The organism is Serpentinicella sp. ANB-PHB4, assembly GCF_031432315.1.
GTDB lineage: Bacteria > Bacillota > Clostridia > Peptostreptococcales > Natronincolaceae > Serpentinicella.
This window is the reverse complement of the sequence record NZ_JAVKGO010000005.1, coordinates 115,343-164,316: the sequence shown is the minus strand read 5'-3', so window position 1 is coordinate 164,316 and position 48,974 is coordinate 115,343. Positions and strand designations below refer to the sequence as shown.

At 31.7% G+C, this 48,974-nt stretch carries 45 protein-coding genes (1 of these 45 cut by a window edge); 38 read left to right on the top strand and 7 right to left on the bottom strand.

The features are described 5' to 3' along the window. Positions 1–86: 86 nt before the first annotated feature. On the bottom strand, positions 87–353 hold the full coding sequence (locus RH915_RS06265) for a hypothetical protein (protein ID WP_310478662.1): 267 nt from the start codon (positions 351–353) through the stop codon (positions 87–89). Between the two features lie 532 nt (positions 354–885). On the opposite strand from RH915_RS06265, the gene accB reads away from it, so the two are divergent. From accB to RH915_RS06220, 9 genes are all read left to right on the top strand, one after another. Then, a complete protein-coding gene (gene accB / locus RH915_RS06260) occupies positions 886–1,353 on the top strand; it encodes an acetyl-CoA carboxylase biotin carboxyl carrier protein (RefSeq protein WP_310478660.1) in 468 nt (155 codons plus the stop codon). A gap of 6 nt (positions 1,354–1,359) precedes the next feature. Then, positions 1,360–2,706, top strand: a complete 1,347-nt coding sequence (locus tag RH915_RS06255) for an acetyl-CoA carboxylase biotin carboxylase subunit (RefSeq protein ID WP_310478658.1) — start codon at positions 1,360–1,362, stop codon at positions 2,704–2,706. Between the two features lie 25 nt (positions 2,707–2,731). Beyond that, positions 2,732–3,553 (top strand): acetyl-CoA carboxylase, carboxyltransferase subunit beta, encoded by an 822-nt coding sequence (gene accD, locus RH915_RS06250; RefSeq protein ID WP_310478656.1) that lies wholly within the window; start codon positions 2,732–2,734, stop codon positions 3,551–3,553. Then, a complete protein-coding gene (locus RH915_RS06245) occupies positions 3,546–4,496 on the top strand; it encodes an acetyl-CoA carboxylase carboxyltransferase subunit alpha (RefSeq protein WP_310478655.1) in 951 nt (316 codons plus the stop codon). Before accD ends, RH915_RS06245 begins: the two co-directional genes overlap by 8 nt. Before the next feature lie 198 nt (positions 4,497–4,694). Then, on the top strand, positions 4,695–4,949 hold the full coding sequence (locus RH915_RS06240; RefSeq protein WP_310478654.1) for a hypothetical protein: 255 nt from the start codon (positions 4,695–4,697) through the stop codon (positions 4,947–4,949). Positions 4,950–5,182: 233 nt separating this feature from the next. Beyond that, entirely contained in the window at positions 5,183–6,595 is a 1,413-nt protein-coding gene (locus RH915_RS06235; RefSeq protein ID WP_310478653.1) for a phospholipase D-like domain-containing protein, read from the top strand. 340 nt (positions 6,596–6,935) lie between these two features. Continuing rightward, a complete protein-coding gene (locus tag RH915_RS06230) occupies positions 6,936–7,892 on the top strand; it encodes a TAXI family TRAP transporter solute-binding subunit (RefSeq protein WP_310478652.1) in 957 nt (318 codons plus the stop codon). Then, positions 7,876–8,439: a DUF1850 domain-containing protein gene (locus RH915_RS06225; RefSeq protein ID WP_310478651.1), complete on the top strand. Its 564-nt coding sequence runs from the start codon at positions 7,876–7,878 to the stop codon at positions 8,437–8,439. Before RH915_RS06230 ends, RH915_RS06225 begins: the two co-directional genes overlap by 17 nt. After that, on the top strand, positions 8,429–10,387 hold the full coding sequence (locus RH915_RS06220; protein WP_310478649.1) for a TRAP transporter permease: 1,959 nt from the start codon (positions 8,429–8,431) through the stop codon (positions 10,385–10,387). Before RH915_RS06225 ends, RH915_RS06220 begins: the two co-directional genes overlap by 11 nt. A 71-nt stretch (positions 10,388–10,458) precedes the next feature. Here RH915_RS06220 and RH915_RS06215 read toward each other — a convergent pair whose 3' ends face one another. Next, positions 10,459–11,376, bottom strand: a complete 918-nt coding sequence (locus RH915_RS06215; RefSeq protein WP_310478647.1) for an AEC family transporter — start codon at positions 11,374–11,376, stop codon at positions 10,459–10,461. Positions 11,377–11,574: 198 nt separating this feature from the next. On the opposite strand from RH915_RS06215, the gene RH915_RS06210 reads away from it, so the two are divergent. The 8 genes from RH915_RS06210 to RH915_RS06175 all read left to right on the top strand — a co-directional run bounded on the left by RH915_RS06210 (position 11,575) and on the right by RH915_RS06175 (position 20,608). Next, on the top strand, positions 11,575–12,330 hold the full coding sequence (locus RH915_RS06210; RefSeq protein ID WP_310478645.1) for an ABC transporter ATP-binding protein: 756 nt from the start codon (positions 11,575–11,577) through the stop codon (positions 12,328–12,330). Next, positions 12,314–13,489: an ABC transporter permease gene (locus tag RH915_RS06205; protein ID WP_310478643.1), complete on the top strand. Its 1,176-nt coding sequence runs from the start codon at positions 12,314–12,316 to the stop codon at positions 13,487–13,489. Before RH915_RS06210 ends, RH915_RS06205 begins: the two co-directional genes overlap by 17 nt. Further along, a complete protein-coding gene (locus tag RH915_RS06200) occupies positions 13,486–15,405 on the top strand; it encodes an ABC transporter permease subunit/CPBP intramembrane protease (RefSeq protein WP_310478641.1) in 1,920 nt (639 codons plus the stop codon). Before RH915_RS06205 ends, RH915_RS06200 begins: the two co-directional genes overlap by 4 nt. Positions 15,406–15,519: 114 nt before the next feature. Next, on the top strand, positions 15,520–16,362 hold the full coding sequence (locus RH915_RS06195; RefSeq protein WP_310478640.1) for a DegV family protein: 843 nt from the start codon (positions 15,520–15,522) through the stop codon (positions 16,360–16,362). Positions 16,363–16,550: 188 nt separating this feature from the next. Next, a complete protein-coding gene (locus RH915_RS06190; protein WP_310478639.1) occupies positions 16,551–17,150 on the top strand; it encodes a hypothetical protein in 600 nt (199 codons plus the stop codon). Then, positions 17,150–18,571, top strand: coding sequence for a flotillin family protein (locus RH915_RS06185; RefSeq protein WP_310478638.1), 1,422 nt, complete (start codon positions 17,150–17,152; stop codon positions 18,569–18,571). Before RH915_RS06190 ends, RH915_RS06185 begins: the two co-directional genes overlap by 1 nt. A 206-nt stretch (positions 18,572–18,777) precedes the next feature. Next, positions 18,778–19,929: a baeRF7 domain-containing protein gene (locus RH915_RS06180; protein ID WP_310478636.1), complete on the top strand. Its 1,152-nt coding sequence runs from the start codon at positions 18,778–18,780 to the stop codon at positions 19,927–19,929. A gap of 112 nt (positions 19,930–20,041) precedes the next feature. Further along, positions 20,042–20,608 (top strand): 5' nucleotidase, NT5C type, encoded by a 567-nt coding sequence (locus tag RH915_RS06175; protein WP_310478634.1) that lies wholly within the window; start codon positions 20,042–20,044, stop codon positions 20,606–20,608. A gap of 78 nt (positions 20,609–20,686) precedes the next feature. Here RH915_RS06175 and RH915_RS06170 read toward each other — a convergent pair whose 3' ends face one another. Next, positions 20,687–21,865 carry an MFS transporter gene (locus tag RH915_RS06170; RefSeq protein WP_310478633.1) on the bottom strand — a complete coding sequence of 393 codons (1,179 nt, stop codon included), beginning with the start codon at positions 21,863–21,865 and terminating at the stop codon, positions 20,687–20,689. 217 nt (positions 21,866–22,082) lie between these two features. Between RH915_RS06170 and RH915_RS06165 the strand changes: the two genes are divergently transcribed. The 13 genes from RH915_RS06165 (at position 22,083) to RH915_RS06105 (ending at position 37,806) form a co-directional block, all read left to right on the top strand. Next, positions 22,083–23,603 (top strand): phytoene desaturase family protein, encoded by a 1,521-nt coding sequence (locus RH915_RS06165; RefSeq protein ID WP_310478632.1) that lies wholly within the window; start codon positions 22,083–22,085, stop codon positions 23,601–23,603. A gap of 177 nt (positions 23,604–23,780) precedes the next feature. Beyond that, positions 23,781–24,143, top strand: a complete 363-nt coding sequence (locus RH915_RS06160) for a response regulator transcription factor (RefSeq protein ID WP_310478630.1) — start codon at positions 23,781–23,783, stop codon at positions 24,141–24,143. Next, a complete protein-coding gene (locus tag RH915_RS06155) occupies positions 24,136–27,438 on the top strand; it encodes an ATP-binding protein (protein ID WP_310478628.1) in 3,303 nt (1,100 codons plus the stop codon). The genes RH915_RS06160 and RH915_RS06155 overlap by 8 nt, the downstream gene beginning before the upstream one ends. Continuing rightward, positions 27,431–29,113 carry a response regulator gene (locus RH915_RS06150; RefSeq protein ID WP_310478626.1) on the top strand — a complete coding sequence of 561 codons (1,683 nt, stop codon included), beginning with the start codon at positions 27,431–27,433 and terminating at the stop codon, positions 29,111–29,113. The genes RH915_RS06155 and RH915_RS06150 overlap by 8 nt, the downstream gene beginning before the upstream one ends. 24 nt (positions 29,114–29,137) lie before the next feature. Further along, positions 29,138–30,277, top strand: a complete 1,140-nt coding sequence (locus RH915_RS06145; RefSeq protein WP_310478624.1) for a HEAT repeat domain-containing protein — start codon at positions 29,138–29,140, stop codon at positions 30,275–30,277. Continuing rightward, positions 30,278–31,672 carry a glycosyltransferase family 2 protein gene (locus tag RH915_RS06140; protein WP_310478622.1) on the top strand — a complete coding sequence of 465 codons (1,395 nt, stop codon included), beginning with the start codon at positions 30,278–30,280 and terminating at the stop codon, positions 31,670–31,672. It begins immediately after the preceding gene. Positions 31,673–31,717: 45 nt separating this feature from the next. After that, a complete protein-coding gene (locus RH915_RS06135) occupies positions 31,718–31,960 on the top strand; it encodes an EAL domain-containing protein (RefSeq protein ID WP_310478668.1) in 243 nt (80 codons plus the stop codon). Positions 31,961–32,036: 76 nt separating this feature from the next. Then, on the top strand, positions 32,037–33,563 hold the full coding sequence (locus tag RH915_RS06130; RefSeq protein ID WP_310478621.1) for a methyl-accepting chemotaxis protein: 1,527 nt from the start codon (positions 32,037–32,039) through the stop codon (positions 33,561–33,563). A gap of 429 nt (positions 33,564–33,992) precedes the next feature. After that, complete coding sequence (locus tag RH915_RS06125; protein ID WP_310478620.1) at positions 33,993–34,673, top strand: deoxynucleoside kinase; 681 nt, start codon at positions 33,993–33,995, stop codon at positions 34,671–34,673. Further along, positions 34,673–35,344, top strand: a complete 672-nt coding sequence (locus RH915_RS06120) for a deoxynucleoside kinase (RefSeq protein WP_310478618.1) — start codon at positions 34,673–34,675, stop codon at positions 35,342–35,344. Before RH915_RS06125 ends, RH915_RS06120 begins: the two co-directional genes overlap by 1 nt. A gap of 118 nt (positions 35,345–35,462) precedes the next feature. Beyond that, a complete protein-coding gene (locus RH915_RS06115) occupies positions 35,463–36,155 on the top strand; it encodes a helix-turn-helix domain-containing protein (RefSeq protein WP_310478617.1) in 693 nt (230 codons plus the stop codon). 109 nt (positions 36,156–36,264) lie between these two features. Beyond that, positions 36,265–37,182, top strand: a complete 918-nt coding sequence (locus RH915_RS06110; RefSeq protein ID WP_310478615.1) for an N-acetylmuramoyl-L-alanine amidase — start codon at positions 36,265–36,267, stop codon at positions 37,180–37,182. An 18-nt stretch (positions 37,183–37,200) separates the two neighbouring features. Further along, on the top strand, positions 37,201–37,806 hold the full coding sequence (locus tag RH915_RS06105) for a DNA-3-methyladenine glycosylase family protein (RefSeq protein ID WP_310478613.1): 606 nt from the start codon (positions 37,201–37,203) through the stop codon (positions 37,804–37,806). A 43-nt stretch (positions 37,807–37,849) separates the two neighbouring features. Here the strand turns inward: RH915_RS06105 and RH915_RS06100 are convergent, their stop codons facing one another. Beyond that, positions 37,850–38,788: a LysM peptidoglycan-binding domain-containing protein gene (locus RH915_RS06100; protein ID WP_310478612.1), complete on the bottom strand. Its 939-nt coding sequence runs from the start codon at positions 38,786–38,788 to the stop codon at positions 37,850–37,852. 209 nt (positions 38,789–38,997) lie between these two features. On the opposite strand from RH915_RS06100, the gene pckA reads away from it, so the two are divergent. Both pckA and RH915_RS06090 read left to right on the top strand, forming a co-directional pair. Then, positions 38,998–40,590: a phosphoenolpyruvate carboxykinase (ATP) gene (gene pckA / locus RH915_RS06095; protein ID WP_331618324.1), complete on the top strand. Its 1,593-nt coding sequence runs from the start codon at positions 38,998–39,000 to the stop codon at positions 40,588–40,590. A gap of 219 nt (positions 40,591–40,809) precedes the next feature. Beyond that, complete coding sequence (locus tag RH915_RS06090; protein WP_310478610.1) at positions 40,810–42,078, top strand: O-acetylhomoserine aminocarboxypropyltransferase/cysteine synthase family protein; 1,269 nt, start codon at positions 40,810–40,812, stop codon at positions 42,076–42,078. Between the two features lie 60 nt (positions 42,079–42,138). On the opposite strand, the gene thiT is transcribed toward RH915_RS06090, so the two are convergent. Further along, positions 42,139–42,777 (bottom strand): energy-coupled thiamine transporter ThiT, encoded by a 639-nt coding sequence (thiT, locus tag RH915_RS06085; protein WP_310478608.1) that lies wholly within the window; start codon positions 42,775–42,777, stop codon positions 42,139–42,141. A 369-nt stretch (positions 42,778–43,146) separates the two neighbouring features. On the opposite strand from thiT, the gene namA reads away from it, so the two are divergent. Further along, positions 43,147–44,169 carry an NADPH dehydrogenase NamA gene (gene namA, locus RH915_RS06080; RefSeq protein ID WP_310478606.1) on the top strand — a complete coding sequence of 341 codons (1,023 nt, stop codon included), beginning with the start codon at positions 43,147–43,149 and terminating at the stop codon, positions 44,167–44,169. Positions 44,170–44,252: 83 nt separating this feature from the next. Here namA and RH915_RS06075 read toward each other — a convergent pair whose 3' ends face one another. Next, positions 44,253–44,744, bottom strand: coding sequence for a lecithin retinol acyltransferase family protein (locus RH915_RS06075; protein WP_310478604.1), 492 nt, complete (start codon positions 44,742–44,744; stop codon positions 44,253–44,255). Between the two features lie 219 nt (positions 44,745–44,963). Between RH915_RS06075 and RH915_RS06070 the strand changes: the two genes are divergently transcribed. Genes RH915_RS06070 through RH915_RS06060 form a run of 3 tightly spaced genes read left to right on the top strand, consistent with a single transcriptional unit; the run spans position 44,964 to position 46,912 of the window. Then, a complete protein-coding gene (locus RH915_RS06070) occupies positions 44,964–45,335 on the top strand; it encodes a GntR family transcriptional regulator (protein WP_310478602.1) in 372 nt (123 codons plus the stop codon). Further along, complete coding sequence (locus RH915_RS06065; protein WP_310478600.1) at positions 45,332–46,195, top strand: ABC transporter ATP-binding protein; 864 nt, start codon at positions 45,332–45,334, stop codon at positions 46,193–46,195. Before RH915_RS06070 ends, RH915_RS06065 begins: the two co-directional genes overlap by 4 nt. Before the next feature lie 12 nt (positions 46,196–46,207). Next, the gene (locus tag RH915_RS06060) at positions 46,208–46,912 is read left to right on the top strand and encodes a hypothetical protein (RefSeq protein WP_310478599.1); all 705 of its coding nucleotides are present in this window, start codon (positions 46,208–46,210) and stop codon (positions 46,910–46,912) included. Between the two features lie 53 nt (positions 46,913–46,965). Here RH915_RS06060 and RH915_RS06055 read toward each other — a convergent pair whose 3' ends face one another. After that, a complete protein-coding gene (locus RH915_RS06055) occupies positions 46,966–47,265 on the bottom strand; it encodes a DUF1292 domain-containing protein (protein WP_310478597.1) in 300 nt (99 codons plus the stop codon). A 134-nt stretch (positions 47,266–47,399) separates the two neighbouring features. Here RH915_RS06055 and RH915_RS06050 point away from each other — a divergent pair, with 134 nt between their 5' ends. Together RH915_RS06050 and RH915_RS06045 are read left to right on the top strand one after the other, a co-directional pair. Next, positions 47,400–47,738, top strand: a complete 339-nt coding sequence (locus RH915_RS06050) for a YddF family protein (protein ID WP_310478595.1) — start codon at positions 47,400–47,402, stop codon at positions 47,736–47,738. Positions 47,739–47,802: 64 nt separating this feature from the next. After that, positions 47,803–48,974 carry the 5' portion of a hypothetical protein gene (locus RH915_RS06045; RefSeq protein ID WP_310478594.1) on the top strand. The gene runs 529 nt beyond the window's last position, so the window shows 1,172 of its 1,701 coding nt (coding positions 1–1,172); the start codon lies at positions 47,803–47,805; its stop codon lies beyond the right edge, outside the window.

Sequence of the window (48,974 nt, the reverse complement as noted above, 5' to 3'; positions counted from 1 at the left end):
GTATTTTCAATAAGTGCATTATTTTTTGAATAAAAAATGCTGGAGTGTTAACCACCCCAACATTTATTATAGAACCTGTTTTTTGTTCATAGAATTACTTCTAATAATTTCCGAGCTTTTTCATAATCTGTTTTATGAACATAGATATAGTACATTCTTGAATAATCTTGGTTTTCTGCAGAACTCGTGCTGATCATTGGTATACCTAATCCAATAAAACTATTACTATCACAATGGTTTACTACTTTATATTTATATTTAATACTATTAGTATTAAGTATGTTCTGCGCTTGACTAAATTTTTTTAAAGCGTATCCATTATAAACTTCTTTTCTGTTAAAAACTGTAATCATGATTATCCCCTCCTTTAATTTGAAGTTCCTTAACCTATTTAAGGTAAGTATGATACTTAAAGATAAGTATTTTCTTTAGAGGAAGAGTATTTTGTTTTTCTTACAGTAAATTTTATAAATTATAAGAGGTTAATTATAATACATTATAATCCATTAATAATAAATATGTGAAAAATATGCAATTAATCAATGATTATTTGATATTAATAACAAAATATTAAACTTGATTGTAGCATTTTTAATAATGCCCTAAATAATAAACGGACTTAAAGTTTTTGAGTCTGTTTTGTTGTACATAAAGACTTTATTTGAAAAAGAATATTAAATAGAAACCGTCGAGTTGAACTGACCTTTGTCAAAGAAACATGTAAACTAAGGGTTTGTAGACTTATGTGAAGAACAGCAATATATTTAACTACCTTGCATTAATAAATAATACTATGATATAATATTAGTACCAAGTAATAAAAAATCTGTGACAAAAATATATAGCATAAAAATAAAAAGTTTGAATTTGAAAGGGGTAATCAAAGTGGATGCAAAAGATATAAAAGATTTAATACTGACAATAGATAAAACTAGTATAGAAAATGTTGAAATTGAAAAGAACGATATTAAAATTACAATAAGTAAAGGATTTAAAAATCTAGATAGAGATTTAGAAAAAACAATAGAAACTGACGAAGATATTGTTTCTGATTTCGATTCATCAGCAGATATGATTAGAGCAGATATAGCTTCTACACAAGACCAGGATCAAGATATTTATTTTCTAAAATCGCCGATGGTCGGTAGCTTTTATGGAGCACCAAGTCCGGATTCGGAACCTTTTGTTAAAGTAGGAGATAGAGTTGAAAAAGGCCAGACCCTTTGTATCGTGGAAGCTATGAAGATGATGAATGAAATAAAATCCGAAATAGCAGGAGAGGTTGTTGAAGTATTGATTGATGAGGAAGATATAGTTGAGTATGGCCAACCTTTAATGAGGATTAGGGGGTAATACGGAATGTTTAAGAAAATATTAGTTGCAAATAGAGGAGAAATTGCCCTAAGAATCATTAGAGCCTGTAAGGACATGGGGATAAAAACCGTAGCGGTTTATTCAGAAATAGATATTGATTCAGCTCATGTGCATTTAGCAGATGAAGCTATTTGTATTGGGCCAGCACCATCAAAAAAAAGCTACTTAAATATAAATAACATAATCAGTGCAGCCCTTGTGACGAAATCTGAAGCTATTCATCCAGGGTATGGATTTCTTTCGGAAAATTCACAATTAGTTGATGCATGTAGATTAAATAATATAAAGTTTATAGGCCCTTTAAAAGAACATATGGAGACTATGGGTAATAAATCAGAAGCAAGAAGAACCATGATCAATGCTGGTGTACCTGTTGTGCCCGGGTCAAAAAAATCCACTAATGATTCGAAAGAAGCATATGAAATTGCTAAAGATGTAGGCTTTCCAGTTATAATTAAGGCTGCAAGTGGCGGTGGTGGCCGAGGCATGAGAATTGTTCATAACGAAGAAGACTTCACCGAAAAGTTTAATATGGCAAAATCAGAGTCTAGTGTTGCTTTTAATGATGATTCTATGTATATAGAAAAGTTTGTAGAACAGCCAAGGCATATAGAATTTCAAATATTAGCTGACAACTATGGCAATGTTATTCATTTAGGTGAAAGAGATTGTTCTATACAAAGGAGAAATCAAAAAGTACTAGAGGAAGCACCCTGTACGATAATAAGTAATGACTTAAGGGATATAATGGGAGAAGTGGCTGTAAAAGCAGCAAAAGCTGTGAATTACGTAAATGCAGGTACTATTGAATTTCTACTGGATACAAATAAAGATTTTTATTTTATAGAAATGAATACAAGGATCCAAGTAGAACATCCTGTGACGGAAATGACGACAGGAATAGATTTAATAAAAGAACAGATAAGAATATGTTACGGTGAAAAACTAAGTGTAACCCAAGCGCAAGTAAAGATAAATGGTCATGCGATTGAGTGTAGAATAAATGCAGAAAACCCTAATGAAAACTTTAAGCCTTCTCCGGGACAAATAGAAGGATATTTCTCACCAGGTGGATATGGCGTTAGAGTAGATAGTCATATTTATAGTGGATATACTATTCCCCCCACTTATGACTCAATGATTGCGAAAATAATTGTATGGGGAAAAAATAGAAATGAAGCTATTAATAGAATGAAAAGAGTATTAGATGAATCAGTTATAGCAGGGATTATGACAAATATTGAATTTCAAAAACAGATATTAAATAACAATAGCTTCCAAGAGAATAAAATAGACACATCATTTATAGATAAAGAAATATTTACAGAATAAGCTTCGAGATAAGGGGAGATAACATATGCTAAAAGATATTTTTAGTAAAAAGAAATATGCCACCATAAATTTATCAGATGATGATTACAAAATAACTTTTACACCTACTGAGAGATATAAACCAACAGTGAAAACTGGAAAATACAAAAAAGAAAAAAGACTTGGTGCTAGACAAAGAATCAATGAATTAATTGATAAGAACGCATTTGTAGAGTTTGACACAGATATAAAAACAGCTAACCCCTTAAATTTTCCTGAATATAAAGAAAAAATAACAAAGGCTATTGAAAATTCAGAGGAAAATGAGGCTGTAATTACAGGAAAAGGCAAAATCAGAGGTGAAAATTGTATTTTATGTGTTATGGAACCAAACTTTATGATGGGTAGTATGGGATCTGTTGTAGGAGAAAAGATAACGAGGGCAATTGAAAAAGCAATAGACGAAAAGGTACCTGTTATAATATTTTCAGCATCTGGGGGAGCTAGAATGCAAGAAGGACTCTTATCACTTATGCAAATGGCTAAAACATCAGCTGCAATATCTAGATTGTCCAAAGCTGGTTTGCTTTATATTTCCGTTTTAACAGATCCGACCACCGGGGGTGTAACTGCAAGTTTTGCAATGTTAGGTGATATTATAGTGGCCGAACCAGGTGCATTAATTGGATTTGCTGGTCCTCGAGTAATTGAACAAACGATAAAACAGAAACTACCTAAAGGATTTCAAAGGGCGGAGTTATTACAAGAAAAAGGCTTTATTGATAAGATTGTAGCTCGAAAGGATATGAGAAACTTTTTGTATAGAATGTTAAAAATCCACGCACTAGGTGGTGAAACTAATGCATAGTATATTAGAATTTGAAAAACCCATTCATGAATTGGAAAGTAAAATAAAAGAATTAAAATACTTTGCGGCAGAAAATAATGTTGACTTAGGGCAGGAAATAGATATTTTATCAAAAAAGCTTGAGAAGATGCGAGTAGATCTTTATGAAAATTTAACTTCTTGGCAAAAAGTAAAGCTTGCACGGCTTCAATCTAGGCCTACTACAATGGACTATATTGAGCGATTAATTTCTGATTTTACAGAGTTACATGGTGATCGCTTTTTTGGAGATGATAAAGCAATTATTGCAGGAATAGGTGTATTTGAAGGAATACCTGTGACTATAATCGGCCATCAAAAAGGAAAAAACACGACAGAAAATATCGAAAGAAACTTTGGCATGCCTCATCCAGAGGGTTATAGAAAAGCTTTAAGACTAATGAAACAGGCTGAAAAATTTAAAAGACCTATTATTACATTTGTTGATACGCCAGGTGCCTATCCAGGATTAGGAGCAGAAGAAAGGGGACAGGGAGAAGCAATAGCCGTAAATCTTATGGAAATGAGTCAGTTAGAAACGCCTATTATATCTATTGTTATAGGAGAAGGGGGAAGTGGAGGCGCCCTAGCCCTTGGTGTTGCAGATAGAGTAGCTATGCTTGAGCACTCTATATATTCAGTAATATCACCTGAAGGACTTTCCAGCATATTGTGGAAGGATGCAAATTTAGGACAAAAAGCAGCTAATATTATGAAGCTAACGGCACAGGAATTATTATCATTAAATGTAATAGATCATATTATAAAAGAATCTTTAGGTGGTGCTCACAAAGGTATAGATTTTACTGCGGACAATATTAAGCAGTACTTAATAAGTGAATTGAAAGAATTAAGAAAGTTAAGTTATGAAGAACTAATAGATAAAAGATATGAAAAAATTCGAAACATAGGAATATGGAAATAACATACAAGCTAATAATACTCTCCATAGTTATACAGCCAAAAAATACGGCTGTTTTTCTAAGGAGAGTTTTTGTGTTATAAAATATTAGTTCAAAGAAATATGAATAACGGAAGGTTAATTTAAAGTATGGTTATCCACTTCGTATTTTATGACACCAAATAAATTTGTTAACATAAAATATAAAGAGGAGTGAGGTTTATGGTAAAGGGTCATTTGATAGATGGAAAAAGTATTGCCTTAATTATTGCAGTATTTTCCATAGTTGCATCTAAATCAATAAAAGATCCTGCTAAAGCAGCTCTAATTGGAGGTTGGATTTCTGTTTTTGGTGAGACACTAGAGGCTATTGCAGATACACAGGAATATAAAGAAGAAAAAGAAGAAGAGAAAAGAAAAATTAAGGAAGAGATTGATGAATTACAAAGAAGACTAAAAGAATTAGATAAATGGTAGTACTTAATAGATTATAAACCCTTATATAATAGACGACTCTATGAGTCGTTATTTGTTTTTGATAAACTATTAAATGAGAAAATTAAAATATATATAGTTAAAATAACCAATAAATAACTAACAAATTACCCTTAGGACAGTTTTTACAACAAAGGTATAAAAACCTTATTTAGAAATAAAATTTACCATATACTATATTAAATTAAAGCATTCGTTGGAATGAGGTAATCAATATGAAATTTAAAAACATTATAAAAAAGATAGGAATTGTTTATGCAATATACTTGATTGTATTTGGTGTTATTGTATTTGCCTTTCATAGTAATTATACAGATAAACCAGATGTACAGCAGTATTTAAGTGAAGAAGAGGGGCCAGATAGAGTTGTTTTACTAGAAGATAGATATGCTTCTGCTATAGGTCGTATTAACCTTATCGAGAATGCAGAAAAGTCAGTAGACATCGCATATTATACGCTGCATAAAGGAATTATGAGTGATGTGTTTTATGGAAAACTTTTAGAGGCTGCAGATAGGGGTGTACAGATTCGATTTTTAGTGGATGGTATGTTTCATAATATGAGAGGGAAAAACAGGTCTGCAAAATATGCTTTATTAGATCATCCAAATATAGATCTAAAGTTTTATGAACCAATAAGCTTTATAAAGCCTTGGACCTTAAATAATCGATTGCATGATAAATACATGATAGTAGATAATCAGTATGCAATGATTGGTGGAAGAAATATTGGAGACAAGTATTTTCTTGAAGATTATAATGGAGAATTTGTTCATGACAGGGATGTTCTTATCGTAAATACGGATAGAATTGATGTGGGATACAGTGTAGTAGAAGATATGAAACAATATTTCAATAACCTTTGGAATCATGAATTTACTTCAGAACATAAAGAATTAAGGAATAGACAAATAAAAAAAGCCACCGAAAAAAGATATGGGTTAAGGATAAAATTATTAGAGACAGAAGAAAAGTATCCTGAAATGTTTAAGTCTGATTTAGACTGGTTAAAGAAATCTATCCCAACAAATAAGGTGACATTAGTTTATAATCCTGTTACACGGTTTAATAAAAAACCAAACATTTTATTGACTATTAGTGAACTACTAGAATATGCAACCAATACATTTGTCATACAAAGTCCTTATGTAATACCAACAAACCATATGCTTAAATATATAGACGTAGAGAGTATCAGTTCAAAGGATGTTATTGTTATAACAAATTCTATAGCAGCAAGTCCTAATTATTTTGCAATGGGAGGATATAAAAACAAACGAAAAGATATTGTTGATATAACATCAAAAGTTTATGAGTATCATGGGCCGGGTTCAATTCATGGCAAGTCATATATTATAGATGATAGGCTTAGTGTTGTTGGATCATTCAATCTTGATGCAAGAAGTAGTTTTTTGAGTACTGAAAGTATGGTGATAATTGATAGCGAAGCGTTTACAACGGAACTTTTTAAAGAAATGGATAGCATTGTAGGAAAGAGTTTAAAAGTAAATGACAACTATGATTATGCAGAAAGTGACACAGTTATAGAAAAAAAATCAAGTTTAATAAAAAGAGTAATAATTGCAATATCAAGTATCTTTTCATACATTTTTGACTTTTTACTTTAATAATAAGGTTACTTAAAAGATGTATTAATAAAAAAAGTTTTTTTCATAATGAGAAAATTTTTGAAGAAGTCACATAAAGCAATTGAATAAGTAGGATTGACTTGTTACAACACATATAGAGTTTCATAATTATTTAAAAAAAATATAAATATGGACTATTGTTATGAAAAATGAAATATGATATAATAAATCTTGCATTTGGGAATTGTATTAATTATTATTAAAAAATAAATTCTCAATAAAATAATTTGTTATTTGAAAAAAATACGTACATATAAATTCAAATAACAGAATTTTAGTTAGATTTACCAAAATAAAAAAGCTTATAGGGGGAGAAAAAGTGAAAAAATTTAAAAGTTTATCAGTTTTAATGATAAGTATATTAGTTTTAGCAGTATTTTTAGTGGGATGTAGCACAGATGATCGTTTATCAATTGCAACAGGTGGAACTTCTGGCGTTTACTATCCTCTAGGTGGTGCAATACAAACTATTATTAATGATAATGTTGAAGGAGTAACAGCTTCTACTGAATCCACAGGTGCTTCAGCTGAAAATGTTAACCTAATAAACAACGGCAGCGCTGATTTCGCGTTAATTCAAAATGATATTTCTTACTACGCTTTTAATGGCGTTGAAATGTTTGAAAACGACGAACCAATGGAAAATTTAAAAGCTGTGGCTTCATTATATCCTGAAACAGTTCAAATAGTAACTAATGCTTCAGCAAATATTAATTCTGTTGAGGATTTAAGAGGTAAGAGAGTTGCTGTTGGGAATATTGGAAGTGGAGCTGAAGCTAATGCACGACAAGTACTTGAGGCATATGGCTTAACATACGAAGATATCACACAAGAATATCTATCATTCGGTGAAGCTGCAGATCAATTAAGAGATGGTCATGTAGAGGCTGCGTTTTTAACAGCTGGTACGCCTACTGCAGCAGTGACTGATTTATCAACAACACACAATATCAACATTATTTCAATATCTCAAGAAGTGGCACAGTCACTAGTAGCTCAATTTCCATTCTATGATCAAGTAACGATTCCAGCAGGAACCTATAGGAACCAGGATGAAGATGTAGAAACTGTAGCAGTTATGGCAATGTTAACAGTAAGAGCGGGTTTAAGTGAAGAAGTAGTTTATAATGCAACTAAAGCTTTCTTTGAAAATCTAGATACATTAGCAAACGCTCATAGTAGAGGCGGAGATATTACTTTAGAAGGTGCAAAAGATGGGGTTTCATTAGAAATTCATCCAGGGGCACAACGCTACTACGATGAAGTTAACCAGTAAATTATTCAAAAATGGGCATCGATATTTTAGATGCCCATTATCTTTAATAACTATTGTATCTACTATAGTTATATTTTTGATGTTACTTGTATATTTTTTTGGGCCTATTTATTATGGCATTAGTGTAAAAACGGCTGAGGGTCAAGTTTTAATTAATTATAAGCTAGAACCAAAAAGTGAGATATACATTGATTATACACACTCTGTGGCAAGGTCAAATGTAAGAGACGTTTTTGAGCTAAATGATGATTTCACCTTTACTTTGACAAGAACAGAATATGAGGCCTTTGGGGCAGGATTACCAACTGAAAAATATGAATCATTCGAACTTATAGATGGAAGATACATTAATAAAGGAATCAATATAGTTTTAAAAGAAATTCCACTAAGGATAGGAAAGATAGCAAAGCATAAATTATCATTTGAAGATGAAGTAGTGTTTGATCTTTTAGATTATATAGAAGCCGGAGAATTAGTGATTATAGAACCGTCAAAACTGACTAGATGGAAAATAAGACAACAAAGGAGGACTGAGTTTGAAAAATAATGAATTACAAGATCAAAATGAAGTGAAAGATCAGATAGATGTAGATGATAAGTTAGCAGAATTTGACACTTCCTCAAATATTAGATCATTTAAAGGAAACATGGCAAAATTAATTACGCTTATTGCGATCACAATGTCCTTATTTCATTTATATACAGCTGGATTTGGAAATTTACTAGCATTAAAACAACGCTCTACGCATTTATTATTTGTTTTTGTATTAGGATTTTTACTATATCCGATTAGTAAAAAGGCTAGTAAGAGAAAAGTACCTTTTTATGATTGGCTATTCTGTGGATTAGGACTTGTAGTTACTTCATATATTATTTTAAACTTTGATAATATAGTAAGGCGTAATGGGATTCCAACAACAATAGATATCGTATTTGGCGTAATTGCAATTTTACTTGTTTTAGAAGTTACAAGACGAAGTATTGGACCTGAGTTACCTATCATTGCAACGGTATTTATTGTATATGCATTTATTGGACCTTATTTACCAGGGGCATTAGGGCATAGAGGATACAATATTAGTAGACTGGTAAATCAGTTATACATTACTTTAGAAGGTATCTTTGGAACACCCCTTGCTGTTTCATCAAGTTTTGTATTTATGTTTATATTATTTGGTTCATTTCTTGAAATCACAGGTGTTGGACAGTTTTTTATAGATATATCTTTCTCTCTAGCAGGACATAAAAAGGGTGGACCAGCAAAGGCTGCTGTACTTGCCAGTGGATTTATGGGGTCAATTTCTGGAAGCTCTATAGCAAATACAGTAACAACTGGAGCATTTACAATTCCATTGATGAAAAAAGTGGGATATAAACCTAATTTCTCTGGTGCTGTAGAAGCTGCAGCTTCTACAGGTGGACAAATTTTACCACCCGTAATGGGTGCCGCTGCGTTTATAATGTCAGAAATGACAGGTATATCCTATCTGACAATTGTAGTTAGTGCTATTGTACCTGCACTACTATACTATTTAGGTGTTACAGTGATGGTGCATCTACAAGCATCTAAACAAGGTTTGGTTGGGATGAAAAAAGAAGAACTCCCAGATTTTAAAGGCACAATGAAAAATGGTTTTCATCTTATACTCCCTTTAGTAGCAGTTGTACTATTTTTAATTATTCGTTCGCCATTAAGAGCTGCACTAAATAGTATAATAATAGCATTAGTTGTCTCAATGCTAAGAAAACATACTAGAATTAAATTTAAAGATATACTGTTTGCTTTAGAAGATGGAGCTAAAAAAGCCGTTAGTGTTGCTGCTGCATGTGCATGTGCTGGGATTATAGTTGGAATTGTAAGTTTAACAGGTCTTGGGCTTACATTTGCTAATATGATCGTTAGTTTAGCTGGCGGTATGCTTTTACCAACTCTAATATTAACCATGATCGCATCCATTATTTTAGGGATGGGATTACCAACTACAGCAAAATATATTATTTTAGCGACAATGGCAGCACCGGCGCTTGTTCAATTAGACGTACCTTTAATTGCTGCACATTTATTTATTCTATATTTTGGTGTTATAGCAGACGTTACACCTCCAGTTGCATTAGCTGCATATGCAGGAGCAGGAATTGCTGGTGGAGAATCATTTAAAACAGGAATAAATGCACTTAAACTAGGCTCAGCAGGGTTTATTGTACCATTTATTTTTGCTATGAACCCTTCGTTACTATTGATAGATGTTACAATAGGTGGTGCAATTGTAACAATTGCCACAGCATGTTTAGGAATTATTGCTTTTGCTAGTGGGGTTCAAGGTTATATGTTCACTCACACTAAATTACACGAAAGAATTTTATTTATAGTGTCAGCACTAATGCTAATACATCCAAATATAGTAGTAGATACTATAGGTTTAGTTATTCTTGCAGTACCAGTACTATTACAATATAGAAGACATAAAACAAATACGATCGAAGTTAAAGTGTAACAGCAAATTAATTCGTATTAAATAAACATTAGTAAAAAGCTATTCGAGTTTTCTCGAATAGCTTTTTGCATCTAAAGAACTTGTGCTATTGTAAATATAATCCACATTAAAAAGAAGCTAATAATCATTGATAAATTAATCAAGGTACTAATAAATTTTTGATTATAATTAAATTGAACAGAATAAGGAAGGCAAACCAAACCTATAGGTAAAATAAATGCAATTAGAAAAGTATAGCTTAAAATAGGATCGAAGGGTACTATGTAAAACAGTAAAATACCAAAGAATAAGCCTAAAATGTATCTCATAGATAATAGTTTGATTATGTTTTTATAATAAGTTGTATCAAATGAGAAACTCAAATAAATTCCTAGCAATAACAATGAAAGAGGCATATTTGCCCTAGCAAATATATCAGCCATGTCTATAATAGTGGAAGGAAATTGTAGCCCCAATAAATTAATGGACAAAGTAATGATATAGGTCATCAAAGGAGTTGAACCTATAAGACGTTTTGAAATACTTTTATAATCTACAGAATCTACACTAGAAGAATATACACTGGCTAAAATATAGCACATACCAAAGGTTATAAATGAATTACCTATAGCAAACATTGCCATATACGTAAGTCCGGATTGCCCCCAAATTGCTTCAACGAAAGGGAATGAAAAGAGCCCAATATTATATCCCGGTAAAGTCATTGTCAACATACCTTTTACATGACGCTTTTCTTTCCGAAAGGTAAATATAGCTATTACAGTTAAAAAAAGCCCAAATGCAAACTGGGAAATAGACAAAGTAATTAAAGACCATTGAACAGTAATTTGGCTAAAGGTGCTAATTACGACAGATGGTAGGGTAATATTGAAAATTATTTTAGCAATGCTGTTTCCATCTTTTTCAGTAAGAATACTACAGCGCTTTAAAATATAACCTAACATAATTATAAGCATTGATAGTATAAATTGATTATTAACGTCATTCATTTAGTAGCCCCCTAAGATGTCTATTCTTAACAATAATATTATATCAAATTATTTTACAGTAAAAAAATATATCGTATAAAATTTAGTGTATATATTTTTGATTTTTGTGAGGAGCGTTTAGTGGAAATTACAAAATTGTGGTAAAATTAATAATATATATAAAGTATTTAGGATGGTACTTAATAAGGAGGCTTTGTTATGATAGAAGTTAATCAAATTAAAAAGAAATTTTATGATAAAAAAAATGGTAATTTTTATGCATTAAAAGATATTTCTTTTACGGTCAATAAGGGGGAAATTTTTGGTCTTCTTGGTCCAAATGGGGCAGGAAAAACAACATTACTAAGAATTATGGCTTCAATCATGCAAGCAACATCAGGACACGTTAAAGTTAATGGGTATGACTCAAAAAATGAGGCGGAAGCGGTAAAAAAGTCTATTGCATTTTTATCCGGAAATACAAAATTGTATAAAAAATTGACGCCGGTTGAAACAATGCGGTTTTTTGGTAAATTGTATGGAATTGATAAACAACTTATAGAAAAACGGATAGATACAATATTAAATACCCTTGATATGTATTCTTTTAAAGATAGAGTTATTGAGAAACTTTCAACGGGTCAGGTACAAAAAACTTCAATTGCACGGTGTATGATTCATGATCCACAAATTTATATCCTGGATGAGCCAACTCTAGGTCTTGATATTTTGACAAGTAGAACAATTATTGATTTTATTCAAACTGAAAAAACACGGGGTAAAACAATAATATTCTCAACCCATTACATGGAAGAGGCTGACACTTTATGCGATCGTATAGGCCTAATTCATGAAGGGGATTTGATTGAGACGGGAACGTTAGAAGAACTTAAGTTAAAGACAGGTAAAGGAAACATACGAGAAATCTTTTTATCCTATATAGATCGGAGTGAACCCTTTGATAGGATTAAGTAACACACTAATTATATGGAAAAAAGAAATGATTGCTCTGTTTAGAGATAAGAAAGCACTTTTAACTATTTTCTTACCTATTCTAATCTATCCTTTACTAATTATTATTTTCATGGGATTTGTAAATATTGTGCAATCAAACTTAAATCAGAAAGTAAGTACAGTAGCTGTGAAGCAATATATAGCCGATGAACTACTACATAAACTCGAAGAAGATGAAAAAATTCAGCTTATAGAGCTACAAGGGGCAGAGCTAGTAAAAGAATTTGAAGATCAGCACGATGCACAGATAAAGGGTTCTATTGATGAAGGCATTGAAAAATATACCCTTTATTTTAATAGGACAATTGATACTAGCCAAAGAGCAGCAATGCGAGTCCAAAGACATATTATAGAATATGAAGAAGAAATTAGAGAAAAAAATTTAGATAAGATAGGCATGAGCGATCAAATTAATAATATTGTACAGATAGAGCATATTGAACTTACTGATGATGGTGAGTCTAGAAGTATTTATATGATACTAGGCATGCTTATTCCTTTTATTATTGTAATTTATGGTATTTCCGGAACCTACACAATTGCATCTGATTTAAGTGCAGGAGAAAAAGAAAGAAATACTTTAGAAACCATATTTTCTATACCGATCAAGCGTTTTCATATAATAATCGGAAAGCTATTAGCCTGCGTTACTGTAGGTATTATAAGTGGCATGGTAAATATATTAGCCATTTTTCCAATTGTCTACGGAATAACGGTTAATATCCCTGAATTTCAAGTAAGTATTTCCCTAAGTCTATTCTTATTTTTGTTGATTGTTTTAGTTGTTTTAATGGTATTGACCAGTACATTCTTTATAGGCCTAGGGTTATTAGCAAAGACATATCAAGAATCTCAAAATTATGGATCCGTATTATTAATATTATTTATGGCGTTAAGTTATATTGCTATATTGCCTGCCATTGAAATTTCAACGGTAACATTGATGATTCCAATAACTAATGGAATACTTATTATGCGAGAAGCATTTTTAGGTAATTATACGGTTTTAAATACACTATATGTTTTAAGTATTAATTTAGGTTTGGCAGGTATAGGTGTGTTCATTATGAATTACTTATTTAAATCTGATCGTGTCATTTTTGGAGGTGAAAAGGGATGAGTTGGTCTGTAATCAAACAGTTGATAAAAAAAGAATTACTGACACTTATAAGAAATAAAAGAGTACTCATTGGCCTTGTTGCACCACTGATTTTACTACCTGTATTAATATATGGATTTCAGCAAATAACCGAAATGACACACAGATCTAGTGAAGAAACCAAAAGTAATATCATATTAAAAACTGGTGAACAAGAACTGCCCCAAGATTTAAAACATAAGATGAATAAGAATGAACAAATTAAGTTATATAAATATGAAACCGGAGTAGAAGAACGCACAACCGACTTAATATTTAGCTATGAATATACTAATGATCGCCATTTAATTGAGTTAACCTACGATTCAGGAAGAAATAGTGGGTTGCGTGCAGTCGAAAGAATAATGCCTATATTGGATGAATTTAAAGAGTTAGAGCAAATAAGGTTATTAGAAATGCATGGTAGCACTGAAAATATACTTAACTCAATTGTTTTGAATACGCAAGATGTATCAACTGCAAAAGAACAAAGTAATTATTCTCTTAGTGGGGTACTACCATTAATTTTAACTTTGTATGCATTGTTATCCGTTGTTAATTTTGCTATAGAATTATCAACTGCTGAAAAAGAGATGGGTACCCTAGAAACTTTATTTTCGGTTCCGGTAAAAACAGTGGAAGTGGTAATAGCTAAATTACTTTCATGTATACTGTTAGGTATAATATCAATGTTGTTAAGTTTGATTATTTTATTTTTAATTCTACCCCAAATGATAGGGGTAGATAGCTTAGGTGGTGCTATGGAGTTATCGAACATTTTAATCGTACTTATTGCATTACTCCCATTGATTTTTATAGGTGCAGGAGCAAGTATCGGAGTAGGAATGTTTGCTAATAGCTATAAAGAATCTGGTGCCTATTTGACACCCTTAATTTTTGTTTTTATGATACCTGCATATATTGGTGCAACACCAGGAGTAGAGTTAACACCTATCTACACATTAATACCGATTATAAACGCTACTTTGTTAATTAAGTCTGTTTTTCTTGAAAATTTAAATATATCATTACTACTATTGACTTTTGTTGTAAATGGGATGTTCTCAGTTTTAAGTTTATTATTTTTATTTAAAGTTTTTGGAGAAGAACAGATTTTATTTGGTGTTGGAAAAGGAACGACATTTAGACTTAATAGAAAAGAACTGAGTAAAAGAAACTTTATTGAGGTTGAGGATGCTTTAGTAAGTTTAGCAGTAATGACTATTTTATTTATTTATCTTAGTACTATATTATCCGGTTGGTTTGATGCCATACATAGTACGGTAATTGTTCAATATACGATTTTTGGCGCAATGCCTCTAGGCATATTATGGTATCTAAAAGCATCATTTAAAAAATCTCTAGGATTGAGAAAACCCTTACTAACTGATTTTATAGGCGGAATAGGATTGTGGCTTGCAACAATTGCAGCAATATTTATTTATCAAATGTCTATTATGCCTTTTATAGAAGAAGCACCAAATTTAGTAGAACTAGAGGCACAAATTAAATCTCTAAGTTTACTAGGTAAATTTTTTGTTATTGCCTTAACCCCCGGGATTTGTGAAGAACTATTTTTTAGAGGATTAATCTTAAGATCTTTAGAGAAAAGCTGGGGAGCTAAATGGGCGATAATTATATCCGCGTTAGCTTTTGCCATTATTCATTTAGATATAGTTCGTCTCGTACCAACCTTTTTACTAGGACTTACTTTCGGTTATATTACAGTAAAATCCAGATCTATATTTCCTGCAATCTTTTTACATGTATTAAATAACAGTATGGCAGTTTTTTTGCCTAGTACCATAGAGCTAAAATATGGATGGCTAATGATTATGTTTGTTGTTTCTTTAGCTATAGGAATAGGTATCTTTCAAAGGAAACGGTTTTATCGTTAGCTGTAGATATATAATTTGTTTTATCAATAAAAAATAACAAAACTTAAGCAATATTACATATTTTTGTAATAACATGTTATAATAAAATAAAGTTTTTGAATTGGAGGAATATAGTTGAATAAAATTGCATTGGTAACGGATAGTACAAGTGACTTGGATAAAGAAGAAGTCGAAAAATACAACATTCATGTGCTCCCGCTTAAAATTGTATATAAAGACAGGGAATATACTGATAGGGTTGATATAACACCGGAAGAAGTATATAACAACATGGAAGTTGAAGTGCCAACAACTTCTCTACCAACAATGGAGGATATTGATCGTCTTTTTGTCAAACTCAAAGAAGAAGGATATACCCACATAATTGTGGTAACTATTTCATCAGGTTTATCAGGAACGCATAATAGTGTTAGGCTGGTGAGTGAAAATCATCCAGAAATTAAATTTGAGATATTTGATTCAAAGGCACTGTCTCTTGGTGCAGGAGCAATAGTATTAGAATGTGGTGAAATGATAAATGAAGGAAAAAGTTTTGATGAGATAGTTGAAAATTTACCAAAGCTAAGAGATAAGATAAAACTATTCTATGTGTTAGACACCCTTAAGTATCTTATTAAAGGTGGTCGTATTGGAAAGGTTTCTGGAAGTATTGGGGAGCTATTAAATATGAAACCTATTATTTCAATTGATAAAGAAGGAGTGTATTACACCTATAAAAAAGTTAGAGGAAGAAAGCAGAGTATTTTAGAGATTTACAATATCGTAAGAAATACACTTGAAGAAAAAAGAGCGAAGGTCTGGGTGCTTCATGGAGGGGCTAAAGCAGAAGCCCAAGAACTTTATGATAAAATATCAAAGCTTCAAAACATTACTAGGCTAGGGTTTAGCGATATAAGTCCAGTAGCAGGAGTACATACAGGTCCGGGTTTAATAGGCATTACAATTATGACTGAGTAAAAAAATAAATACACAAAAATAATACACCACTATCATTAGTGGTGTATTATTTTTGTGTATTTATTATAAAGGAGCTTTATATGTTATACTAAAATAGCATGTTACTTATATTACCACTATAGGTATATTTAATTTTAAATAACATAATATGTTATTTAAAATTGTTATATAAAAAGGGGGGATATCATTTGATTGATTGGTTAAATGAGGCATTAGTATTTGATAAAGTATATTGGTACTTAGCTATACCTTTCACAGTGCTATTACTAATACAATTATTGAGTACTTTCTTAGGTTTTGGTGGTGAAGGTGGTTTTGACAGTGTAGAAGAAAGTGTAGACATCGGAGATGATGGTGATTTTGAACCTGGATTTGAAATATTTACAGTAAGAAACTTTATAACTTTTTTTGCTGTATTTGGTTGGTCGGGTATTACCTTTTCCCATAGTGGATTAGGTAATTTTGCAACAATAGTTTTATCTACAATGCTTGCAATTATTGTACTTTTAATTGTATCATCGCTTTTTTACTTCATAACAAAGTTAGCAGATAGTGGTACAATGAATTTACAACGGGCTAAAGGTGTTATAGGAGAAGTGTATTTATCGATTCCCGGGAATAGAAAAGGTATGGGTAAAGTCAACATTACATTACAAGGATCCTTAAGAGAGCTAGATGCTATGACTGATAATAAAAAAGATATTAGTACAGGAAGTATTGTTAGAGTAGAAGATGTAATCAGTAATAGCATATTACTGGTAGAAAAAATAAATAAGGGGGAAAAATAATGGAGTCAGCATATGGAGTTATTTTAATAACAGTTATTGTAGTTATTATATTTGGTACAATTGCAGCATTATTTTCTAGGTACAAAAAATGTCCTTCAGACAAGATTTTAGTTGTTTATGGTAAAGTTGGTAAAGAGGGTAATGAAAATAGATCCTCAAAATGTATTCACGGTGGTGCCGCATTTATATGGCCAGTAATACAGCACTACGAGTTTTTAGACCTTACACCGCTATCAATTGAAGTAAATCTTCAAAATGCACTAAGCAAACAAAATATTCGTGTTGATGTACCTTCAAGATTTACTGTTGGTATTTCAACTGAACCTGGTGTAATGCAAAACGCAGCAGAGCGATTACTGGGCTTAGGCTTAACAGAAATACAGGAGTTAGCAAAGGATATTATCTTTGGACAATTGAGATTGGTCATTGCTACGATGGACATAGAAGAAATTAATACAGATCGAGATAAATTTCTTGAAGCGGTTTCGAGTAATGTTGAAACTGAACTGAAAAAGATTGGTTTAAGATTAATAAATGTAAACGTTACAGATATTAATGACGAGTCTGGATACATTGAAGCCCTTGGTAAAGAAGCAGCGGCAAAGGCTGTCAATGATGCAAAGAAAAGTGTGGCAGAAAAAGATAGAGATGGTTCCATTGGTGAAGCACAAGCTAGAAGGGATCAAAGGGTTGAAGTTGCAGAAGCAGATGCCATAGCAGTTGAAGGTGAAAATAGGTCTAAGATTACTGTTGCGAATTCTGAAGCAGAGAAAAGAGAAAAAGCAGCAGAAGCAGAAAGAAGAGCAAGTGCAGCAGAGAAAGTACAGTCTGCAAAGGCACTTGAAGAGTCTTATTTAGCAGAAGAAGAAGCAGAAAAATCAAGAGCTAAAAGAGAAAAAGCGACTAAAGAAGCCGATGTACTTGTTCATGCAGAAGTTGAAAAACAAAAGTTAGAAATAGAGGCAGAAGCACAGGCGGAAGAATTCAGAAGGATTGCAAAAGGAGAAGCAGATGCAATCTTTGCAAAAATGGATGCCCAGGCAAGAGGAACTAAGGAAATGTTAGAGAAGCAAGCACAAGGTTTCCAAAAGTTAGTAGAAGCTGCTGGTGGTAATCCAGAAAAAGCTGTAATGATGATGATTGCCGATAGGTTACCGGAAATAGTAAAAATACAAGTAGAAGCAATTAAAGGAATTAATATTGATAAGGTAACTGTGTGGGATAATATGGGTGGAGGAAAAGAAGGTGGAAAACCAGCTACAGCTAATTTTCTGTCAGGTATGATGCAGTCACTACCCCCATTGCAAGATGTATTTAATAGCGCTGGGTTAAATTTACCAGATTATCTTATACAGAATAAAGAAGAAGCCGGCACATTAAAAGTAGAAGAAAAACAGGTAGAATTAAAGGATGAGGAATAAAAGAAGATCAGTATAAAAAGTACCACTGTAGCTTTAAAAAGCTCAGTGGTACTTCTTTTTTTATTTTGAGTTTAAAGCCAAGTGTTTATAACGAAAAGCACTAGGGTATGTCATTAATACAGACATCTTTTGTGCCAGAAAATATTCAATAAATCAAAAAATCACCCGAAACTAAAATTTAAAATACTTAATTAGGAGGCGATATTTTGTTTACTAGAAACGAATTAGACAAATTATTAAACAGTAGAAAAGAAGTAAATGTATCAATTTTCTTAACAACAGCAGCAGAAGAGCGCAACTTAGAAAAGGGTAGAATAAAATTAAAAAATTTAATAAAACAATGTGAAAACAAACTACTAGAGTTAGTTGAAAAGGATAAGGTCAAAAAAATTACCTATCCCTTTGAACGTCTTTTGGAAGACACAAAATATTGGAATTCCTTAGATAAAGGATTAGCTATGTTTGCTACTGAAGAAGATTTTTATCACTACACAGTACCCTTTGAATTCCAAGAGTTTGCCACAGTAAAAGATGATTTTTATATTAAACCATTATTTCCAGTATTTCAACAGAACGGTCAATTTTATGTTTTGACTATCAGTCAAAATGATATGCGTTTATTACACTGTACTAGAGATGATGTAAAGGAAATAGACCTAGAAGAAGTGCCAACGAGTTTACAAGAAGCTTTAAAGTACGATGATCCGGAAGACCAGCTTCAATTTAACACTAGAACCCCTAACAGTGGGAGTAGTAAAAGAAATGCAGTATTTCATGGACATGGATATGGGATGGAAGACAAAAAAACAGACATACTAAGATATTTTCAAGAAGTCAATACAGAGTTAATAAACTATATACAAGATACAACTACTCCAATAGTTTTAGCGGGGGTGGATTATTTATTCCCTATCTTTAAAGAGGCTAATAAAGAGCTAAACATAATAAATGAAGGCATAGAAGGAAATGTGGAAGAAGAAGTAAATAAAGACTTACAACAAGAAGCTTGGAAAATTATAAAACCATACTTTGAGCAGGAAGAGCAAAAGGCAATAGAAGATTATAACAATTTGATTGGCACTGGCAAAGCATCGAATGATTTAAATGATATTGTTTCTTCAGCATATAATCAAAGAGTGGAATCTTTATTTATCGCAAAGGATGAACAAGTTTGGGGTAATTTTGATGAAAAACAAAATCAAGTAGATATTAGTTCAGAAGATGATTACTGTAACCAAGAGTTATTGAATTTTGCAGCCATTCATACTTTTATAAATCAAGGTAAAGTTTATGTAATGGATAAAGATAAAATGCCAGGGAACAGTGAGCGATTAGTAGCAGCAGTTTACAGATATTAATTTTAAACACAATTCATACTGTTGAAATTCGATATCTATTTCTGATAAAATAATGTAGACAGCGTTAAGCATAAGAAAAAATGTATATGACTGAAGAATGGAGGCATAATTTATGCAGTATGATATAGACAAAATTAATGACATGATTAGCAGGTTTAAAAGACAGAATTTAAAACTTCAAGATATTACAATATATTATGATATGGATAATTGCTTAGCATTGTTTTCAATTCATGGCTTGGAAGAAAAGGCTTTATCAGAAATGGAGAATAGAGGTTACTTTGAAGGATTACCTGCATTAGACGATGGGACAAAGGTTATACCCGTACTACAATCTATGGGCGCACAGGTGAAAATACTATCAGCATGTATTAATACTGATTTTTGCAAACCTGAGAAAAGAGCATGGCTAGCCAAACATTTTCCAACAATAACTAATGACGATATTGTTTTATGTGAGGTTGGACAGACAAAAGCCCATATAATTGAATCAGCAGGCGGGGACCTTACCAAATCCATTTTAATAGATGATTACGGTCATAACTTGATAGGCTGGATCGATGCAGGAGGATTTGCAATTAAAAAAACTTTTTCAGGAAAAAGAAGAAACATACCAACAATAAAAAATCATGTTGAGATATTTAAGATTCTTTATGATTTAGATGTGTTAAATAAATAAGTCTAAATAAAAGCTACTAATACTGAAAAGTAATAGTAGCTTTTACTACTAACTAAGTGGATTTAAAGTTTTAGTATTTTATTTTGATAGAGACTTTACTGATGGCAGTTGTAATAAAACTGCTAAAATACCGGCGAATACGCCAATTACAATCCAAGGTGTGAACGCAGCTTTTATTCCATAAACATCAATCATTGCACCACTTCCAAAATTACCAATAGCTGCACCTATCCCCGATGCAAAATTAGCAACACTAAAATACACCCCTATTAGTTTAGGGTCTGCTATTGTACTCGTCACGCTATCTAAAACAGGCATAACAAACATTTCTCCGACAATAAAAATCAAAGCACAAAGCAAAAGAAAATAAAAACTATTGGCCCAACCTATTAAAGTGATTCCTATCCCTAAAAAAATAGTTCCTATAAACATTGATGTAGCATGGGTATGCTTTTCGAGAAAATGTTTTGAAACAAAAGGTTGAGTAATAATCACGAAAACACTAGAAATAGTCCAAATAATCCCTATTCGACTTGTATTTGTAAGTATTACTTCTGCTCTGAGCGGCAGTAATAATCCCAATTGAGTATGCAAAGCCCAAATACAAGCTGATATGACACTAAAGAGTAAAAAGCTTTTATCTCTAAAAACCCCTACGTATGAAGTTAACGTTAAAGTTGGACAAGGCTGGTCGCCACAATCTCTAGGCATAAAAATCCAAGAGGCTATCATTAATATTATATAAATAATACTAGAAATAAAGAAATTAAAATTAGTCGCAGTTAAAAGTACTAAAAGGCCTGATAAAGCAGCACCACCGTGGGCCGCAACACCTCTTAATGAAAAAGCTGTGGTTTTATTTTTCTCAGAAGCAACGTAGGTAATAGCAGCCTTAATTGTAGGTATATAAATACCTGTTCCAATACCATTTAAAGCTGAAAAACCGACTAGAAGATAGAAAGATTCAGTTAGTCCAAAACCTAAAAGAGCAATAGCCTGACTTAAATTACCAATAATAATTGTAATGTGATTTCCAAAACGACTACCAATAATCCCTGCTAAAATACTACCTAGTTGGATAAATAAAGATCCTGCTCCAATTACAATACCAATTTCACTCGGACTTAAACCTTTCGCAGTTTTTAACAATATAGGAAAGATTGGTACGATTAGATAAGCGGCAACATGAATAATTAAAATAGATGATAACAAAATCCACAAATCTCTATTTAAATTTACTTTTCTAATTCCAAACATAATAATTTAACCCCTTATATTGAGTCTGAATTTATCTTTTAGTATGTGATAAAAAATAAAATATAAACCAGTATATTGGATTGATTGTAAATACACGTTGTTAAAAAATTACTATGAAAAAAAGCATGTTAGAAAACATGAAAAAAAGGTATAAATGAATTAGATTATAAAACATTGAAATTATATACGGTTACTATGAGAAATGAGGGTGAAAAAAATGGATAAGAAAGTAATAATTGTGGGTGCAGGACCAGGTGGACTTACTGCTGGAATGTTGCTAGCCAGTCAAGGATATGATGTTGAGATCTTTGAAAAACAAAGCTATATTGGTGGAAGAACTTCTATGTTTGAGATGAATGGATATAAATTTGACTTAGGTCCGACATTCTTGATGATGAATCATGTTTTAGAAGATGTATTTAAGAAAACTGGTAGAGATATTGAAGATTATCTAGATATAAAAAAGCTCGATCCAATGTATCGTATCGTTTATGGAGACAGTGGAAGAGATTTTTATCCCTCCAGCAAACATGAAAAGATGGAAAGCGAAATCGAGAGATTATTCCCGGGAAATATTCCAGGTTATAGACGATACTTACAAAAAGAAAAGAATAAATATAATATTTTATTTGAGTGCTTAAAAGAGACATATTTAAAACCAGGAGATTTCTTAAAAAAAGAACTAATTAAGTCTATACCTTATTTAGGTGTAAGAAAAAGCCTTTTCGATGTATTGGGAAGTTACTTTAAAGAAGATGATTTAAAAATGGCTTTTACCTTCCAAGCTAAGTATTTGGGAATGTCACCATGGGAGTGTCCTGGGGCATATAGTATTATTTCTTATGTAGAGCATGATGGTGGTGTTCATCATGTTATGGGTGGCTTGGGAGAAATAACAAATGTGATGGCTAAGGTTATAGAGGAAGAAGGAGGAAAAATACATCTAAATACACCAATTAAAGAACTTTTAATTCAAAATGGAAAAGTGATTGGTGTTGAACTTGAAAATGGAGAAAAAGAACACGCGGAATACACCATAGTAAATGCGGATTTTGGTCACGCTATGACTAACTTGGTAGGTGAACAACATAGGAAGAAATATACAAAGAAAAAGATAGAAAAAAGTAAATATTCTTGTTCAACCTTTATGCTTTATTTGGGCGTTGATAAAATCTATGATATACCACATCATAATATACTTTTCTCAAATGACTATAAAAATAATGTCAACGAGATTTCAAAGAAAAAGATTCTATCTGAAGACCCCTCAGTATACATTCAGAATGCAGTTGTTACAGATGGAAGTTTAGCACCAGAAGGAAAATCGACAATTTATGTATTAGTACCTGTACCCAATAACACAAGTGAAATAGACTGGGAAAAAGAGAAAGCGTCCTTCAGAGAAAAAATATTAAACATTCTGGAGGAAAGAGGTGGACTATCAGACATAAAAGATCATATTGAAGTAGAGAGGATGGTAACACCCCTTGATTGGGAGGAAAAAATGGACGTTTATAAAGGTGCAGTGTTTAATCTGGGACATAATATCTCGCAGATGCTTTATTTCAGACCTCATAACCAATTCGAAGAGTTTGAAAACTGTTACCTAGTTGGAGGAGGAACCCATCCAGGAAGTGGATTGCCAACGATATTTCAGTCAGGAATTATTTCTACAGACTTAATCGTTAAACGTGATGCTAAGGACAATAAACAACCTAAAAAATATACAGCCAGTTAAAAAGTACAGCTATTAATTAATTCTATAAAAGAATAGTAATTTTGACAGTAATTTTTACTGTTAAATTGCTATTTTTTTATGTTTTTATAAAAAGCGAACAAATCTGGGAGAGATATATAATCTGTGGGTATATACATATATAGTAATAAAGTAAGTTGAATGAGAAGGAGTGGTCTAATGAAAAAGATATTAGTTGTGGATGATGAAGAAACCCTAAGAATGTTAATAGGTGATACCCTCGAAGATTTAGGATTTCTCATTGAGGAGGCTGAAAATGGAGAAATCGCTTTAAATAAAATTCAAAAAAATAATTATGATTTAATTATTTTGGATTATATGATGCCTAAATTAACAGGTTTAGATGTGGTGAGTAAACTAACTGAAGAAGAAAAGAAAAACACTAATATACTAATGCTAACAGCAAAGGCTCAAGAAAAGGATCAACAACATGCCTTTGAAAAAGGTGTGAAGTACTTTATGCCTAAACCCTTTAGCCCCATAGAATTATGTAATTTAGTGGAGGAAATTTTAAATGATTAATCTAAAAAACCCTATTGGGATAAGAAAGAAATATTTTAAGCGGGTTATTACAGTTCTATTAATAATTATTTTGCTGGCAGCAGCTACTGGTTTATACATAACCAGCTCACAAACTTTGTTGTATGAAGAACGTGAGGAAATTATGAAAAAGACCAAAGCTGTTGAAAACCTTGAAGATACCTTAGTACAGGTATTATTTAGAGCTCGGGGTTATTATGCTTTCCAGGATCCTTTAGAACTGGATAAACTTTATGACAATTTAGATGAATTAAAAGAACGAATAGAACAATTTAAAGGTCTACCCTTAACAGAAGAAGAAAAATCATTGCAACAGGATCTAGAAGAGTTTTATAACCATTATTCTAATGATTTATTACCTTTAGCTATTAATTATGTAGAAAACAATGATTATGATGCTTTAAGAGCGTTAGCCGGTGGTGGAGCGATTGTAACAGTAAATGAGTTTCTTAATTATACAATGCATTTTAAAGAGCGAGCAGATGAAATGCGTGATAAAAACTATGATAATATTTTAAACAAATTTAGTAACTTTAATATGATGATAGCTGGATTTGCAATTATAAGCATTTTATCACTCATCTATATAATTGGACGTATGCTAAAAGGGATAGTTATACCGATAGAAGAGCTAAGCGAAGCAACAAAGTCTTTGACTGTTGGAAACAAAATTAAACTGGAGAGTCGTAATCGTCAAGATGAAATAGGCTTTTTAAGTATTTCCTTTCAAGAAATGTCAGAAAAAATATACGAGAAGGAACAAGAATTAACAGCGCAAAACGAAGAACTGTTATCTCAACAGGATGAACTAGAAGAACAACAAGAAAAGCTAAAGCGTTATTTAATAGAAATTGAAAATATACAAAAAGCACTAGATAAATCCGCTATGCTTTGTGTTACTGATGCGAATGGGGTTATTATTAATGTTAATCAAAAATTTTGTGATATAACTCAATATAGCAAAGAGGAGCTATATGGTAATACAACACGTATATTGAAAAGTGGAGATCATAGAAAAGAATTCTATGATGATATGTGGCATATCATTAAAAATGGCGGTATATGGACAAAAGAAATGAAAAACAGAAAAAAAGATGGTTCTATATATTGGGTTAACGCAACGATTGTTCCATACCTGGATTCAAAGGGAGTACCTTATCAATATATATTAATTGGTGTGGATATTACAAAAATAAAAGAGATACAACAGCAATTGAAAATATCATTGGAAGAAACAAAAAAAACCAAAGAACAACTAGAGGTATATAATAAGTTAAATCATAATTTAACGCAAACATTAGAAAATGAGCAATTTATAAATATAGTTTTTCAATATTTACAAACTTTACTTGAATTTGATAAAGGCATTTTCTGGACAATGCCTGACAAGAAATTTGCAACTAAGGGTTTAACTAAAGAAATAGCCAAAACATTTTTAAATACAGGCTTGGATGATATATTAATGCGTGTTGGCAAAGAAAAATATTTTATAATAAAAAGGGAAGCAACACCTATGGAAAGAGGAATATCTGGAGAGCCATTTTATTGTTATGATTTATATACGGGAATATTTAATAGCTATGGAGAAACACTGGGAGTTTTTGCTGCTACAAGGTTAGGCAGACCCTATGAAGAAGGGGAAGTTACAGAAATAAATAGTTTAATGAAGCAACTCTCTCTAGCATTGGGGCAAATATTAATGTACCAAGAGGTTGAAAATGCAAAAAGATTAAATGAAAGCATTATTAATAATATAAATGAAGGTATACAATTTATTTCAGCTGAAGGAAATATGATTCAGCATAATCAACAATTAGAGAAAATTATAGATATAGAGGACTGTAAAAGTAAAGAAGTCGTTCATAGAGAGCATTGGATAAACTGCTTTACAAAAAATGTCCATGATAAATTACAATTAGAGGCTTATTATGAGGAAGCCCTACAGCCTTTATTTATTGGATCTAAGCATATGAGATATGCTGTAGAGGAAGGCAATGAAACACGTTTTATTGAAGTCTATTCCACAACTGTAACAAATAATAACGAAAAAACAGGAACGGTTTTTGTATATCGTGATATAACAAAAGAATATGAAGTAGATCAGATGAAATCTGAATTAGTTAGTACCGTAAGTCATGAATTAAGAACACCTCTTTCCAGTGTATTAGGTTTTACAGAGTTATTAATTGAAAAAGAAGTGAAGCCAGAACGACAGAAAAAGTATTTAAAAACAATACATAAAGAGGCTCAAAGATTAACTAATTTAATCAATGATTTTTTAGACTTACAAAGAATGGAATCTGGCAAGCAACAATATAGTATGGCACCTATTAAATTAAATGAAATAGTTATGGATATCGCTCTACAATTTAAACATGAACAAAGACACAACGTGTTTATAATAGATAAAGCGAATTATGTTAATGTATTAGCTGATAAAGATAGATTAATACAAGTATTTACAAACTTAATAAGTAATGGTATAAAGTTCTCTCCTCAAGGTGGAGATATTACAATTACATTAAAGAATAAAGATGAAAAACTAATGGTTTCTGTAAGTGATCAGGGTATGGGTATCCCTGAGAGTCAATTAACAACCTTATTTGAAAAATTTAAACGTGTAGATAACAGTGAAACTAAAAAAATTGGAGGAACTGGTCTAGGATTAGCAATTTGCAAAGAAATAGTAGAAGCTCATGGTGGGGATATTCGGATAGAGTCAGAGGAAGGAAAGGGGACAACAGTATACTTTACATTGCCGCTTAATCTCCAAGATATCAATGACCAGCCAGTAAAGGATAGTATTGATGAAAAAGGGGAACATGACTCCCAAAATAATAAAGTAATGATAGTAGAAGATGATGCGAGTCTTGCGCTATTACTATCAGAAGAGCTCAAGTCGAAAGGAATTACAGTGATTCATCATTATAACCCTAAAAGTGCTTACAAGGATGCATTAAAAACGGACTTAGTTGGAATTGTTGTGGACTTAATGTTAGAGGACGAAATGGATGGATGGGAGTTAATCAAAAAGTTAAAAGAGACAGAGAAAACTAAACTAACTCCAGTCATAGTATCTTCAGCCTTAGAAAAGTCAATTGAAAACATTAAAAAATATCAAATTACGGAGTATTTAGTGAAACCCTATCCACCGGATCAATTGACACAAACAATTTTAAAGATTATAAGATCCCATAAGGAATCAGGAGTGATTGCTGTGCCTGATAGACAAACTGATACTGTTGATATAACGAAAGGAGAGTCGGGTCATGAGTAAAGAAAAAATAGAACAATTGATAAAAAAAAGTCAGAAACAGTTCTTTATACAAAATAAAGGAGAAATTACTAACAAAATTAAAAGTTTAGTCTATTTAGTTTTGCAAGAAAGAAAAGAATCCTATGAGGATTTATATAGATATTTTCATAGCTTAAAGGGTACTGCAGGTACGTTGGGGATCAATACAGTTGCATCTATAGCAGAAGAAATGGAGATTATTCTTGAGAAGAATAGTAGTGAATATACGTATAACAATGACGACGTGGCTACTATTTTCAAGAGTTTAGGTAAAATTTTGATTGCAATAGATGAGTATTTAGACGAACCTACAGAAGATGAGTATTTAGACGAAACTACAGAGAGTATAACTGATGAAATAGTAACATTATCGTCGGATATAGATGAAAATCAAAAAATAAACTACTCTGGAAGAATTATTGTAATAGACGATGATATAGAAATGTTAAATTTTCTAGATAGTATTTTAACAAATTATGGTTATAAAGTTCTAATTTCATCTAATCCAGAAGAGGCAATGTCATTGCTAAAGACCGAGCCTTTTGATTTAGTAATTACAGATATTATGATGCCAGGGAAGACTGGGTTTGATATTCATAACTATGTTATAGAGGAAAAAATAGAAATCCCGGTTATTTTTCTAACAGGGTTACATGAACAAGATCTTAAATGGAAAGCACTGAGAGATGGCGTAGACTATTTTATTGAAAAACCCTTTGAACCAGAAGAATTATTAGCTCGTGCTGAAGGAATCATTAGAAAAAATACCAAGAAAAATCTAGATGTGTTCACTGATGAATTAACGGGAGCTTATAATAGAAAGTTCTTCACCAAACGTTTTGAAGAAGAAAAAGAGAAGCATAAAAGGCAGAATAAAATTTTATCAATTGCTTTTTTAGATTTAGATTATTTTAAGGAAATCAATGATACTTACGGGCATGTCTTTGGGGATGAAATCTTACAAGGTTTTGTTGAAACTATTAAAACAAAGTTAAGAACCTATGATGAGATTTATCGTTACGGTGGCGATGAATTCCTGATTCTTTTACCTGATACAAATGGGGAAGAGGCTTATAAAATGGTAGAAAGGATTCGAGAATCCGTCCAAAGGAAAACATATTACTCTGAGGATAATAAAAAAGAAATAACAATCTCTTTTAGTGCTGGAATTGCAATGATGCAAGATTACGACGTGTCTGTAACAGATATTTTAAAGCAAGGAGATGCGGCACTTTATATATCTAAAAAGAATGGTAGAAATCAAACAACCTATCAATATGAAGAGATTCAAACGAGACCCAAAAGAATTTTAGTAGTTGATGATGCTCAAATTGTTGTAAATTTAATTAAAACTAGATTAATTTATTTAGGATATGAAGTTGCATACGCAAAGGATGGAGAGGAGGCACTACAGAAAATCAAGTCTTTTAAGCCAGACTTAATGTTATTGGACTTGATGCTACCAAAAGTAAGTGGCCTTGAAGTACTACAAAGAATCAAAGAGGAGACAGTAGTAAATAAATTGAAAGTAATTGTTGTATCTGCAAGAAATAAAGAAAAGGATATTCTAAGTAGCTTTCATCTTGGTGCTAAAGATTTTGTCACTAAGCCCTTTTCATTAGAAGTGCTGGAAGAAAAAATTAAAAAACTCTTGTAAATATAAATGAGAATGGGTGTTCCGATGTTAAAGATAATAGAAAATTATATCGTTTATGTATTCTTAGTGATGATCACAGTCAATGTGTTTTTATTCTTACTATTGTTAAGCAAGAAAATCTATACTAAACTTTCGATAAGAAAGAAAAAGGTAATACAAGAAGAATATGAAAAGAGCTTAGCAACTTACATTGCTACAAATGAAAAAAAGGAATTAACAAAGCCATTTGGGTTTTTAGAAAGAAAAATATTCTTTGAAACCGTTATTAAGTATAGTTCTTATTTGGATGGGAATTCGAAAGAACGTTTATTAAATCTATTGGAAAAAGAAAAACTGATAAATTATATACAGAGAAAAATTAAAAGTAAAAATCCATGGAAAAGAAAGATTGCTGTGTACCAGGCTGGAGAAATAGGGATAAAATATGTTGTCCCTGAACTACTTAAATTACTTGATTCAAATGATAGGGAATTGGTATATATAACTTCTAGGACCCTAATCAAAATTAGTAATGATAAATATTTAAAGAATATTCTTGTACGTATTTCTAAAGGAAATATTATGGAGAAACCTAATGCAATAGCATTAGTAGATATGGTTGATGGAGATATTACAAATATTTTAGAAGAAGTGATGAGATTAGATTCCACATTTCTTAATGCCATTGCTTTAGAGATCTATGGAATTAGACAATACGAACAAGGCATAAAATGGATAAAACAAATGGTGTATCATCCTTTAAAAGAAGTAAGAATATCAGCTTTAAAAGGTGCTATTGGTTTAGGAGATATTAGTGAAGGGGAATATATTAATGCTTTACTAACTTTAAGCGTTGATGAAGATTGGGAAGTAAGGGTTTTTGTAGCTAAATTATTAAAAAAGATAAAAAATGCAGAAAGTATTAGCACTTTAGAGACAATGATAAAGGACCCTAATTGGTTTGTGAGACACAATGCTGGTCTTGCACTAATAAAACAAGGGGAAAATGGGTTAAGATCTTTAATTGATCTACTAAGCTCGGAAGATGTTTTTGCAAGGGATAAAGCATGGGAAGTTTTACAAAAAGAAATGGTTTTCCATAAGCTACTTGCGAAAATAGATGATGATGAGTTAAGGGAAAAACTAATGGAAAAAACGGCTATGACACAATTGGGGGAGAACTAAATGATTACTTTAATAAGATACTTTAATTACTTTATTTTATTCTATTTGTTGTTTGTAAATTTAGTGTATACTGCTTTTTTCATAGTATCTATAGGAAGTATTTATATAAGCAATAAAAAGGATAAGTATTGGTCTTATAAAGATATGATTGAGCTTAGTTATACCCCACCCTTATCGATTCTTGTCCCTTGTTATAATGAAGACGAAACAATTGTAGATAATGTCAAGGCACTTCTTAGCCTTGAATATGGTGAGTTTGAAATAGTAATTATTAATGATGGTTCGAAAGATAATACATTAAAGACACTAAAAGAAGCATTTAACCTTCAAAGCATAGATATCCCCTATCGTAAACAAGTTGATACAAAAGAGGTAAAGGGAATATACGTATCCAATCAAGTGGAAAATATTATTGTAATAGATAAAAAAAATGGTGGTAAAGCGGATGCGCTAAATGCAGGTATTAATGTGTGTCAGTACCCTCTATTCACAGCTATTGATGCCGACTCATTAATAGAGCAAGATGCACTTTTAAAAGTTGTTCGGCCTTTTATTGAAAATCCAAGTGTAGTGGTATCTGGTGGAACTGTACGCCCGGTTAATGGTTCTGTTGTTGATCAAGGTTTTATAGAAGAGATAAGACTTCCTAAAAATAATCTAGCAAGATTTCAGGTTGTAGAGTACTTAAGAGCCTTTTTATTTGGAAGAATGGGATGGAGCGCTATTAATGCCTTAATGATTGTTTCTGGTGCCTTTGGAGTATTTAACAAAAAAGTAGCGGTAGATGCCGGTGGGTACACATCTGATACAATCGGTGAAGATATGGAGTTAATCGTTAAAATTCATCGCATAATGAAAGAACAGCGCAAGAAGTATAAGGTTGCATTTATACCCGACCCTGTTTGCTGGACCCAAGTTCCTGAAGATAAAGCTACACTGAAAAACCAACGAAAGCGATGGCATAAAGGTCTTATAGATACAGTAATAAATCACAAAAACTTAATTTTCAACCCTCAGTATGGAGTTGTTGGTCTGCTTGCCATTCCCTATTATGTTTTGATTGAAATGCTAGGCCCTATAGTAGAAATAATAGGTTATATTTTTATCCCATTCTCATTAATATATGGAGTTATTAATTTAAGGTTTGCCCTGTACTTTTTTGCCCTTGCTGTAGGATACGGCATATTCTTATCTATTGGAGCTATTTTATTGGATGAGTATAGCTACAAAAAATATGAAAAAATCTCCGAATATTTAATACTAGTGTTGTATAGTATTCTTGAAAATCTGGGCTACAGACAATTATCCACTTGGTGGCGGTTTATAGCGATTTTTGAATACAAACGTAAAAACAATAAATGGGGAGATATGAATCGTAAAAAGTTTAATAACTAATCCTAAATTATTTTGTATGATTGATATAAAAAAGAATAAAAGTTTATTAAAGTAATAACTATTTATAGTGGTGGGGTTGTTCGTAATGTTCACAAAGATGAAATGAATCAACTAATACTTAGTGGAATTATTTCTTTGGCCCAATCCAGTAAAACAAAGATTCTGGCAGAGGGAGTAGAAACAAAAGAGGAGTTAGATTATTTAAAACAAGTAGGAGTAGATTTGGTACAGGGGTATTACTTTGCCAAACCAGCAGAAAAACCTAAGCTTAATATATCAAATTATTAAAAGACATATATTTAAGTCATATAATGTATTCTGACAAATAGTTTTAATAAAAATTTAGAGTTAGGGAGGAAACGGAATGTTTAAAAAATTCAAAAAGAAACCCTGTTGGGAAGCAGAAGAAATAATTAAATATGCAGAAACGCGCATGCAAGGTATACAAAAAGAAGAACCAAATGTTAAGTACCCTATACACAAAACTTTTATTAATTTCTTTAATAGATTATTTAGGAATGAATCAGAAATGAAGGAAGCAGCAAATGAGGTGTTAGATGTATCAATAGACCTAAGTAATTTTGATGTTAATATGGCACATATTTCAAAAAAACTAATTGAATTTGCCCAAGAAATGGCAGTGTTAAGTGAGTCTAATTTAGCGATTGTTGAACAGACTACGGCCAGTATGAACGAAGTGAATCACACAGTGCATGTTACCTCTGATACATTAAACAAACTGTCAGGTTCATCACAAAATTTGATGGATACAAATTATTCGAGCCAAAGACAATTAGAGGAAATTAACAGTTTAAAAGAAAACGTTATAAAAGATGCTAATGTAATGAATGAGAAAATTGAGCAGTTAGTTGATATGGCAATAAAAGTGAATGACATAGTTGAAGGAGTAGGGGCTATAGCAGAGCAAACAAATTTACTGGCATTAAACGCTTCAATAGAAGCTGCAAGAGCAGGTAATCATGGTAAAGGATTTGCTGTTGTTGCAGAAGAAATTAGAAAATTAGCAGATGACACAAAAACAAGTTTATCTGGTATGAAATCTTTTGTTAATAACATTCAAGATGCTGCTAAGGAAGGCAAGCAAAGTATGGTTAACACAATTGACTCTACTGAACATATGAGTCAAAAAATTGAAACAGTAACAGACACGATGAAGCAAAATGTTGAAATGCTTAAGAACACAATCAATGATGTCAAATATATTAATGAATCAATGGGTGGCATTGAAAAATCCACCGAGGAAATTAATTTAGCAATGGATGCCTCCAGTAAAGATGCTGAAAAGCTAAGTGAAATGACAGTAACAATACAAGAAGATGCTCAGCTGAGTGCTAAATATGCCAAAGAAATTTCTAGGATAGATGACCACTTATCAGCAACCGTAAAAAATATGATGAGCGCATTACACGGTGGGAGTAATGCCATATCAAATGATGAATTTTTAGAAAAAATTAATGCAGCAAAAGAAGGTCATATTGCTTGGATGGAAACCCTTAGAGAGATTGTATCTAATATGGAAACGCGACCGATACAAATTAATGGTTCAAAATGTGCCTTTGGCCATTTTTATGAAGCCATGCAAGTTACGCATCCATCTATAGATTCAGATTGGAAAGCCATTGATAGCGTACACAAGCAACTTCATAGGGTTGGTGAAACTGTATTAAAGCTAGTTGAGTCAAACGATAAAAATCAGGCTGAGGCGGAATACAACAAAGCAGATGCGCTCTCGAAAGAAGTGTTCAAGTATCTTAATAAAATTAGCGATAGCGTGAAGAGACAAACAGAAAAAGGAACTTTACTGTTCCAAGAAAATGAAAATTTTTTAATGCATAGCTGTGATGATATGGAAAGCTGTAGTCACACATAAATAAACTTAAAAACGAGTGTGGAGTATTATAAGCACAATAACTTATAGGTTTGCAATATATAAGTAGATAGATGATGTATATAAGCAGTATGTTTTAAAAAATAAATAATGATAGTGCAAGAACAAGGACAGATGATGATATCTGTTCTTTTGCTATCTTATATTGTTAGGCTATAAGTTTTGCAAGAAAATAGTTTATATTTTTTAACAATTATTTGAGTAGGTATTTACTTATATATTTTTCAAAAAACGTTTACCAATAATAGGACAACTATATAGTAAAGACTTAAGAATTCTAAAGAAAATAAGAGAAATATGTCGACTTAAATAAAATAAAGGAATATCTTATAAGATTATAGCGGTTGTTTTATACTATATAAAGAGGTATTATAGATATTGCACACAAAATATAGTATGGGGGAAATACATATGACTACAGCAATTAACAGTACACCAAGACCATTATTTCTTTCTGTGGAAGGACCAATTGGGGTCGGCAAAACAACCCTTACAAAAATTTTATCAAAACACGTAGATGCTTTTTCTCTTAGAGAGATTATTGAAGAAAACCCGTATTTAAAAGATTTTTATGAAAACATAGAGGAATACGCATTTCAAACAGAAATGTTTTTTTTATGTAATCGCCTTAAACAGCTTAGTGATGTTCAAACTAAAAAATTAGAACAAGGGATACCAGTTATAGCAGATTACAATATAATTAAAAATCTTATTTTTGCTGGTTTAACTTTAGATTTAAATCAGTTCCAAAAATATAAACAAGTTTACTCTATATTGATAGATGGACTAATACAACCTGATGTTATTATTTACTTACATGGTGATGTTGATTTTTTAATGAAGCGAATTGAAATGAGAGATCGTCCCTTTGAAAGAAATATGAGTAAACAATATATTTCTGACTTAAGTGATGAGTATGCACACTACTTTGCGCCTTGCTCATTAAAGCATTACTTTACAGAAATACCAAAAGTCATTTCTATTAATGTTACAAATAGAGATTTTGTAAATAATCCAGAGGATGTAAAATACGTCCTTCAGGAGATCAATAATGCAACGGGACAGAATTATTACCTGAAGGAGGATAAATGATGTTAACTAAATTAATTGTTCCTAACAAATTAGAACCAAAAGAAAGAAAAAATGGTGATGGATACTTTATTACTATATCTGGTAATGTTGGGGCAGGTAAGTCAACCTTTACTGAAATAATGGGAAATGCCTTAGAATTTAATACAAGTTTTGAAAAAGTTGTAGGAAATCCATACCTTTCTGATTTTTATGAAGATCAGTCACGTTGGAGTTTTCATCTTCAGTTATATTTTTTAAGTCAAAGATTTCAAGATCAAAAAAGAATTGGAGAACTTAATCAAAACCATATACAAGATCGAAGTATTTACGAAGACGTAGAGATTTTTGCTAAGTCATTACATGACAATAAAAAAATGTCTGACAGGGATTTTGACACATATTCAGAGCTTTTTTATTGTATGATGACACCCTATTTAGTTAAACCTGATTTAATGATATTTCTCGATGGAAGCATTGATACAATCTTAAAAAGAATAAACCAGAGAGGCAGAGAAATGGAACAAAAGATACCAAACGACTATTGGATTGACCTTCATAATCGTTATAAAAATTGGATTAAGAACTATACACATTCACCTGTTTTAGTAATAGATATTGATAAGGTAGATTTAATAGAAAAACCAGAACAAGTAGAAATTATAACAAAAGAAATAAAAAAAATACTCAAGTAGTGCTTTAATAAAAATAAAAGCCCTAACTTGGGTTTTTATTTTTAAAATCGACATTAACATTAAATTATGGAATCTGTTATAATAAAGTGCGTAGTGTTAGTAAAAAGGGGGCTAAAGTATGAATCGGGTCGCAGAAACAATAAAACAAGCGCGACAAAAAGCAAAAATGACTGAAAAAGAGTTAGCAAAGAAATGTGGCTTGTCAGCAAATTATATTATACAAATAGAATCCGGTAAAAAAGTTATCAATGAAAAAATAGCAGAGAATATCTTAAAGAAATTAGGCGCAAGTTCAGCGTTAACATTCCAAGATGAAATAAAAGAAGATACTCCAAGTGAAAATAAAAGAAAAAAAGATAATAGTAAAAGTAACATAAACGAACTTTATAGTGTCGAACCTAATGAACAATGGTCTGATGCATTAGCTAATATAATAAAAAGATTTCCTGTTTATGATTTAGTTTCTGATAAGATTGTAAAGTACAAAGAGTTGCCAGTGCTAGGTAAAAAAGTGGATGGATATCAATGGGATAAAATTATATTTATTCAATCATCCTCTAACGAAATGGAACAATTTCGTATTAACAAAAATGATATTGTTATGGTATATAAAACGAAAGAAATTCATAACAATCGGATATATCTAATAGAGCTGGATCAGAAAAAAATGATAAGGCAGCTAAGAAAAGAAGCTAATAGGAAAGTTGCATTATCCAGACAAGTGAAAAATGATCATACAGTTAGAGGTATAGATGAGATTAAGGTAATAGGTGAGTGTATAAAAGTTGAATTTGAATTAGTTAATAAATAATAAAATCAGATAGATAATATTCTATCTGATTTTGTTATTTGTGGATTAAAATTCAAGATTATAGTATAATTGACTGAAATCAAAATTTATCGATATTGAGGTGTAATAAATGAAATTTAAAAATAGTAAGAAGATATTAATAACTTTATTGCTTATGGTGACTATCTCCATATTAGTTGGTTGTAAAGGTGAAGTTACTGTAACTACTGATATTGAACCTTACGAACAAGCTGATAGCAATGAAGATTTCATAAAAAAAATACCTGTTGTTGATGATAATGAAATAAGCGTAGAAGACAAAAACGTAATAGGTACAAATGAAATGACTCTAACTAATGAAGCAACTAAAGAAGAACAAAACGTTATAGATACAAAAGAATCATCCATAGCCAATGAAGTAAAAGCAGATAAAACAACTAAATTAGAAAAAAGTATTGATAATAAAAATATTGAGCTAACTAATGAGAGTAACATGAAAGTAATCGATTACTTATTGCCTGAGAAAAATTCAAGAGAAAGAACAGAGACGATAACTCATATTATGATACACTTTATAAGTAATGTTGCATTAAACCCACAAAACCCTTATAAAGTTGATGATATATACAAAATATTTGATGATTATGGGGTTTCAGCTCATTATATGATTTGTAGAGATGGTGAAATTTATCGGCTTGTACCAGAAGATAGAGTAGCATATCATGCAGGTTCAGGAAATCTACCACTGTTTCCAGAATATGAAAATAAGCTAAATGATTATTCTATAGGGATTGAACTTCTTGCCATAGGAACAAAAGAAGAGATGTTATCAATTATTACAGAAGATACATATAGGTCTATTAATCCTGAGTTTATTGGTTATACTGATGATCAGTATAATGCACTTAATAACTTATTAAATGATATACACAACAGGCTTCCATCTATTCCAAGGAATCGTAAGCATGTAGTTGGACATGACGAATATGCGCCTGGTAGAAAAACAGATCCCGGTATTTTATTTGATTGGACAAGAATAGGTTATTAAATAAAAAGGAGTAGGAGTATGCAGTACTTTAAATATAATGAAGAAGCAATAGAGTATTTAAAAAAACAAGATCCAAAACTAGCCACTGTTATTGATCGTGTTGGTTATATTAAAAGAGAAATGAAGACAGATCCTTTTGAAGCCTTAATTAGTAGTATAATTAGTCAACAGATATCTACTAAAGCAGCACAAACCGTATTTAATCGATTTGTAAATACAGTTGGAGAGGTTAACCCTAAAAATGTAGTTGTAATAGATGAAGGATTAATTAGGGAATGTGGCATAAGTTTAAGAAAAATTAAATATATAAAAGGTATTGCAGAAGCAGTAACAACAGGGTTAGTTGATTTTAATTCATTTGATCATATGCAAAACCAAGAAATTGTTAATATATTAACTGAACTCGATGGGGTTGGTACTTGGACTGCTGAGATGCTCTTAATCTTTTCATTAAACAGACTAGATGTATTTAGTAATAAAGATTTAGGAATAAAAAAAGGTTTGATGGAATTACATCAAATAGAAACAGTTAAAAAAGAAATGTATAAGCAATATAAAAATTTATATTCTCCCTATGGTTCCGTAGCTTCCCTTTATTTATGGGAGGTAGCAGCTGGTAAATAAAAGAAGCACTTCTAATGAAGTGCTTCTTTTTTACTTTTGAACTTTATGATGGTATGCAAATAATCTGGCCAATTTGTAATCTGTCTGGATCAACACCAGGATTAGCCCTTCTAATTGCATCTACAGTAGTGTTAAATCTGCTTGCAAGATTGAAAAAAGTATCTCCAGCTCTTATCGTATAAGGAGTAGTTCCCGCAGGACATGTAGGCGGTGGTGTCGGGGCATCACAATCAACTCCAAGCGCAGTCCATGTGCGTATACCGACTATGCCGTCTACCACTAATCCTTTACTTCTTTGAAAAGCTCTAACCGCTGCTTCTGTTTTTGAGCCAAAAATACCATCGATTGGACCCGGATCAAAGCCAGCATCTCTTAAAAGCGTTTGTAGCTTTCTTACTGATTCAGTACGACTGCCGACTCTCAAAGTAGGGCATACTGGTGCAGGTGGTGGTGTAGTCTTAGGAACACAAATAACCTGACCAATTTGCAATCTATCGGGATCTACTCCAGGGTTGGCAGCTATAAGTGCATCTAGTGAGATATTTAATCTTCTAGCAATAGCAAAGAAAGTGTCCCCCGCTCGAATTGTATATGGTGTGGTTCCCTCAGGACATGTAATTGGCGGTGGTGTTCTAGGAACACAAATGACCTGGCCAATAAATAACCTGTCAGGATCTACTCCAGGGTTTGCTGCAATAAGGGCATCAAGGGATATATTATTTCTTCTAGCGATTGCAAAGAAAGTATCTCCCGCACGAATTGTATAAGGCATAGTTCCTTCAGGACACGTAGTAGGTGGTGGAGCTGTAGGTATACAAAGTTGTTGCCCAATCATTAACATATTTGGATTAACATTTGGATTTGCTGCTGCTATTGCCTCTATTGTTGTATTATATCTAATTGCTAGTCTGTAAAAAGTATCACCTGCTTGAACTATATAAGGTGTAGTACCTTGAGGACAAGGCATTTGGTTATAAAACATATTCTAATCTCCTCCTTTATATTATCTATATACTATGGCATCATAGTATACTATAATATATTCTTATGAGAAAAATTGGTTCCCTTAATCTAATGGTAAAATGTACTATTAAATTTATGCACAAAAAAGTCTTAAATAGTATAGCATAAATAATATAATATGTTATAATAATTCCTGTCAATAAGTAAAAGACCTAAGGGGGAATCATTGTGAATAATGAAAATAAGCTTATAAATATGATGAACGGAAAAAATAACGTGCATTTTAATTTATCAATTGACCAGCTCATGGAAATATCAGTAGAACGAGAGGGTGCAGGAATAGCAGATAATGGTGCTTTGAGTATTAACACCGGAAAATACACAGGCAGGTCCCCTAAAGACAGATTTATTGTAGATGAACCAACAGTACATGATTATATAAATTGGAATAAAACAAACTTAGCAATTTCAGAAGAGAAATTTGAGCGCTTGTATAATAAAGCGATCACATATATGGAAGAAAAGGAGTTATATGTTTTTGATGGTTTTGTAGGTGCTGATTTAAAATACAGAATGCCAATTAGAGTAGTGAATGAATTTGCTTATCAAAATTTATTTGCTCAACAAATGTTTATAAAGCCGAAAAATAGCGAGTTAGAAGAATTCACTCCAGGTTTTACAGTTATTGCTTTGCCAGATTTAAAAGCTGTACCTGAAGTTGATGGAACCAATTCAGAAGTCTTTATTATCATTAGTTTTGAGAAAAAAACAGTGTTAATCGGTGGAACAAAATATTCTGGAGAGATTAAAAAATCAATTTTTACAGTTATGAATTATTTATTACCATTCAAAGATGTACTACCTATGCACTGTTCTGCGAATGTAGGAGAAGAAGGCGATGTTACATTATTTTTTGGACTATCAGGTACAGGCAAAACCACGTTATCAGCAGATAAAGACCGAAAATTAATTGGCGATGATGAACACGGATGGACTGAAAATGGCGTATTTAACTTTGAAGGTGGATGCTATGCCAAATGTATCAATTTATCAGAAGAAAAAGAACCACAAATTTGGAATGCAATCCGAAAAGGTGCTGTTTTAGAAAACGTTGTACTAGATGAAGAAATGCATCCTAATTACGATGATGAACGTTATACAGAAAATACAAGAGTAGCATTTCCAGTAGAGCATATTGATGGAGCGCTTTTAGAAGGAAAAGGTGGTATACCAAATACCATTATTTTTCTGACAGCAGATGCAACTGGTGTTCTACCACCAATTTCTAGATTAACAAAAGAACAGGCAATGTATCATTTCATGTCAGGTTACACCAGTAAGCTAGCAGGAACGGAAAGAGGGATAGTTGAGCCAACAGCAACTTTCTCTACTTGTTTTGGAGAACCTTTTATGATACTAAAGCCGCAAGTTTATGCAAAGCTATTAGGAGAAAAAATTGATAAGTATAAAACAAAGGTATTTTTAGTAAATACTGGGTGGACTGGAGGTTCATTCGGCACAGGTAATAGAATGAATCTAAAATATACAAGAGCTATGGTAAGAGCAGCAATGACAGGAGAATTAGATAACGTTGCTTATATAACAGATCCTATCTTTAAACTTAAAATGCCAACAGAATGCCCGGGTGTACCCTGTGAAATACTAAACCCATCAAATACGTGGTCGGATGTAAGGGCATTTAATACCACAGCTAATGAGTTAGCAGCAAGATTTAATGAAAATTTTCTTAAGTTTTCAGGTGTATCCGAAAGTATCGTTCAAGCTAACCCAAAGAAGAATATTAAACAGTATCAATGCTAAGATAAAGTATAAATCAAAAAGATAAAAGCATCCTACAGGGTGCTTTTATCTTTTTAATTATAGCGTTGTAAGTATTACAAAGAAAAAATATAAAATATTGTAATTATTCAGAAATTATAATAGAATAGTTGAAATAGAAGTATCAATAAGAAGTATGTATTCCTCTTAGACTTGTTCGTATAGTCGAGATAGAGGAAGCATAGAATGGGGGATTAGTTTATGAAAATAGAAACGAAGTGTTTACATGAAGGGTACAGTCCAAAAAATGGGGAACCTAGAGCACTACCTATTTATCAAAGTACTACTTATACATATGATTCAACAGAGCATATAGGAAGATTATTTGACTTAACAGATGATGGACACATGTATTCAAGGATTTCCAATCCTACTGTTGCTGCTGTAGAAGAAAAATTAGCTGCTTTAGAAGGTGGTGTGGGGGCACTGTGCACTACGTCTGGACAAGCTGCATCTTTAATTAGTATCCTAAATATTATGAAAGCAGGAGATCATTTTATAAGTGCCTCAACGATATATGGAGGGACAATAAATCTGTTTGCAGTAACTTTAAAGCGCTTTGGAATTGAATGCACCTTTGTGGATCCAGAAGCATCAGCAGATGAGGTACAAAAAGCTTTTAGACCAAATACGAAAGCTGTGTTTGGAGAAACGATAGCAAATCCGGCTATATCAATTTTTGATATAGAAAAATTTGCGCAAATAGCGCATAAAAACAACGTACCTTTAATTATTGATAATACCTTTGCAACTCCAGTTCTATGTAAGCCTATTGAGTATGGCGCTGATATCGTTATTCATTCAACAACTAAATACATGGATGGACATGCAGTACAAGTTGGAGGCGTAATAATTGATAGTGGTAAGTTTAACTGGAAAAATGGTAATTTCCCTGAGTTTACAGAACCTGATCCATCCTATCACGGAATTATTTATACAGATAGTTTTGGTGAAGCAGCTTATATTGTTAAAGCTAGAGTACAGTTAATGAGAGATATAGGAGCATACCCTTCAGCAAATGCAGCATTTCTATTAAATTTAGGTTTAGAAACATTACCTATTAGAATGGAGAAACACTCTCGTAATGCAGAAAAGATTGCTGATTTTTTAAATGATTCAGATAAAATAGAGTTTGTTAATTATCCAACATTAAAAGAAAATAAATATAATGAATTAATGAAAAAATATTTACCTTTAGGTTGTAGTGGAGTTGTATCCTTTTCCATAAAAGGTGGGAGAGAAAATGCAATAAAATTTATGGATGCACTTACGCTTGCTTCAAATGTAGTACACGTTGCTGACATTCGTACTTGTGTTTTACATCCAGCTAGTTCAACCCATCGTCAGTTAACAGATAAGCAACTAGTAGATGCAGGTATTAGTCCAGGATTAATACGATTATCCGTAGGTTTAGAAAATATTGAAGACATTATTGATGATGTTAAACAGGCACTAGATAGGATTAACTAATTAATCAACAAAAAACAAAAAAACTGTCCCTCCTGCATAGAAGGGACAGTTTTTAAATCTTTAATAAGTGTTTAGCAGTGAGGATTTTTTCTTTAATTCCCTAACTAAATTTTGAATTTGAGGCATGAATGAAACAACAATACAAATTAATAAATCAACACCTAAAAATGATCCATTATAAATTAGAGAGTACAAGGCAACCGGGGTGTCACCAGCATAGTGACCAAAGAAGATAATACCGGATAAGAAATGCATTATGAACCTACCAAAAGTACCAATGACTAGAGCTACTATTAAATTTTTGCGATATAGCCCTGCTAGCCCTAAAAATCCAAAAGCTAACGGATAGTCTATAATGATTTGTGCCCAATGGACAACGTAGCTAGCTTGAATATACTGCAATAATCCATATGCAACACCAGCTATAATTCCAGGTAATGGACCGAATACAACAGCGTAAATAACCATTGGTAGCATACTCGCTGGCGTAACACTACCCCCTTGTGGCAGTCTGTATAACCTAATATTGGATAGTACAAATGAAAGTGATATACATAAACTCCCATAAACCATCATTTTGGTAGTTAGATTTACTTGTTTACGTTTTTTAAACATGATAATACCTGTAATACCAATAATAAAAAGTACAGCAAGAATTGCTAAAGTTGTTTCATTAAGCTCTAAAAGTTTTTTAAACATATTTCTCCTCCATTTAAGTATTTATCACTAGAAGCCGATTTCTTCAAATAAAAAAACATGAAAAGAAAGTCTTTTCATGTTAATAAATCCATGTAAGAGCTTCCCTGCGCAGGTATTAACCTACAGGTTCGAAGGGTTGGACATATCCTCTCAGCAAAAGCACCCCTGGCGATATATTGTTGAGTATAGTATACCAAATTAAAAGTCATTAAGCTACAAAATTTTATGTTTGACAAAGTGGAAACAATAAAATGAAAATGCTGTCGAATTAATGGTGCATCACTAGTAGATAGTATGTTTAAGATTAATAATAGTTCATAAGGGTAAAAATACAATGGTAATAATAAATAAAATTAGGAGGAAGAAGGAATGGCTAAAATATTTTCAGAACTTAAAATTAAAGATATGCACCTAAAAAATAGAGTTGTAATGGCACCTATGTGTATGTACACTTCAGATCAAAGTGGTTATGCAAATGACTGGCATTATGCCCACTACATTACCAGAGCAGTTGGTGGAACAGGTTTAATCCTGATGGAAGCAACAGCAGTAGAAAGTAGAGGGAGAATTTCAGACAGAGACCTAGGGATATGGAATGATTCTCATATAAAAGAATTGAAAAGAATTGTAGAAGGTTGTAAATCAGAAGGAGCAAAGATAGGAATTCAACTAGGTCATGCGGGGAGAAAATGCACAGTTACGTCGGAAAGCATTATTGCTCCTAGTCCTTTGGCTTTCGATGAAAAGTCAAGAGTCCCTGTAGAAATGACTAAAAATGATATTAATCAAGTAATACAAGCTTTTAAACAAGCTGCTGCAAGAGCCTTTGAAATCGGGTTCGATGTAATTGAGATTCATGCAGCTCATGGCTATCTTATTAATGAATTTTTATCACCTTTAAGCAATCATCGGAAAGATGAATATGGTGGTAATTTAGAGAAAAGAGCACGATTCCTTAGGGAGATTATTCAAGAAGTAAGAAAGGTGTGGCCAAAGGAAAAGCCATTGATCGTTAGGGTTTCAGCTGAGGATTATCACGAAGAGGGGAACCATCCTAATGATTTATCCGAAATCTTAAATGCTGTAAAAAATGAAGGTGTTGACGTTGTCAATGTAAGTTCTGGTGCAGTTATACCAGCAAAAATTGAAACATATCCAGGGTATCAAATTAAGATGGCAGAAATGATTAGACAAGAAACCGGCTTATATGTAATGGGCGGTGGGTTAATAAATAATCCTGAGATGGTAGAAGAACTTATTCAGAATGAACGGGTAGATTTAATATATCTAGGACGAGAACTTTTGAGAAATCCCTATTGGACACTTCAAGCAGCAAGTACTTTAAAACATGAAATTCTGTGGCCACAGCAGTATGAAAGAGGTAAGAAATAAGCAGTTTACGAGAAAAGCGCTCATAGAGGTATGGTTAGAAAATAAAGCCTACCTACATGAGCGCTTTTTATATGAAGATTTAATTATATGATTGCAATAAAATCAAGAAGCTTATTCTTTGCTAGTTTAGGATAAAGCATAAGTTGCGTTCTTAGATTTTTGATGTTTAAAGCTTGTTTACTATCTTTAACATCACTAACACACCAAGAAGCGAAGTGCTCACAGTTGTTGTTTCGAATATGATATCCACCAAAAGATGTGTTAAGTTGTTCATAAGCCCTTTGAACAACTTGTTCTTTATTAAATTTATAGGGCACAGTATGGTCAATTTCTATAACACCATCTTTTTGAAAATCACTTAGGCTAGCCTTTCTTATACATCCATTTTTTTGCTCTAGAATACTATCACAAATAAAATGGATAACGTACCCATCTTCTACCTCAATACCGTAATGCTTATAGTAACAAATACGAGCAAGAAGCTCATCAAGTACTGTAGACTTATTATTCCTTCTATTATCAAAAGACTTTAATCCTAGTGGTTTTCTAATTACATAAATAATATCACCTTTCACTGTGATCCTCCCTCAAAAAACTTATTTAATTGTATAGAGCTAAAAACATATAAGACTTACTAATTATAGCACAGCAAAGCCATAAGAGGTACTTATTTTTTAGAAAATTTACAAAAAAAGTTAATGAATTTATTTAAAATAGTTGACAAATAATAACTAGTGCTATATAGTTAACTACACAAGTAATTAACTAACTAATCAACTAGGAGGTGAATTGTTTTGCATTTAAATTTTAATAGCGAGAAACCTATATATTTGCAATTAGCAGAAGCAATAGAAGATGACATATTAAAAGGTATTTTTTCTGAAGAATCAAAAGTGGTTTCTACAACTGAATTATCAGTAAATCTTAAGATAAATCCAGCTACAGCTGGAAAAGGGATAAATCTACTAGTTGATGAAGGAATTTTATATAAAAAAAGAGGTGTAGGGATGTTTGTTGCAAAAGGAGCAAAAGAAAAAATCCTAAACAAGAGAAAAAAAAATTTCTATAATGGATTTATTATTGAATTATTAGAAGAAGCAAGAAAACTGAATATAAGTAATGATGAAATTATAAAAATGATCGAAGGGAGCGAGCGTTTAAAATGAGTATCATAACAATCAAAAACTTAACGAAATATTATGGTAGAACAAAAGCTTTAGAAAATATAAATTTAACAATAGAAGAAAACAAAATTTATGGTCTGCTCGGAAGAAATGGAGCAGGGAAAACAACACTATTAAATATTATAACAAACAAACTTTTTCCTTGCGAAGGAGACATTCAGGTCAATGGTGAGTCTGTATTTGAAAATGAAAATGTCTTAAATAAAATATTTTATATGATGGAAAAAAATTTATATCCTGAAAGTTTGAAGATTAAGGAAGTTTTTAGTTGGACCCGGGCTTTTTATCCGAATTTTGATATGGACTATGCTAAAGAGCTATCCCAAAGATTTGGTTTAGATACTAATAAAACAGTAAAAGGACTTTCAACAGGATACGCTTCAATATTTAAAGCGATTACTGCTTTGGCTTCTAACACCGAGATACTAATATTAGATGAGCCTGTGTTAGGATTAGATGCTTACCATAGGGATATGTTTTACAAAGTACTCTTAGAAAACTATCTTGATAAACCAAAAACAATTATTATTTCTACACATTTAATAGAAGAAATAGCAGATGTACTAGAAGAGACGATTATTATAAAATCTGGTCAGATTATTGAACAAAGATCAGTAGAAGATCTTTTATTATCAGCCTATACTGTATCCGGGGAAGAATCAAAAGTTGATCAGTTTATCCAGGAAAAGAACTACGTGGGCATTGAAACAATGGGCAAGTTTAAATCAGCAACTGTCATAGAACCTTTAGATAACAATATAAAGAGTCAAGCAAGAAGTTTAGGTTTAGATATATCAAAGCCTGAATTACAGAAATTATTTATAAACTTAACAAATTCATAGGAGGGATAAGATATGAATACCACTTTTAATATAACAAAGTATCACTTTAGAGACTTTAGAAAAGCAATTATGATTTTTTACGCCATCATACTAACACTAGGTTTGTTTATGGGTTATGCAACAAATCAAAATCCTAACTCAAGCTTCAGTGGGTTTGGTGGTATCACAGTCATTTTCTTATTTATTTTAGCATTAAATAGTTTTAAACCTAATTTTAAATTTATGTTGGCTAATAATATATCAAGAAGACGACAATTTTGGGGCTATATGCTGACCATAGCAACATTGAGTTTCATGATTACAATAGTAGAAGTTATACTAAATAACTTTTTTATGCGTATTGGAAACTATCATAGTATGTTTTATCAAATATTTCAAGAAAACCATGTATTTAAAGATTTAGTATGGACATTTTCTTATTTTAGTTTTGCTATAGCTTTAGGACTAGTAGTTACAATGATCTATTATAGATGTAATAAAATGATGCAATTTGTTGTTTCTTTAGTTCCAGTATTTCTGATATTTATGCAAATAATGATTCACAGAATTACAAATGGCAGAGGATTAGATAGTATTAATAATATATTAAGAATTATAGGAGAAGTTCATAGTGCTTTAGGAGGGTATACCTTTTCCGTTGTAAGTTTTCTACTGGGTACAATTCTACTTTGCGGAGCATGTTTTTTACTTATTCGTAAGATGCCGATTAAAGAATAAACGATTAAAATATGAAACACCTAAGCCATTTTTATTTAAGCTTAGGTGTTTGTTTATTCTTGATGATGACTGTTATTTTCCATAAATATAGTGGATACAGCAGCATATTCCTCATCGTTTTCAATATTAGCAAGTTCTGGTCCTGCTTCTGTTTCACTGTAAGCATATATTAAAGCAGTTTCTGAGTCTTTAGGTAAAATAGCTATATATTCTTTGTCTTTTACCTTAAAAATGTCAATTACATCGCATTCTAGTTGAGAATTATCCATTAAAGTTATGTAAATTTTGTTGTGATGATGATCATGGTTACAATTTTCATCACATTCATGATCATGGTTTGGATGATTTTCCATATGTATATCTCCTTTCTTAAAATTAATATTAATTTAATTATAGCCTAAACAGTATTAGAATATAAGATAGTATTTTAAATAAGAGGGTATAAATGTTAAAATATAAGTTAGAGTTAAAAAAAGGGGGTTAAATAATGTTACAAACGAATAAGTTACCTGTTGCAATCTTTAATGGTACTATTGCTACTACAAATGGTACATATTCTATACAAGACATAGAAGTTGAAGAAGCTAGAAACTATATAAATAACAATGGTTTCATTTCTGCTATAGGACATGAAGCTACGGCAAAAATTATGTCAGCGTTATTGGGAGTAAAAATCCCGATGAATAGAATACAATTTCAGCAAGAAGTAGGACAAATTGCTATCGTATTTAAATTAAATCAACGTCCAGATGAGGGGGTAATATTAACAGAAGAACAGTTGAAACAAATAGGTTTTAGACTAAAGATAATGGAAAGAATAGAATAGTAAGGTGCATACATGGTAAATTTATTACCACCATAAAATATATTTATAAAGGAGTTCAACAAAAGTGAAAACATCAGATATAGAAAAATATTCATCAGCAGTTACATTATCAGATATGGAAATTTTTATATTCCCAGAGTTACTTTACAGTTTAGTTTTAGCAAACATGATGTCCCCAGTAATATGGGAATGGAAAAAAGATCCATGGTTTGATAACATACATAAAATGAATCCATATAGGAGAATTTTAAGACTAAAGCAATTTATTATGGACAATTACGATTTTAATTTAGATCTAGAAACTTGGGGACTTACGACAAAAGAAGTTGAGCTTGACAGGTTTAAACCATTTATTGATGAAGACGTCATTAGTCGAAGTAACGCTTTATTTGGTTATGAAGGCGATAAGTACTATTTTAATGTAGATATAAGAAAACATTTTAGACTAGATAAATATGATTCAAATGTAATTCCTTATTGGAAAACGGAAACTGTAGAAGCGATGAATGCGTTTAAATATAGAGAAGGATATAAAAATGGGGCAGGAGAGTGCGTATCCCTTTCAACTTTATATGCTGCTGCACTATTTATTATATGTGATATCCCACTAGAAGATATTTATCTTTTAGCAACACCTTTACATTCTCAAAATTTTGTAGACGTAAAAGGTGGACTACTAACAAATAATAGAAGAATTGTAACAAAAAATATGTGGTTTAATGGTACAGAGTTAACTGTAAAAGCTCAAAGAGCAATGAGAAATGAGCAAGTGACAATTATATCGCATAGCACAGGCTATGTTCATGTGGTTTATCCTGAAGCCTCTATAGATACAGAGATATATAACAAATTTGAAAAAAAACTAAGTGATTTTCTTATTACAAAAATAGATGATGATATACTATGTAACTTCTTAAGACAAGAGAGTCATTTTCAAAAATGCTTCCAAGTAAAGCATAATATTAATGGGAAAATTCATTATATAGGCGCAGAAAAAGCATATGCATATGAACATACAAGCAACTTTAAAGTAAACAAACCAACTCGAGAAAAACTGTTCTCAGAAATCGATGAATATGAATTTTACCTAGAGCCATTAGAAAATCGTATTGACTTAGATGAACTAGGGGAGTTTTTTAACAACAAAAAGATTGATTTTAACAATCGCAATGAAATAGATGACCTTATTAATAACTTTAAGTGCGACCAGATGAATAAAAATGAAATACTAAGTGC

Coding starts and splice junctions, on each gene's coding strand:
- RH915_RS06165 (WP_310478632.1), top strand. CDS start 22,083: ATGGATAAGAAAGTAATAATTGTGGGTGCAGGACCAGGTGGACTTACT.
- accD (WP_310478656.1), top strand. CDS start 2,732: ATGCTAAAAGATATTTTTAGTAAAAAGAAATATGCCACCATAAATTTA.
- RH915_RS06115 (WP_310478617.1), top strand. CDS start 35,463: ATGAATCGGGTCGCAGAAACAATAAAACAAGCGCGACAAAAAGCAAAA.
- RH915_RS06120 (WP_310478618.1), top strand. CDS start 34,673: ATGTTAACTAAATTAATTGTTCCTAACAAATTAGAACCAAAAGAAAGA.
- RH915_RS06060 (WP_310478599.1), top strand. CDS start 46,208: ATGAATACCACTTTTAATATAACAAAGTATCACTTTAGAGACTTTAGA.
- RH915_RS06050 (WP_310478595.1), top strand. CDS start 47,400: ATGTTACAAACGAATAAGTTACCTGTTGCAATCTTTAATGGTACTATT.
- RH915_RS06105 (WP_310478613.1), top strand. CDS start 37,201: ATGCAGTACTTTAAATATAATGAAGAAGCAATAGAGTATTTAAAAAAA.
- RH915_RS06175 (WP_310478634.1), top strand. CDS start 20,042: ATGCAGTATGATATAGACAAAATTAATGACATGATTAGCAGGTTTAAA.
- RH915_RS06055 (WP_310478597.1), bottom strand. CDS start 47,265: ATGGAAAATCATCCAAACCATGATCATGAATGTGATGAAAATTGTAAC.
- namA (WP_310478606.1), top strand. CDS start 43,147: ATGGCTAAAATATTTTCAGAACTTAAAATTAAAGATATGCACCTAAAA.
- RH915_RS06215 (WP_310478647.1), bottom strand. CDS start 11,376: ATGAATGACGTTAATAATCAATTTATACTATCAATGCTTATAATTATG.
- RH915_RS06225 (WP_310478651.1), top strand. CDS start 7,876: ATGAAGTTAACCAGTAAATTATTCAAAAATGGGCATCGATATTTTAGA.
- RH915_RS06125 (WP_310478620.1), top strand. CDS start 33,993: ATGACTACAGCAATTAACAGTACACCAAGACCATTATTTCTTTCTGTG.
- RH915_RS06130 (WP_310478621.1), top strand. CDS start 32,037: ATGTTTAAAAAATTCAAAAAGAAACCCTGTTGGGAAGCAGAAGAAATA.
- RH915_RS06255 (WP_310478658.1), top strand. CDS start 1,360: ATGTTTAAGAAAATATTAGTTGCAAATAGAGGAGAAATTGCCCTAAGA.
- RH915_RS06145 (WP_310478624.1), top strand. CDS start 29,138: ATGTTAAAGATAATAGAAAATTATATCGTTTATGTATTCTTAGTGATG.
- thiT (WP_310478608.1), bottom strand. CDS start 42,777: ATGTTTAAAAAACTTTTAGAGCTTAATGAAACAACTTTAGCAATTCTT.
- RH915_RS06210 (WP_310478645.1), top strand. CDS start 11,575: ATGATAGAAGTTAATCAAATTAAAAAGAAATTTTATGATAAAAAAAAT.
- RH915_RS06100 (WP_310478612.1), bottom strand. CDS start 38,788: ATGTTTTATAACCAAATGCCTTGTCCTCAAGGTACTACACCTTATATA.
- RH915_RS06235 (WP_310478653.1), top strand. CDS start 5,183: ATGAAATTTAAAAACATTATAAAAAAGATAGGAATTGTTTATGCAATA.
- RH915_RS06065 (WP_310478600.1), top strand. CDS start 45,332: ATGAGTATCATAACAATCAAAAACTTAACGAAATATTATGGTAGAACA.
- RH915_RS06160 (WP_310478630.1), top strand. CDS start 23,781: ATGAAAAAGATATTAGTTGTGGATGATGAAGAAACCCTAAGAATGTTA.
- RH915_RS06150 (WP_310478626.1), top strand. CDS start 27,431: ATGAGTAAAGAAAAAATAGAACAATTGATAAAAAAAAGTCAGAAACAG.
- RH915_RS06265 (WP_310478662.1), bottom strand. CDS start 353: ATGATTACAGTTTTTAACAGAAAAGAAGTTTATAATGGATACGCTTTA.
- RH915_RS06110 (WP_310478615.1), top strand. CDS start 36,265: ATGAAATTTAAAAATAGTAAGAAGATATTAATAACTTTATTGCTTATG.
- RH915_RS06185 (WP_310478638.1), top strand. CDS start 17,150: ATGGAGTCAGCATATGGAGTTATTTTAATAACAGTTATTGTAGTTATT.
- RH915_RS06140 (WP_310478622.1), top strand. CDS start 30,278: ATGATTACTTTAATAAGATACTTTAATTACTTTATTTTATTCTATTTG.
- RH915_RS06170 (WP_310478633.1), bottom strand. CDS start 21,865: ATGTTTGGAATTAGAAAAGTAAATTTAAATAGAGATTTGTGGATTTTG.
- RH915_RS06245 (WP_310478655.1), top strand. CDS start 3,546: ATGCATAGTATATTAGAATTTGAAAAACCCATTCATGAATTGGAAAGT.
- RH915_RS06200 (WP_310478641.1), top strand. CDS start 13,486: ATGAGTTGGTCTGTAATCAAACAGTTGATAAAAAAAGAATTACTGACA.
- RH915_RS06240 (WP_310478654.1), top strand. CDS start 4,695: ATGGTAAAGGGTCATTTGATAGATGGAAAAAGTATTGCCTTAATTATT.
- RH915_RS06155 (WP_310478628.1), top strand. CDS start 24,136: ATGATTAATCTAAAAAACCCTATTGGGATAAGAAAGAAATATTTTAAG.
- RH915_RS06090 (WP_310478610.1), top strand. CDS start 40,810: ATGAAAATAGAAACGAAGTGTTTACATGAAGGGTACAGTCCAAAAAAT.